The following is a 57,433-nucleotide window of genomic DNA, read 5'->3' as shown; positions in this document are numbered from 1 at the left end:
GTAACGGCCTTAGTTAATAAACTTCACAATTGACGTGTCTGAGTCGCGACTTTCGTTAGCGGCTTCCAAATCCTGCAGATACTTGGCCCACCGCTTATCGAAATTCTCAGCCAACTCTCGTAAATAGATCCAGCTATAAAGTCCTGTATCATGGCCGTCATCAAAGAATATCTGTACCGCATAGTGACCAGAGGGAGCGAGTTTGCTGATGGCTACATCGCGTTTCCCCACCTGTAATACCTCGTTCTGTCCGCCGTGACCTCGGACCTCAGCCGACGGAGAGCAAACCCGTAGATATTCTGCCGAGAGCGTAAACGACGCATCGAGCCAAGTGAGCTCGAGCGTCTTTGAGCGGCGATGATGAATGACTTTTTGAGGCGCTGTCATCCTAGATACTCCCTCGTTATAGAATGAAGCGACTGAGGTCTTCGTTGTTGGAGACTTCGCCTAAGGCACTATCTACAAAGTCAGGCGTAATTTCAATGTGGTCGCCATCGCGATCTGAAGCTTCAAAGCTGATCTCTTCAAGCAGCCGCTCCATAACCGTTTGCAGGCGACGGGCGCCAATATTCTCCGTGGTATCGTTAACCTTCCAAGACACCTCTGCAATCCGTTTAACGGCAGGTTCGGTGAACGCGACTTCCACGCCCTCAGTCGCCAACAGTGCCTTATACTGTTCAACAAGTGATGCCTTCGGTTCGGTCAGAATACGCTCAAAATCTTCCGGCGTTAGCGCGCGAAGCTCTACGCGAATGGGAAGTCTGCCCTGCAGTTCAGGAATCATGTCTGACGGCTTCGAAAGGTGGAATGCACCCGAAGCGATAAAGAGGATATGATCCGTCTTGATCGTGCCGTATTTCGTGGTCACGGTGCAGCCTTCAATAAGCGGAAGGAGATCGCGCTGAACACCTTCGCGAGAGACGTCGGTACCGCCGCCCTCAGAACGCTTGGCGACCTTGTCGATCTCGTCGATAAAAACGATTCCGTTCTGTTCCGCAGCATGAATGGCTTTGGCCTTTATTTCCTCGTCGTTGACGAGCCTTACCGCTTCTTCGTCAATAACTTGTTTGAGCGCTTGCTTAACCGTTAACCGACGTTTCTTCAAGCGGTCAGAGCCCATGTTACTAAACATGTTTTGTAATTGGCTTGCCATGTCTTCCATGCCAGGAGGCGTCATAATTTCTACGCCCATTGGAACGGAAGCAACGTCGATTTCGATTTCCTTATCATCAAGCTCACCCTGGCGAAGCTTTTTGCGAAATAGCTGACGCGTGGTGGAATCACTTTCATTTTCATTGCTATTTCGAGCCGGTGGCAACAACACATCTAGAATGCGATCTTCCGCAGCGTCTTCAGCACGATGGCGAACCTTCTGAACTTCAGTTTCGCGGAGCAGTTTGATGGAGGTCTCCACTAAATCTCGAATAATCGATTCAACGTCTCTGCCAACGTAGCCCACTTCAGTAAATTTGGTTGCTTCGACCTTGATAAAGGGAGCATTGGCTAGCTTCGCTAAACGGCGTGCGATCTCTGTTTTACCTACACCGGTTGGGCCAATCATTAGGATATTCTTGGGCGTCACTTCGGCACGGAGTTCTTCATCTAGTTGCATTCGGCGCCAGCGATTCCGTAGGGCAACGGCGACTGCGCGCTTCGCATCCTTTTGGCCAACAATGTGGCGGTCCAACTCGTGAACGATTTCTCTTGGGGTCATCGATGACATAGTAAACCTTAGCGTTTTGAGTCGAGTGTTTCGACAGTGAAATTGTGATTTGTGTAGATACAGACATCGCCTGCAATCGTTAGTGACTTCGTCACTACGTCTTCCGCGCTTAGCTCAGTATTATCCAACAGCGCTCGCGCGGCTGACTGGGCGAACGAGCCGCCAGAGCCAATGGCAATGAGATCGTCTTCGGGCTGAACTACGTCGCCATTACCAGTAATAATTAAGCTATCGTTTTCGTCAGCAACGGCGAGTAGCGCCTCAAGTTTGCGGAGCATTTTATCGGTCCGCCAATCTTTGGCGAGTTCAACCGCTGCCCGAACGAGATGACCTTGGTAGAGTTCCAGCTTAGCTTCGAAGCGTTCGAACAGGGTGAAGGCATCCGCGGTACCACCGGCGAAGCCGGCAATAACTTTACCGTTGTAAAGGCGACGAACCTTACGGGCATTCCCCTTCATGATGGTGTTACCCAGCGTGACCTGACCGTCGCCGCCAATGACGACTTTACCGTTTCTTCTTACCGATAGAATGGTGGTGCCTCGATATTGTTCCAACGTCATATTCCTTACAAAATTGAGTCGTGTTTTATTTGATATGGGGGTGCTTTCGAATATTTCAATGGCTCATCAACAACGGTGTGAGTCATTTATGCCTAAGCTACCCATGCCAATGAAGCGCTATCATTGGCCAGCAGCACTCACGTTCGAGCATAGCTGAAGAGAGGACGTTATTGGCTATCTTCTTTCGGGCGTTTGAATACGAGCGGTGTCATGCCACGCTCGATAAGTTGACGGCGTGCTTCATCCATGGGGCCATATTGCTCAAACGGTCCCACCATGATGCGATGCCAGGGATTTCCTTCGGCGTCATTCACCGTCCGGATCGACGCATTAAGACCGGCAAGTAATAATTCAACGCGGGCGCGCTCAGCGTCTTCGCTTCGGCGGAAGGATGCCGCCTGAAGATTGTAGAAAAAGTCCTGTGGGCCGGCATTTCGTTGGCCCGGCTCAGCATCAACAACCACTTCTTCATTCGGTAAGCTATCGTAGAATTCGTACTCAATTTCTACCGGTGCTTCCGCAACGGTCACATCGGCCTCGGAGCTCGATACGTCCGCTGATGTTTCGGTGACCGAGGGCTCGCTAATAAATGAAGGTTTTGGGAGTTGGCTTAACCAGTAGATACCTGCAAATAAAACACCAGCGCCTATCAGTCCGCCAATAATCTTTGGCATAGGGCTCGCAAGCTTGCGTTGATCGGCCTTTCTTTTGGCGCCACGCTGTGATTTCCGTTTATTCTTTTTAGCGACCATGATTGCAGGGATTACTCTTATAGTTAGGTCTGTAGTCTGAAGCTTTAGCATACCGATAAAAGGAGGGAGTGTTAAGACGAAAGCTGAGAATAAGTTCGAAGTTTTGAGACGGCGTTGGGACGCCGCCTCAAGGATACTTACATCTGCTCTGGAGCAGAGACACCCAATAGGTCTAGACCGTTAGCAATGACGACTTTACAAGCCATGACCAAGGCAAGGCGAGCATCGCGAACGTGCTGATCGTCGATGATCATTTTGTGCGCGTTATAGTAGGTGTGGAACTCACCCGCCAATTCTCTTAGGTAATTGGCAATCGTGTGCGGTTCAAGACGTTGCGCAGCATTATTGACTACTTCGGGGAATTGAGAGAGACGCTTCATAAGTTGGTTCTCAGCATCTTCGCCCAGGGCATCGAGCTTTGTTAGGGCGTCGCTTTGATCCCAGCTTTCGCCTAGTTCGGCTAGCTTACGCATCACCGCGCAGCAGCGTGCGTGGGCGTATTGGATGTAGTACACCGGGTTGTCATTTGACTGGGCAGTAGCCAAATCAATATCAAAGGTGAGCTGCGACGTTGCCGAGCGCGCAGCGAGGAAATAGCGCGTAGCATCGCGGCCAACTTCTTCAACGAGATCACTCACGGTGACATAGCTGCCGGCACGTTTAGAGAGTTTAACTTCCTCACCACCGCGCATTACGGTCACCATTTGATGAAGCACATATTCCGGCCAGCCCTTAGGAATACCTACATCTAAGGCCTGAAGTCCGGCGCGAACACGAGTGATGGTACTGTGATGATCGGCGCCCTGTTCATTCACGACACGCTTAAAGCCGCGCTGCCACTTGTTGTGGTGGTAGGCCACGTCGGGAACGAAGTAGGTGTAGCCGCCTTCACGCTTACGCATCACACGATCTTTGTCATCGCCGAAGTCAGTGGTTCGCAGCCAGAGTGCGCCGCCGTCTTCATAGGTGAAGCCGCTATCGATAAGCGTTTGAACAGTCGCCTCAACTGAGCCGCTTTCGTACAGCGAAGACTCTAGGAAGTAGATGTCGAAGTTAACACCGAAAGCCTTTAAATCTTGATCCTGTTCGCGGCGCAGGTAGGCTACGGCGAAATCACGGATAGCATCGAGGTCATCAACGTTGCGATTGGCGGTAACAGCTTTATCGGCAGCCGTGACGGTGTCGCCCTGCATAAATGAGTTAGCCACATCGATAATGTACTGTCCCTGATAACCGTCAGCAGGCCAGCTTGCATCATCTGGACCAAGGTCCTTGGCGCGGGCTTGGACGCTGAGTGCAAGGTTATTAATCTGCTGGCCAGCGTCGTTATAGTAGAATTCAGCGGTGACTTCATGGCCAGTCGCTTTCAGAAGTCGGCAGAGGCAATCGCCAATTGCAGCACCACGACCATGGCCCACGTGCAGTGGTCCGGTTGGGTTAGCCGAGACGAATTCGACCTGAACTGGGGTACCTTCAGCGCTGTTATTGTGGCCAAAGTTCGCACCAGCCGCCAAGACATCATTGATCACTGATTGGGCTGAATCGGCGCTGAGGAAGAAGTTTAAAAACCCCGGCCCAGCAATCTCAACCTTACTGATCTTAGCGGATTGTGGCAGCGCATCGATGACCATCTGCGCGATGGCGCGCGGATTGGATTTGGCTGGCTTTGCTAGCGTCATAGCAACGTTAGTTGCGAAGTCTCCATGACTCTTGTCTTTGGTGTGATCGACATTGAAATTGGGGCTAAGATCAGCAGGCAATTGACCGCTGGTCTGCATGTTAACTAAAGCCTGTTGGATGAGATCACTGATATGCTGTTTCATAGAGTCCTGTGGTACGTAAGTGCTGACGTTTAAAACGGTGAATTATCGTTGTATTTTAGCCGTCTAACAAGGACTCGTGGTGAAAATCTTTGGTATTTGCAGGGATTTACCCTTGTTTTCTAATTACTGTCCTGCGGGTCAATGTCAATTGACCATCGCAAGCCACCTACGAGCTTACTTTTTCTAAGTAGCTCATCGAGTGCTTGCATGGCGTTATGAAGCCCGCTGCGATGGGTTGCGAAGAACCATAACTGGCCGCGTTGGCGGCCATTACGCATCGCGAGCGGCGCGGGCATAGGACCCTGGCACTGGAGCGTTCCGTGTTGAATGGCATTGGCACAGAAATTTCGCGCCAAGGAGAGACATTGATCAACCTGATGTTGATGAGGGTGATCTGCCCGCAATAGCGCGGCAGCACTAAAGGGCGGTTGACCAAAGCGCTGTCGTTCTGCCAGTAGCATCGATGAATACACGCGATAGGGCTGCGAGAGCAGAGTTTGCAATAGTGGGTGATCGGGCAGTGTGGTTTGCACCAATACCTGTCCAGCGAGAGCGGCTCGCCCAGCTCTGCCCATCACCTGAGTAAGTAATTGTCCCGTGCGTTCTGGGGCGCGAAAATCAGCAGCGTAGAGCCCGCTGTCAATATCGAGAACAATAACCAATGTTACCCGTTCGAAGTGATGTCCCTTGGCTAGCATCTGGGTGCCAACTAGAATGCAGGGCTCGCCGTTATTGACGCGATCGAGGTTTTCGGCAAGCTGTTGAGCGCTCCGGGTGGTGTCTCGATCAACCCGGATAGTTGGCGTTTCCGGAAATAATTCACCTAACCGCTCCTCGATACGCTCGGTACCTTCGCCCACGCGATCTAACTGCTGGCTAAAACAGTGCGGGCAGCGGTGAGCGATTGGCTGTGCAACGTCGCAGTGATGGCACACTAGCTGTTGGTGACGCTGGTGAACCGTGAAGTGACGTGTACAGGAGGGGCAGTCCGCTATCCAGCCACAGTGCTGACACATTAGCGCCGGAGAATAGCCGCGGCGATTGATAAAGATGAGCGCCTGCTCGCCGCGAGCGAGGCACGCAGAGACTGCGTCCAACGCAGCAGCTGTTAAGCCCGTGTCGCGAGAGGATTGCCGTGTATCGACCAGTTCGACTTGCGGCTTTGCCGCGCCGCCAGCTCGAGCGGAGAGTTCAAGCCGCTGATAGGCAGCACGCTCGGCATTGGCGAGCGACTCTAGGGACGGTGTGGCTGATCCCAAAATGACGGGGCAGTTAGCGTGTTTCGCGCGAACAATAGCTAGGTCGCGAGCGTTATAATGAAAACCGTCCTGTTGCTTATAGGATAAGTCGTGCTCCTCATCGACCACAATTAGCCCCAGCTTCGGAATGGGGGCAAAGATAGCAGAACGAGTACCGATAATAATTCTGGCTAAACCATCGGCGGCACTTACCCAGTCTTCGCAGCGTGCACCCCTTGCCAGTCCCGAATGCAGTACGGCAATGCGAGTGGCGAATCGGGCACTGAAACGCTCCAGAGTTTGCGGGGTGAGGGCAATCTCGGGAACCAGCACTAACGCTTGCTGACCTTGAGCCAAGCAATGCTCAATAGTTCGCAGGTAAACCTCGGTTTTGCCGGATCCAGTGATCCCGTCAATCAACCAAGGTTTAAAACCTTCGCTGCGGGTAATCGCGTCAATGGCTAATTGCTGCTCGGAATTTGGCGTCGGTGGCGCTTGGGTCAGTTTCCAGGGTGTCTCAGCACCGGTGTGGTCATACTCAACGACAATCTTTAATTCTAATAGGCGTTTCAAGGTGGCTTTAGAAACCTTTGCTTCACGGAGCTGCAACCATTCCATGGGGCCCGATTTTAGCGCCTCGATACAGCGTTGTTGCTGGACACCCTTTACCGATGCATCAGTCTCTGCAAGTTGGAACCAGTCAGCCCGATAATCCGATAGCGCGCGGCCATCACGAAGATTTTTAGGCAGGGCACTATCAATGACATCGCCAAGTGGAGCAAGATAGTAGCGAGCCGTGAAGTTAACTAACTGCCACCAACGCGCATTACCAAGCGGCACGTCATCGATTATGTCGATAACCGCCTTGAGTTCGCCTTCATGGGTAGTATCAGTATCTTCAACCACGGTGCCAACTAGCTCGCGATTCGAGAACGGCACTCGCACGCGACAACCTGGAAGTACAGGTTCACTGCTCCGGTAGTGAAAATTTCTTTTCAGGGGGACGGGCAACGCCACGGCAACGATATGTGCGCTCAAAGTTGATTTCACCTATCAGTAAATATTGTTGGCCAAGTTTTAGGCTCAGTGACTTAGTATACGCATTTGTAACCACATTAAATACGTTTGGCAATTATCAATTCTTCTGTTAGGATGCGCGCTCAAATTTCATTGACTTGGTGCGGTGCTTGACGAGAGATCAAGTGGCGGCACATAACGAGGTTCATCATGCAAAACGATATTCACCCAGCATACGATTCAGTTGTTGCAACCTGTTCTTGCGGCAACAAGGTAGAGACTAAGTCAACTATCGGTAAAGATTTCCACATCGACGTTTGTTCAAAGTGCCACCCATTCTACACGGGTAAGCAGAAGGTTCTTGATGCAGGCGGTCGTGTTGATCGTTTCAAACAGCGTTTTGGCGGTCGTTCTTACAAGTAAGACACCCTACGTTGAAAAAAGAGCGCTCTCTGAGCGCTTTTTTTTGCATTTAAAGTGACTGGTTGGTCACGATATTTTGACTACCATTACTAAAGTGCATAGTTACTATTGATTATTTGAACCCTCAATGAGTTCATCATTTGTTATATTGGTTAGCACTCCACATACCTTTCTTAGGCATACGACATGACAGACGAAAAGCAAGCTGCGTTAGATTACCATCAGTACCCAACTCCGGGAAAAATTAGTATTGAACTGACTACTTCAGCTGAAACTCAGCGCGACCTGGCGCTAGCCTATAGCCCTGGCGTTGCTGAACCTGTCAAGGCGATTGCTGAAGACCCAGAAGCGGCCTATCGCTATACCGGTAAGGGCAATTTGGTCGCGGTCATTTCTACGGGAAGTGCCATTCTCGGCTTGGGTAACTTGGGTCCACTGGCATCGAAGCCGGTCATGGAAGGAAAGGCATTACTGTTTAAGCGCTTTGCAAACATAGATTCTGTCGATATTGAAATTGATGCCTCAGATCCGCAGGAGATCATCGATACGGTAGTGCGCATCGCTGGCACCTTCGGCGGGATTAACCTGGAAGATATTAAGGCGCCGGAGTGTTTCGAGATTGAAAAAGCTTGCATCGAGGCCTGTGATATTCCGGTATTCCATGACGATCAACACGGAACTGCGATTGTGACCGTAGCGGGTATGTTGAGTGCGTTAGAAGTACAAGGTAAGCGCATTGAAGAAGTAAAGATGGTGTGTCTAGGCGCGGGCTCTGCAGCCATTGCCTGTACTAATCTACTTATTTCAGCGGGCTTGAAGCGTGACAACGTGTTCATGCTAGATCGCGGTGGTGTGATTCAAACCGAGCGTTATGACCTGAACGAATATAAGCAAGCTTTTGCCATCGATACAGATCGCCGTACCTTGGATGATGCGATTGACGGTGCTGACATCTTCCTTGGCCTTTCTGGGGCGAACCTCTTAACCGAAGCTCAGATGAAGAAGATGGCACCAAACCCCATTGTCTTCGCTTGTTCAAACCCTGATCCCGAGATTGACCCAGCGGTAGCAAAAGCCGTAAGACCTGACGTTATTATGGCAACGGGTCGCTCTGACTTTCCGAATCAGGTCAATAACGTTTTAGGCTTCCCATATATCTTCCGTGGTGCGCTCGATGTTCGCGCCCGTGAAATTAATGAGGAAATGAAGTTGGCGGCAGCTCACGCTATCGCAGCGCTGACTAATGAGCCAGTTCCTGAAGAAGTATTGAAAGCCTGTGGCGTGGATAGTTTAACGAAAGGTCCTGATTATATTATCCCTAAACCTATGGATGCTCGTCTTTTGACCGTCGTGTCGGATGCGGTCGCGAAGGCGGCGATTAAAACCGGTGCAGCTCGCTTACCCTATCCCGCTCACTACCCGCTATAACAGGGTATTAATTAGTCGTTCTAGTGTTAGCTCTACTTAACTAGGACGACTAAAGCTCACTTTTCTCCGCTTTTCAGCAGTCGTTATTCTTCATCTCATTCCCTAATCTAGTTCCTCGTCTTCTTGAGGGGGTTCTATGAACAACATCTTTCGCCAGCAAGCTATTGAAGCTAGAGATTCGCATTTCTGCGCACAGATTAATTACCGTAACCCATGGCGATTAGAGCTAGCAGTGGTCAGCGTAGTGATTGTTTTTATCCTTCTGCTGATCATCTTTTCGATCTGGCGATTCCCCGATTATCGATCGTTTCCCGCTTTGGTCTTTGCGGCACATCCCCCCATTGAAATTCGCAGTGATGCCAATGCCTATATTAGTAAATTATCCATTGCCCCTGGCGATCAGGTTAACCAGGGGCAAGTGTTGGCGGAGCTTCGCTCGTGGAAGGTTGGACAGGCGGGTCTCTCGGTGGTCAGAGAACAACAGAACGCTTTAGTTACCGAGATTCACGATGACTTAGCCCAGCTGGAACTTCAACGCCAAGCTCGACTTAGGCAATGGTCTACAACGCAAGCCCAAATCACTCAGCTGAATAGGCTGTTAGCCGACATGGCGAGACTACGAGATCTTCGCGCCGATGAACATCAAAGAATCAAAGCTCGCTATCGCTCTGCACAAACACTGAGTGAGAAAGGATGGTTAGCGAACGCGAGTTTAGATCACGAGAAGGGCCGGTTAGACACGGCGGAGATTCAACTCATCGAGAGCGTTGGTAACCTGCTAAATCATTATCAACAGCTTGAAGCTTTGCATCAACGTCAGTGGTTGCTCGTTGAACAGCAGGATCGTGATCAACTTACTTTTCAATCGCGACAGCGTGAATTACATCAGCAGATCTTTGCGCTGGAACATAATGATCACCTTAGCGTTGTTGCCCCGGAGGATGGGGTAGTGGATTGGGTGCCAGTCCGCGAGGGGGAAAGGGTTGATAGCCAAGCACTGCTTTTTAGCTTAGCGCCGGGTCATAAAGACTATCGTGTGAAGTTTATTCTGTCCGCCGATGAACGTTATCGGGTACTACTTTCAACGCCTATTAGGTTACGTTTGGGTGGTCAACGGGGCAGACAATTGGGCTTGATTGATGCAACGTTGATCAACCTTGCCTCGTCCTCAATCACTACTGAAAGTGGTCAAGGGTATTGGGCCGAAGCCACCATCAGCGCTGATAGCCAAGCCGCGTCGTATTTGGTGGATGGCTTGCCAGTAACCGTTGACGTTGAGCTTACTCAGGCAACTTTGCTGGAACGAGCCTGGCAACATCTGCCGCTTGAGCGGGTGAATCTATGAAGGTTTTTCTTCAGGCGGGTATGTCAGAGTGCGGTTTGGCTTCACTAGCGATGATTGCCAATCACTATGACGCTAGGGTAACCCTTGGGTCGATGCGGCGAAGGTTCTCTGGTTTTCAATCGGGCATGACGCTCATCCAGCTTTCGGAAACTGCGCAACAACTGGGATTCCGCTGTCGAGCACTGCGACTGTCCAAGGGTCAACTTAGTGAGTTAACACTGCCCTGTATTATTCATTGGGGTTTCAATCATTTTGTAGTACTCGAAAACGCCAACCGGAACGGTATCGACATCGTTGACCCAGCGGTCGGTCGCCGGCGTTGTGATTGGGATGAGGTGGGTGAGCAGTTTACCGGTGTTGCGTTGGAGTGTTCGGCGGATAGCTCGGTACGTCTCTCATTACCAACAGGCGGCGAATCTATTCGAAAATGGGTGAAGCTAGGTGGCAGTTTTAATCGTGCATTAGTTTGGTTGATTGCTCTCAGTATTTCGTCGCAGCTGTTAATGCTGACAGCTCCCTATTACATTCAGTTGCTAATCGACCGAGGCATAATGATGGGCGACACCCGCTTGATGTCGCTACTACTCGTCGCGTTCTCATTACTTCTGTTGGTCCGTGTCGCCCTTCAGTACACGCGTGATTGGCTCCTAGCTAACATTGATAATAGCTTGTACAAGTCTCTGTCTTGGCAACTCTTCCGGCACTTACTGACGGTGCCCGTTGATTTCTTCCGCCAACGTAATATTGGCGATCTAATCTCTCGGTTTGAATCTATTCGCGAGTTACGTGGCGCGTTTAGCCAACTGCTGGTGCCTTTGGGGATTGCGCTGAGTTTTTCGCTATTACTTTGCCTCGTCTTGTTTTTCTATTCGATTATTTTAGCGCTCATAAGCTGTGCCATTAGCCTGGCGCTGATTGCCATCCGCTGGTGGCATTACGCCAGTGTGCGAGCCCTTCAACAGCGCTCTGTCATCGCCGCAGCCGAGGAGCATTCGCAGCGGGTAGAAATGTTGCGCAGCATGGTCTCCATTCAATCATTGAGTATGGAATCGTCATTTCTACAGCGTTGGAATACTGCTCAGGAAAAGTCCGCGAATCTCAGCTATCAGGCGGGTATGAAACTACTCAGGGCGAATCAATTACAGTTGCTGATCATCACCTTAGAAGGGCTAATTCTAAGTTTTATGGGTGCTCATCTGGTGCTTGAGGGAGCATGGACGATTGGCCATATGGTTGCCTATGTGAGTTATCGAGGTCTGTTCTTTGAACGTATTAATACGGTGGTGGATAAAGTATGCCAACTCCGGGTGATGGGACTTCATCTCGATCGCATCGATGACCTGGTTGAGGCGCAACCCAAGCAGCTTAAAACGCTGCTGCGAGACGGCTCTGGAAATCTCAGTATGCATGACATCGCCTACCGCATTGCTCAGGGCTCTAACGCGCTGTTCGAGCGGGTGGAGCTACACGTAGAAGGCGGTCAGATGATTGTTATCACCGGTCCATCAGGGGTTGGTAAGTCGACATTGATGGCCATTATTGGCGGCCACCTGCGCGCTGCTAGTGGCGTAGTATTCATTCATGGAGAGGAGGTTGGCTACGGCCTAGGAGTGGATATTCGACCTTACGTCGCGCAAGTGTTACAGGACGATAGGCTGTTATCGGGCACGCTGCTGGAGAATATCAGCAGCTTTGCCAACCAAGTGGATGAGGGTGCGCTGGAGCGTGCGCTGAATAGCTGTGGTATTCATGACTTGCTAGCGCAATTGCCAATGGGCTTACAAACTATTGTGGGGGATCTTGATACGGCCCTTTCGCAGGGGCAGATTCAACGTATTCTGCTAGCCCGAGCCATCTACCAAAAACCCAAAATACTACTGCTAGACGAAGCGACCAGTCATTTAGATGATGCCGCCGAAGCTCAGGTTCTCGCCAATATTAAGTTACTGCGCATCACCGTGGTGTCCATCGCTCATCGTCGAGCGGCGATTATCGCGGCTGATTCGATTTATGAATTAACAGCCACCGGATTGGTGGATGTGAGCAAATTGATGCAGGGTGCATCAGTCCCGGTCTGAGGTTCAGACAAAGCAAAGGAGTGCAATATGACTGAGTTATCTATCAGTGAAATGCAAGAAGTGAGTGGTGGTGAACCACCACGATCAATCGTTTACATCGAACTGCCAAACGGCGTCCGACCAGACTTTGAAATGTTTGGCTGGACCCCTGAGGAACTTGTCTTTGATCAACGCGCCACGGGAGGTGCTTAGTAATGGAATTACTCAATACAGAACAACAGCAGGAAGTAAGTGGTGGTATCTTTATTAATCCCGTAACGGTAATGCTAGCCGTGCGCTTGGTGACTTATGCCTCACCGTATGTGGTGTCGGCGGCGGCTGCCACCGCCACCGCAGTAGGCAGTGCGGTAGGCGGCTACCTAGCTTCTGATGGAGGCGAGTGAAATGCGCGAGCTGACATTGAAGGAACAAACTGAAGTGGACGGCGGAGGTGTCATCCTAATTGTGGGAGGGGCCTTTCTTGCGGGCGTAGCCCTGGGCTATATTGCGGAGAAGACGAGTCAATTCTTAGATGGCTTGAATGACCCAGCGCCTGCTCCCGAACCTAAAACCGAAGCGCCGCAACCGGCTTAATTCTGAAGGAGTAACCGTAACACTGGGCTTGCCCAGTGTTACCTTAGAGCAAGGATTAAGATCAGCTCGAGCAATAAAACGATTGCTGGTATTAGTTTTAGATTAAGTATTACTATTAGGCCAAAAAGTAGAACTAGAGATGGAAGTCATCCACCGTTAGCAGGGAGCTACAATGACAAGAGAAACGCTGAATCAACTCGTCAGTTTCAAAGAGCCTGTAAGTTTAACCATTGCCACGGCAGCCTCATCGATGTTTGCAGGATTCTTTGTGACGTTATTTACCTGGAAGGCCTGGTTGTTAATTGTGGCGAGCTACCAGTTGCTAGTGTGGTTGTATCCAGCGAACCGCGAGAATGGCCCGGTGACACCACGGGTGGGTGTGCAATACCTTGTTGCTATGGGGGCAGCGGGAAGCCTTTACGCGTTACTTAGTCCACACTTGCATGCGTTTTTGGCGGGGTTTATCTGGCTCAGTGCAATACTCTTTGCGATCTATTATTTTCGCGTACCTAAGGTCTATCGGTAGCCTGAGATTACTCTCGTCAAGCTACCAATAATACCAGCGAGCGCCTTAGAAAAGCACTCGACAGCGAATGGTATGATCAACGGTCGACAATTTGTCTAGCGCTTTCGACCCCTGCCCATGCTCCACATCAACCACCACATAACCAATATCTTCAGCAGTCTGGAGATACTGACCAGTAATGTTTACGCCATTAGTCGATAACACTTCGGTTATCGCAGCTAATACGCCTGGAACGTTCTTGTGAACGTGAAGGATACGGTGGCTAGTATTGTGCTCTGGCAGGGCAACCTCAGGGAAATTGACGGCGCTGGTAGTCGTGCCGTTGTCGCTATACTTAGCAAACTTCAGCGCCACCTCAATACCAATATTTTCCTGAGCTTCTTGGGTAGAGCCACCCACGTGCGGAGTGAGAATCACGTTGTCGATCCCCCGCAATGGCGACTCGAAGGTTTCGCTGTTTGAACGCGGTTCTACTGGGAAAACATCAATTGCAGCGCCGCCCAAATGTTCAGATTTCAGTGCGGCGACTAGATCCTCAATAACCACTACCGTGCCGCGAGCGGCATTGATGAAGATTGAGCCGGGTTTCATCTTAGCGAACTGTGCGGCACCAAACATGTCTTGTGTTGCTGACGTCTCGGGAACATGCAGGGTGACGATATCACTCTCACTTAACAGATCATCTAGTGACTCTGCCTGTTCTGCATTCCCTAACGGCAATTTTGTTACCACATCGTGGAACTTCACTTTCATTCCCAGTGACTCGGCCAGGACCGATAGCTGGCTACCAATTGAGCCATAACCCACAACACCCAGCGTCTTGCCGCGAACTTCCCAGGACTTGGCGGCAGACTTCTGCCACTCACCGCGATGCGCTTTCATGCTCTTCTCTGGCACACCGCGCGCTAACATAATGGCTTCGGCGAGAACCAACTCGGCCACGCTACGCGTGTTGGAATAGGGTGCGTTGAACACGGGAATACCATGGCGTCGGGCTGCGGGTAGGTCAACTTGGTTGGTACCAATACAGAAACAACCAATGGCAATGAGCTTGTCAGCGGCAGCGATCACCCGTTCAGTCAATTGTGTTCTAGATCGAACCCCTACGAAATGTACGCCCTTTAGCTTTTCAATCAGCGAATCTTCGTCCAGGGAGCCACTCAGCGCCTCGATTTCGTTGTAGCCTGCCGAATTTAGGGTGGCAATAGCCGAGGGGTGAACACCCTCTAACAACAAAAACTTAATACGATTCTTCTCGAGTGACATACTAGCCATGGGTTACCTCTTTTTAATGTATTAAAACGGTGATATTTGCCTTGCCGATAAAGTGAGCTCACTTTAATCTAGCGGTCATCAATACTTACTAGCTACAGAGAGCCAGCCACGTGAATTTAAGCTTGCCGCAAATCGAGGCGTTACGCCAAATCCTAGGTGACACTAATGTACTGCTTGATGAGGCTGATTTACAGCACTTCGGCGGCGATTGGTGTAGGCAATATTCACCAAAGCCAAGTGCCATTGCGTTGCCAACCACCACCGAACAGGTTCAAGCCATTGTTCGCTGGGCAAATGCCGAGCAGGTAGCTTTGGTTCCTTCGGGGGGCAGAACGGGCTTGAGCGGCGGGGCTACGGCCTTGAATGGCGAGCTTGTGCTCTCACTGGAGAAGATGAACAAGCTAATAGCTACGGATGTTGCTAGCTCTACGGTCACTGTTGAGTCAGGTATGGTAACCGCCCAGCTACAGCAGCATGCAGAGGAGTTAGGGCTGTTCTACCCGGTAGATTTTGCGTCGTCTGGCAGCTCGCAAATTGGTGGGAATATCGCTACCAACGCTGGCGGCATTAAAGTCATTCGCTACGGGATGACCCGCGATTGGGTTGCTGGATTAAAGGTAGTTACTGGGTCTGGCGAACTGTTAGAGCTCAACAAAGGGTTGCTAAAAAACAATACTGGCTATGACCTTCGCCATTTATTCGTAGGCTCAGAAGGTACGTTGGGAATTATTACCGAAGCGACTATTCGTCTCACTGCGCCTCCCAAGCCGGCAACTGTGCTGGTGCTGGCTGTAAATGAAATGACGGATCTCATGTCGGTACTCGCCAGCTTCCAACAGCAGACCTCAGTGAACGCCTTTGAGTTCTTCTCCCACAATGCCCTGGAGGCGAATCTCGCTCATTCAGGCGAAGCTCAGCCGCTGGCCGAAGCCGCCCCCTACTATGCCTTAGTGGAAGTGGAAACAGCTACCGAGGCTGAGATAGAGGCAACGTTAGCTTGCTTTGAACACTGCCTGATTGAGGGCTGGGTGCTGGACGGGGTGATGAGTCAGTCTGAACAGCAGGCGTCATCACTCTGGCGGCTGCGCGAGGGAATCTCTGAAAGCATCGCACCGCGAATGCCCTACAAAAATGACTTGAGTGTATCGGTTTCTAAGGTGCCGGCATTCTTGGCTAAAGTTGACAGCATTGTGGCGGAGCATTACCCGGATTTTGAAGTGTGTTGGTTTGGTCATATTGGCGACGGTAATCTTCATCTGAACATTTTGAAGCCCGAAGAACTATTGATTGAAGACTTCATGGAGCAATGCAAAGCGGTCAGTGCGCTAATCTTTGACGAAATTGCTGCGATGGGCGGCTCGGTGTCAGCGGAGCACGGCGTCGGCCTGCTTAAGAAACATGCCTTAAGCTATAGCCGTTCCGATGAAGAAGTTCGTCTGATGAAACAAATGCGCCAGGTATTTGATCCAGCGGGAATACTCAATCCAGGTAAACTGTTTGATTAAGGCTATGTACATCTCGTTATGAGCTGCCATACTTAAGAAAAAGGTTGCTAAAGCAACTTCTTAATTGGCTGTGAATGCAGAGTTGGAGCCTAATTTGTCAATATACCAACACCGATGGTGGGGTGGTGAGTCCCTTGATCTTCCCAATGCTAAGGCCGTGTGCGTAGGGCGAAACTATGCCGCCCACGCACGCGAGTTAAACAATCCAGTCCCCACTGAACCGCTTCTCTTTATCAAACCCTCTTCGGCAATGGTTGAGATGGAGCCGCAATTTTCGATCCCTAGCAATCAGGGGGAATGCCATGTGGAGACCGAGATCACGCTCTTAATCGGCAGCCGACTTCGAAACGTAAGCGCCGAAGAAGCCGATGCCGCAATTATTGGTGTAGGCCTGGGCTTGGATTTAACGCTCCGGGATTTGCAAAGTGAATTAAAACGCAATGGCCATCCCTGGGAACGCGCTAAAAGTTTTGATGGCGCGCTGGTTCTGTCAGCCTTTGTAGATCGCGAAAACTGTCCTTCTCTTGAAGATCTTTCGCTCTCATTGGAATTGAACGGCCGCCTTCAGCAGTCCGGATCGGTCGCCGAAATGCTCTGGTCCCCGTTGGATTTAGTTGCAGAAATCTCACGCTCATTCACGCTCGAACCCGGTGATCTCGTTTTAACCGGAACGCCAGCTGGTGTTACAGCATTACGTCAAGGTGATCAGCTCGGCGCCAGCTTATGCAATCGATGGTCAGCTAGATCAGAGGTACTTTAAATGCGTTTAATGATTATTGCTTTGTTACTACTGTCGTCGCTAGCGACCGCAGGCAGTGATTACGAAGCACAACTCAATGCGGTGTTTCAAATTCGCGTTCTCGATGCACAAGCCGATCAGAAATCATCCATCGGCAGTGGCTTTGCGGTGTCCACCGACGGATATCTTGTTACGAACTACCACGTTGTGGAGTCCGTGGTTAACTTTCCCGACGGCTATCGACTTGAGGTCGTTTCAGCCACCGAGCAAATCATTCCAAGCCGTGTAGTCGCGGTGGATGTCATTAATGACTTGGCGCTATTAAAAATAGACGCTGAAGTAGAAGGCATGCTTCAGCTTGCGGCTCACGAGCCCTCTCAAGGAGAACGAATTCTATCCTTCGGTAACCCCATGGATTTAGGGCAAACCATTGTGCCAGGGACCTGGAATGGTGAAGTAGCCCATCGCTTTCATCGTTTGATTAACTTCTCCGGCGCGCTTAACTCCGGCATGAGTGGCGGACCCGCATTGAACAAAGAGAACGAGGTAGTGGGTGTTAATGTGGCCGGTTATGGAAATAACTTGAGTCTACTAGTGCCCCTTGATGCTGTGGTAAATATGGTGGCGCAGATAGGCGTTGAAGTTCCGCTTGAAGCGCAAATTTCAGAACAGTTGCTAGCGGATGAAAGCGCCAGAATCGATACTTTTCTATCGGGTGATTGGTCCGTTGAGCAACTGGGTGGTCGGCCTGCGATCGCCGAAATCACAGACTTCATTAGTTGCTGGGGGGCATCGAATAACGATCAGCAGGAACGCAGAACCAACGTAATCAGTCGCTCGTGTCGAACTCGTGAAGGCATCTATCTTAACCGACATCTGCAAACGGGTAGCATTATCTACAATCAGATGGTGGTGGAGAATATTGACCTCAGCCCGCTACAGTTTGAGTTCGAAGTGCATGATGCGATGAATCTGGGGCGGCAATCCCCGAGTGATACCGATTACGTAGGACCGATGAGTTGTCATGAGACCTTCTTAGATGGCGATTACGGTGGCCATAAGGCCATCGTGTGTGTCCGAGGCTATAAGCGCTTTGCTCCCCTTTACGATGTCTACCTTAAAGTGGGCTCCCCGCCTCACGAGGGCAAGGTGGCAATGACGGCGTTAGCGCTAGAGGGGGTAAGTAAGGACTCTGCACAACAGGTTATTGATAAGCTATTGGGGGCTATTCTATGAAGTTGCTGCGAATTTATAGAACTCATCGACAGCATGAACAACGTGTCCCCCTTGCTAACAACCTGAGTATTGGCTCTGCGCCTGAAATGGATGTTTGTCTCCACGATAGTTATGTGTCGCCCGCCCACGCGAAAGTACTCGAGGATGAGGAGGGTCGGTTTTGGCTGCTTGATACTGACAGTGAAAACGGCATTCGTAATCGTTTTGGCAGCTCTCTCGGTGATCGGATTCAATTGGTAGCGGGTGAAAAGTTTGAGCTGGGTGAACATATCTTCGAGGTGATCGATAACACGCAAGCCACTCCGTCTACCCCGTCATTACCTCCTAGCCTTAAACGTGCTATGCCAATTGCACTGGCAGCCTATTTCTTGCTGATCGTCAATAGTGTTTTTATTGAATATCTGTACGGGTTTGAAGAATTTAGCATATCGAATTCCTTCCATTCCGGAGCGTTAGAATATCTATGGATTCTGGGAGTAGCTGGCGTAGGCTACGCTATCGGTGTACTGCTGCGAGGCAAAGGCTATTTTTGGCAAGTATTAGCACTAGTTGCAGGCGTTATGCTACTGATGGAAGTGGGTGCCTACCTGCTAGCTTGGCTCTCCTATAATGTGGGTGGATCAATATTTTTGGTGATGATTGGCTTTATTGCCAAAGTATTGTTGCTAGTCCTTTCACTATACGGGGCGCTCTCCTGGGTAACGCATTGGACTTTTGTAAAGCGAGCACTCGCTTGCAATGTTTTGCTGTTAGCAATCTGCTTCGATACCTATATTCATGTGACGGAGGATGCGGCGGACGCGGAGAGTTTAGCGGTTTACAACGAGCTGCTTTTGAGTGAGACGCTTCGGTTTGCGCCAGTTCAGGATGTGGAGGATTTTCGTGCCGCGGTCGGAGATCTATTCATCGAGGCGGAAGGTGATTCGAGCGATGATGAATCCCAAGGTGATGAATCTCAAGGTGATGACTAGCGGCCAAATTAATTCGTGAAACGAATTAGAGAGGCTGGTACCTCGGCCTAGAAAATTTCGATCAACGCGAAGCAAATGCCATCAAACGTTACGTTTGATGGCATTTTTGTATCATCGATCTCAGTTAGTTGTTTTGGTTACTACACCGTCTTGCGTAGCCAGCATCAGAATGTCGGCAGGGCGGTTGGCAAATAGGCCGTTAGTCACTACCCCTACAATTTGATTAATCGCCGTCTCAATAGCGCGAGGCGTAGCAATCTGAAAGTTGTACAGGTCTAGGATGATGTTGCCGTTATCGGTGACAACACCTTCTCGGTAAACTGGGTCAGCGCCCATTGCTACCAACTCTCTCGCCACGTAGCTTCGTGCCATTGGGATAACCTCGACGGGTAGGGGAAACTCACCGAGGACATTAACGAGCTTTGATTCGTCCGCAATACAAATAAAGGTCTTCGACGCGGCAGCCACAATTTTTTCGCGTGTTAATGCAGCCCCGCCGCCTTTAATTAGCTCAAGTCGCTCGTTGCTTTCATCCGCACCATCAATATAAAACTCAAGCGTCCCAGATTCGTTTAGGTCGTAAACGGGAATACCATGGGCGAGTAATCTATCCGCTGAAGCTTCCGATGAGGCAACACAGCCGTCAAAGGCACCTTTGTGTTCGGCCAAGAAATCAATAAAGAAGTTTGCCGTAGAACCCGTGCCAATACCAAGAATGGTATCGCTGTTGAGTTGCGGAAGAATGTGTTGCAAGGCCGCCTGCGCGACGGATGCCTTTAACTGATCTTGGTTCATAAAGATTCCCATTGTGGTAGGTCGAAGCTGCGCTAAGTATAACGCTAAGCCCAAGTGAATACGAAGAATTGTTATACACCTTGTGGCGTCAACACGTTACACTGAGAAGATCATTAGAAAGGTTGGCTGCTTCATGAAAGACTCGTTAGTTAAGAAAATCCTCGATGCGAGAATATATGACTTAGTGATCGAAACTCCGCTCAATAAAGCGGCGGGGCTATCAGCGCGTTTCAGCAGCCCAATTTATCTAAAGCGAGAAGATCTCCAGCCCGTTCACTCCTTCAAACTGCGTGGCGCCTATAACAAGTTACTTCAGCTCTCGGCCGACACATTGTCGAAGGGCGTCATTGCAGCATCGGCAGGTAACCATGCTCAAGGGCTTGCCATGGCGTCGACACACCTTGGCGTTGTAGCAACCATCGTGATGCCGCAAACAACCCCTCAGATTAAGATTGATGGCGTGCGAGCACGTGGCGGCAACGTAGTACTTCACGGTGATTCATTTGATCAGGCCGCGGCTCATGCGCGTGAACTATCGGAACTTCAGGGCTTATTTTACGTTCATCCGTTTGATGATATTGACGTTATTGCCGGTCAGGGAACCGCCGCCGTTGAAATCTTGAAGCAGATGCCAGCCAAGGTAGAAGCCATATTCTTACCAGTGGGTGGCGGTGGCTTGGCCGCAGGCTGTGCAAATTGGATTAAATTCTTACGCCCTGAGATTAAGGTCATTGCAGTGGAACCTGAAGATGCTGCCTGTCTTCGTTATGCTTTGGAACAGGGTACTCCCAGTACGCTGGACAAGGTTGGGTTGTTTGCTGACGGCGTTGCGGTGGCACGTATTGGTGAAGTGACCTTTGAGCTTCTAAAAGATACCGTAGATGAAGTGATCACCTGCACCACCGATGAAATTTGTGCGGCGATTAAAGATATTTTCGATGACACGCGGTCTATTGCAGAGCCAGCGGGCGCACTGTCGTTAGCCGGTTTGAAGAAGTATGCTGAACGAGAGGGTGCTACCGAAGGGGCGTTGATTGCTATCGAATCGGGGGCCAATACCAACTTCGATCGTCTGCGTTATATCTCGGAGCGAACCGAAATCGGCGAGCAGCGCGAGGCGGTTTTTGCCGTCACCATTCCCGAACAGCCTGGCAGTTTCGCCGCCTTTTGCGAAAACCTTGGCAAGCGCGCCGTGACCGAATTCAACTACCGTTACAATCGTCCTGATCAGGCAGTGGTGTTTGTAGGCGTGCAAGTTCGAGCAGGTGGTGAAGATAGGGCGAAGCTCAATCAACACCTTGCTGATTGCCAATACCCTGTCATCGATTTAACGGATAATGAACTCGCTAAAGTTCATACTCGCTACATGGTGGGTGGAGTTAGCCAACTGACCAATGAGCGAGTATTTAAAACTCGATTTCCAGAACGCCCAGGCGCACTAAAAGACTTTCTCGCCGCATTAGGTGGAGACTGGACTATCACGTTATTCCATTATCGCAATCATGGCGCGGCATATGGCCGTGTGCTGTTTGGTTTAGCCATCGATGAGGCTGATATCCCAACCTTGGTAAGTCGACTTGCGCAGGTAGGTTTTAGTATCGAAGATGAAACAGCAAATCCCGCTTTCCAACTCTTTATGAGTTAACTCACGTCGAATGTCCTAATTTGTAATAGAGTTGGCACAATAAATGCTTACTAGTTACTAGTGAACTTTATTAAAAGTCAGTAGTCTTACTTACCTCTTGCGATTCAGTCGTAATCTTTGTAAGTTGAGTGATTGAAGTGCACCAAAGAAGTGCAAATGCAACGATATAATAAATTAAACGCACCGAAATCACGCAGAGGATAAGGTGGAGAGTCTAGGAGTAGAGAGATGAAATCCGATTTTTTTAATTGGGCTATGGCATTATTTGCAGTAGGGGTTCTCATTACGGCGGGGTTACACCTCCTTGATGGTGAAGAAGTTCGTCAGCCTGTTGCTGCGCTGCAGCAGGGCCTTATGAGTTCAACCAAGTAAGCCCATTCTCAGTAGCAATCGCATCAAGCCGAACATCCCAAGGTTCGGCGGCGATTGTCTGGCATTCCTGAACGCTATGAGCACAGCCTATCAAAAGCGGTTTCTCGCTCAGTGTGCCTAGTGCTCTATCGTAATAGCCCGCACCCATACCAATTCGATTACCTTCTCTGTCATAGCCAACCAGCGGCACTAACATAATGTCAAAGTGCTCAGCTGCGGTGGCCGAAGCTTCTTGAGGCTCTCGAATTCCATAATCATTGTGATTTAGGCTGTTAAGGTCTACCGCTCCCCACTGCATGCCGTAATCGGGCGTGATGATGGGGGCGAACCAATGGTGATGGGAACTTGAGCTAAACAGCGGGTCAACCGAGATTTCGGGGCCAAAGGCCAGATAGCTAGCGATGCGCTTAGCAGAAAGTTTAGTCAGGTAGGCATTAAGTGTCTGACAGAGCGCATGGCTATTGGCAGACTGCCGAGCCTGGGAAAGCTCGCGTCGAACTTGTTTACACTGTTTTCTTAAGAGAGATTTATCTGAGGACATAAGACCCAAGGTGCCGCTACTGACGTGGCCTCGAACCCGAAGTTCAAGGTGGGAAACGCTGAATTGGATCAGGCTTTCCGTCAAGCGGACATGCACACCACCAATAACGAGCATAACCCGTGTTTTCAATTATCGGCTCAGGGACGTGTCAATTGGCAAACACCCCAGGCTAAAATCATTATACGCTGAGTTAGTCTATATCACCAATCATGGAAGACAAAGAATGCAGTCTTTCGGCGATTTCAACCAAGGCTGCGCGCTCGGTCTCAGTTCGTTCAGCGGAATTGGGGAGACTAGATGCTAAGGTCTGGTTGTCATCAACCTGCCTAAGCGCACCAGATTGGTTTGCTGTTTCCAACTCAAAGCTTAAATTCAGTGCAGCCATCAGCATTACAGACTCGCGCGAGGCAGTGGTATTCTGATGAATCTCGGTCATTCGTTGATTAAGTTTTTCAGCCGCCTGAGTTAACTTTTCTCGTTGCTCGCTAGGGCAGTTGAATTCGTACTCGCGCTCTAAAAAAGTAAATTGAATGGTGTTGCTAGAGGCCACTTAACCAATCCTCCTGAAGATGCTCATCCGAGGTTTTAGCTACGTTCACGGTGCGCGTCTTACGGGCTGCGAGTTGCTCCTGAAGGCGAGTTCGCTCATCTAACAGTTGCTCAAGCTTCCGTGTGAGTTGGTCTACGCATTCTTGTAATTCGATTATCAGTTCGTCGTGCCCTGACATAGTTCATTTCCAGTTACCTACGGCTATTACTTACTATAGGGTTTCCAGGTTATTTTGGTCAACTCAAATAGCTGCTAAAGGCAGCAATTCTTGACGGTGAATTAGTGGCGAAATTGAGCTTGCAGCGTTAGGATACCAACATTGATGTAAGGAATTTGTAGTTATGAGTCAAACTGGTAAAGCGTTTAGCCTATTAGAAACCGCCCTCGAGGACGTTGGGGCAGTTTGTACCCCGGCGGAATTGCACGGTTATTTAACCGCTGGGCTATGTGTTAAAACGGGCGGTGATACGCGTCGCGCGGTGGATGCACTGTTAGAGGCCTATGGTGTTGAGGCCAACGAAGGTTTTATTGCCACATTGAACGCTTTACGGGAGTTAGCTCGTAAACAACTAGAGGACGTTAACATGGGTTTCATGTTGATGTTGCCAGAAGACAATGCTGGACTCACTGCTAGGGCGCAAGCGCTGGCACATTGGGCCGAAGCGTTTCTCGCTGGATTTGGAATGCAAGGTGGCACAATTAACGATGAGAGTTTCTTTGAGGACCTGAGCCAAATTGCTCAACTGGATACGAGTGGTGAATTCAGTGAGGAAGATGAACAGGAATTAATTGAGATTAGTGAGTACGTTCGCCTAGGGATTATCTCCCTCTATATTGATGCTCGACCAAAGAAGGTACAGTAAATGAACACAGAATTTCCCTTGGCTGAATTTGCCGCCCGTCGAGCCGCCTTGCTCGATAGTATGCCTGACAATAGCGTCGCGTTTATCGCCACAGCGCCCGAATTAATTCGCTCGAATGATGCCGATCACCATTTTCGCGCCGAATCCAACTTCTACTATCTCACCGGGTTTCCAGAGCCTGAAGCGGTCGCTTTTTTGGTGAAAGAGGGAGATGAGGGTCGCTTCGTGTTGTGCTGCCGTGACAAGGATAAAGATCGAGAAATTTGGGATGGTCGCCGCTTTGGCCCAGAGCTTGCCGCAGAGATATTCGGCGCGGATAGTGCTTACCCAATAGGCAACCTCGATAAGATTGCCGTGGAGTTATTGGCTGACAAAGATGTGCTATTAAGCTCAAATTTACGACAGAGCGAGCAGGCTTCACTTATTGAATCGTGGATGCAGGGTCTCCGTCGCCAACGCAAGCAGGGGGTGAGAACGCCGGAAGCACGTTTAGATGTGGATGCCATGATTGCCGAAATGCGCCTTATCAAGTCTGATTATGAGATTGAATTGATGCGCACCGCCGCCACAATCTCGGCGGATGCGCATTCGCGCGCGATGAAGTTCGTCAAGCCCGGCTGCAATGAGTATCAGCTTGAGGCCGAAATTGTTCACGAATTCGCGATGCGAGGCGCTCGCTTCCCCGCCTACAACTCCATTGTCGGCGGCGGCGAGAATGCCTGCATTTTGCATTATGTTGAGAACAATGCCGAGGTAAAGGACGGTGACCTCGTCCTGATTGACGCGGGTTGTGAATATCAAATGTATGCCGCGGATATCACGCGGACCTTTCCAGCCAATGGTAAATTTAGTCCGGAGCAACGGGCTATCTATGACGTTGTCTTAGCTGCTCAGCATGCGGCGATTGCGCAGATTAAGCCTGGAAACCCTTACGACGCCGTTCATAACGCGGCAGTTGCCGTGTTGGTTGATGGGCTAATTTCACTGGGACTATTGGCCGGTGATGCGGACACCTTAATCGCCGATGAGGCTTACAAAGAATATTACATGCACGGTACAGGTCACTGGCTAGGTATTGACGTTCACGATGTGGGTGATTACCGCGTTGCGGGCTCAAAGGAATGGCGCAATTTTGAACCGGGAATGGTGTTAACCGTGGAGCCGGGGATTTACGTCTCGCCGAATAATGACACCGTGGACGCAAAGTGGCGTGGGATTGGGGTTCGCATTGAAGACGATATTCTGGTGACTAACACCGGACATGAAAATCTTACTGCGGCGGTGCCAAAGACCATTGAAGCAATTGAAGCACTAATGGATAGTCACTAACGATGACGCGAGCGGTGATAGCCGGCGGGGGCCTCGTTGGGAGAATGGCGGCACTTCAGCTTGCTCAGACCGAGAGCGTGACGTCAGTCGAAATATTCGATCCTAACCCCGTGGTTTCCGCCGATACTAATGCGCTAGATGTTCGTTCTACCGCGTTGTCAGCGGGGACCCTCGATGAGCTTGCTCGCCTTGGCATCTCCACTCAACAATTGGGCGCCCAGCCCATCTCAGGCATTCATGTTTCAGCCAGCCAGCACTTTGGTGGTTTAGCCCTGAGTGCGGATGAAATTAACCAGCCTTGTTTCGGCGCGGTAGTCGAAAATCAGATGCTCCTCAACGCGCTCAGCTGTGGTATCGAATCGCACGCTTCGATCCACGCAAGCCGGCTAGAGGGAATTGACAGTTTCACTGTCACTGAGCAAGGGGTCCATCTTAAGACGAGTTCGGGTGATGCTCAAACGGCTGAATTACTGGTTATTGCAGATGGCGCCAAGAGCCGGTTACTTAAGCAAGCCGGTATTGAGGTTCAAAAAACGGACTACCAGCAGGTAGCGCTGGTCTTTAATGTGGCACTAAAACAGCCTCATCAAGGTATCGCGCGTGAGCGCTTTGCGGATGGTAAACCGTTGGCATTACTGCCCCTCACGCAACAGCGCTATGCGGCGGTGTGGTGTGTTTCGCCGGACGATGCAGCAGCGCTCACGGCACTCTCCCCCGAGCTTTTCATCGAGCGATTTGAGGCTGCTGCCACCTTGCGCTTTGGCGGCGTTGAGGCGATGGGTAAAATTGCTTCCTTCCCCGTGGCAGCCCAGCAATCGCAGGAAATTTTTCGTCGCGGCGTAGCGGTAATCGGTAACGCCGCCCACACCCTTCATCCGGTTGCAGGACAGGGTTTTAACCTATGCGCGCGCGATGGCGCCAGACTGGCCTCAGCCATGGATAACTTCGATTGGCATCAGGCCTACTCAGCATTAGCCAAATGGGAGCAAGCCGTTCATCAGGATCAAGCGCTGGTATTCAATGCCTGCGATCAGTTAGTGCGAACCTTTGCGCTATCCAGTCGTGTTGCCTCGATTGCTAGAACCTCAGCGATGATTGCGCTGGCTTCAGCTCCAACGCTCCGCAAGGAGTTCCTCAGTAGAGCGGCCGGACTCCATCCTACTCAGCAGGGGACGTTGATATGAGCGCTACGATTAATAATATGCCTAGACAGTCCGTTGTCGTGGTGGGTGGTGGCATTATTGGTGCCGTGACAGCCGCTCACCTGGCACTTTCACTCTCTTCCGATCAGCTTGCTGTAACCCTTGTTGATGGTGGGCCAGCGCCACAACCCTTGACCGAAGATGCGCCCGCGGACGTTCGCGTAGTGGCATTAACCGCCGCGTCGGTCAGCCTGCTGAAGCAGGCTAATATTTGGGATCGTATTCCAGCGCAGCGTCGTCAGAAGTACCAGCAAATGAGGGTATGGGACCGCGAGGGTACGGGAAATATTCATTTCAGTGCCGCGGAGGCCTCGCTTGATGAACTGGGTTGGATTGTTGAGAACGCAGCGCTAAATTATGCCGCTACTCAGCAACTTGCGGAGATTGGAGTACGCTGCCTTTGGAATACCAGCGTTGAACGTTGCTTCGAGGACGACCAGGGGGTAACTGTTCAGCTCGCCGATGGCCAACAACTGCATCCAGATTTGTTAGTCGCCGCCGACGGTGCCAATTCTCGTATTCGCGACCAACTTGATATTCCTGTCGCTAGAGCCTCTTACGAGCAGCAGGCCATCGTTGCTACCGTTGAGTCCGCCGAGTCTCATTCCAATACCGCCTATCAGAGCTTCTTAAGCTCGGGCCCAGCGGCCCTGTTGCCGCTGCCGATTCAACATGGAAAGCATTTTGAATCAGTAGTCTGGAGCGCAGATAACGTCGAAGCCGAGCGGCTGATGTCCCTCACCGAGACGCAATTTTCGGCTGAATTAGGGCGGGTGATGGAAAATGTCTGTGGGAAACTTACGCTCGCTTCAAAGCGCTACAGTTTTCCGCTACAACGTACTCATGCCAGAAATTATGTGGGTACTGGATGGGTGTTGCTCGGCGACGCCGCCCATACAATTCATCCCTTGGCGGGACAGGGTGCTAATTTGGGCTTCAGCGATGCTTTGGTGCTGGCGGAAGAACTCAGCAAAATGTTGGCGCGCGGAGTGCCGCTTTCAGTGCCGGTGAAACGCTATGAACGGCGACGCAAAGGTGATAATCAGTTAACTGCTCTGTCTATGTCTGGTTTCAATTGGTTATTTGGAAATGATAATCCTACACTTAGATTGGCTCGAAATTGGGGGCTAAACCGCGTTGATAAACAGGGTTTGCTAAAACAATGGTTGCTAACTCAGGCGCAAGGAAGATAGAATGAATAAGAATCATTATCAATTAGGTTTGATAGTGAACATTCTTGATAGGTATGTGGATATAGGGTTTTCAATGAAAAAAATGGTTACTTGGCTGGCTTTTATTGCCGCCACAAGCTCGCTAGTTGGCTGTGATCAACCAACAAAAGAAGCTGATGTTCTCACCGTTTACACCGCGCGTAAAGAACAGCTAGTTAAGCCTCTATTCGACCGTTTTACGGCCGAAACAGGTATTGAAGTTCGTTATATCACGGATTCAGCAGGCCCTCTATTGGCCCGAATTGAAGCTGAGGGCGAAAATACGCCGGCTGACGTATTTATTACCGTTGATGCAGGGCATCTTTGGCACGCCGCACAAAGCGGTGTACTCGCACCTATTAATAGCGACATTTTAAGTGCAAATGTTCCGACTAATTTGCGTGATCCAAACAATCTCTGGTTTGGGCTATCACAGCGCGCTCGGACTATGGTGTATAACACGGACACCGTGACGCCTGAGGAGCTCTCTAGCTATGAAGCGCTAGCGGGTGAAGCCTGGAATGATCGCCTATGTCTGCGAACTTCACAGAAGGTCTACAATCAAAGCCTAGTTGCTACCATGATTGAAGCGGATGGTGAGCAGGTAACTCGAGAGGTTGTTACGGGATGGGTTAATAACTTAGCTCAAGAGCCCTTCTCAAATGACACTCAGGCGATGCAAGCTGTTGCGGCTGGCGTATGCGATGTCACGATTGTAAACACCTACTACTTCGGCAGACTTCAGGTTTCAAATCCAGAGCTACCGTTGGCGTTGTTCTGGGCGAATCAGGGCGATGAGCAGCGCGGGATCCACGTTAACATCTCCGGTGCTGGAGTTCTGAAACACGCGCCGAATCCTGAGCTTGCTCAGCAGTTAATCGAATGGCTCAGTCAGCCCGAAGCGCAATACCTGTTTGCGGAGATAAACCAAGAATTCCCCGTAAACGTCTCGGTTGAGCGCAGCGCACAGGTTTCTTCATGGGGTGACTTTAAGACGGATCAGGTTAATCTCAGCGTCGCCGGTGAGCGCCAAGCGCAAGCGATGAAGCTGATGGATGAAGTAGGTTACCGCTAAATGCTGCAGGGCAATAGACTGGCAATTAGCTACGTCCCTATTGCCCTAGTTTTGCTATTGGTCGCGGCCCCCGTGGTCGCGCTGATTAGCAGTTGGGGAAGTATCGATGTTGAACTATGGTCTCACCTTTGGCGAACACAGCTTCCCGAGTTAATCACTAACACCCTATTGTTGATGCTAGGTGTTTCGGTTGGTGTGCTGCTCTTTGGTGTATCAACCGCGTGGCTGACCTCGGTGTGTGACTTCCCAGGTAGGCGATGGTTAAGCTGGGCATTAGTCCTGCCCATGGCCATGCCGGCCTATGTATTAGCCTTTGTAGTTTTGGGTATTACGGACTTCGGTTCGCCACTTCAGCAGTTTATCGCCGCTCAATTCCCGGGAGTTTATCTAGACCTTCGCCACCCTCTAGCGGTGATGCTAGTGCTGTCTCTTGTCTTCTACCCCTATGTGTTTCTACTCGCGCGGACGGCATTTCGCTACCAGGGGATTACCTCGATCCAGGCCGCCAGAACGCTGGGAAAGGGCCCTTGGCAAGCATTCTTTAGTGTTGTCTTACCCATGGCAAGGCCAGCGATAGCAGCCGGCTTGGCCTTGGCGCTCATGGAAACCTTGGCAGACTTTGGTGCGGTATCCGTCTTTAACTATCAGACGTTCACCACGGCAATTTACAAGAGTTGGTCGAGCTTCTATAGCCTCTCAACCGCCACTCAATTGGCCAGCTTACTCTTACTCCTTGTTGCCGTGTTGTTGCTCCTGGAACGTTTTAATCGCCGTGGTCGTTTTGCAGAAAATTCTGCACCGTTGCAGCGTTTTCAACTTGCGGGTGCTGCGAAGTGGTTAGCAACTTCATGGTGCTTTGCGATCTTCTTTTTTGCCTTTTTACTGCCGCTAGTGCAGTTAGTTATTTGGGCATGGGACGAATTTTCGTTACTGCGCGATCCACGCTTCATCGGCTTTATTCTCAATACCGTCAAGCTCGGCGTCATGGCAATGTTGGTTGCGGTAGTGTTTGCAACACTTGCCCAGCTGGCTAACTTCTATAATCGCAGTAAATGGCTTTCCTATTTACAGGTCTTTGTCAGCCTTGGCTACGCGTTGCCTGGTTCGGTGATGGCAGTGGGGATGATGATCGTCGCGGCGCAGATTGATAGTCTGCTGGCGCGGCATTTCCTGATGGGTAGTGCGTTTGTCTTGATTCTCGCTTATTTAGCGAGATTCTATGCCGTGGCTAATGGGCCAATTGAGACGGCAATGGCGAAAATTAAGCCTAGTTTACTGGAGTCCGCTCGGGTTCTGGGTGTGTCTTCCGCCCAACAATTTCGGCGAGTAGTGCTGCCGCTACTGAGCCCGGGTGTATACGTTGCCACCTTGATGGTGCTAGTTGACGTTATGAAGGAGATGCCCGCCACCCTGTTATTGCGACCGTTTGGCTGGGATACGCTGGCCATTAAGATCTTCGAACTGACCAGTGAGGGCGAATGGCAGCAGGCCGCTGTTCCGGCTTTAATTCTCGTTTTGGTCTCGATACTTCCGGTTGTTTATCTGTTGAATAAAACAGCAAAAAACAATTGAATAGTGTGAATCTTAATGATTTAAATAAATAACTGTTTCCTTTACGAAATTTTTCGGTAATCTATTCGCCATCTGAATAATTAACGACTATAAATAGTTTAAAAGACGCACCTGTCACGGAGAGAGAAATGAGCAATATTCCAGCTGAACTAAAGTACATTGATTCGCACGAGTGGATTCGTATCGAAGGTGACTTCGCAGTTGTCGGTGTTACTGACCACGCACAGGATAGCCTCGGCGATGTCGTATTCGTTGAACTGCCAGAAGTTGGCGCTGAACTAAGCCAAGGAGAAGAGTCAGGTGTTGTTGAGTCAGTGAAAGCTGCATCGGATATCTACAGCCCACTATCGGGTGAAGTTGTAGAAGTTAATGGCCTGCTAGAAGATGCGCCAGAAACCGTTAACGAAAGCCCTTATGTAGACGGATGGTTCTACAAACTTCGTCTTACTGATACGTCAGAACTTGACGGTCTGCTTGATGCAGAGGCTTACCAGGACATTTGCGAAGACGCTTAATTCATAAACGTCTGTTCGCTCAAAAGCAGGCTACGGCCTGCTTTTTCAGTTGTATACCCAGGAGTATTTTTCATCATGTCAGACAGCCTAAATACGCTCTTCCTCAAACGCGGTGCAGAGAAGCGCATTCGCGGTGGTCACCTGTGGCTCTATTCGAATGAAGTAGACAAACAGCGCTCTTCGCTTAAAACCTTTAGTTTGGGCGAGCAAGTGTTGGTCAAAGCTCATGATGACAAACGTTTAGGCTTGGCCGTGATGAGTCCGAATAATCTCATCTGCGGGCGCTTTTTAAGTAGAACCAAAACCACGGAATTTACCAAAGGCGATTTGAAGAAGCGCATTCGTCAGGCGTTAAGCCTCCGAGAGATGACCTATTCTCAGCCCTACTATCGTTTGGTTCATGGTGATGCTGATTGGCTGCCAGGGCTAGTCATTGATCGTTTCAATGACGTCTTCTCAATACAGCTGAATTCAGTGTTTATGGATCAGTTCGGTCCAACCGTTGTAAACGTGATTAATGAAGTGTTCGAACCGAAGGCTATTGTTTACCGCAACGACTCCATTGCCCGCGCCGATGAGGGGCTTGAGGCTAACGTGGAAGTTATTTCCGGGGAGTTACCTGAGGAAGTGCTTCTTGTCGAGAATGATACCCAGTTCCGAGTGCCAATTATCGATGGACAAAAGACTGGCTGGTTCTTCGATCATCGCGAAAACCGAGCTCGCCTAAATGGTATGGTTAACGGCAAGCGCGTTCTGGATGTCTTCAGTTACGTAGGCGGTTGGGGTGTTCAAGCGGCAAAGCATGGCGCCAGCGAAGTAGTGTGTGTTGATGCCTCGGCGTTCGCCTGTGAGGAAGTTCTCGCTAACGCAGAGCGCAATGGCGTAGCGGATAAAGTTACCGCAATGACGGGTAATGCCTTTGAAGTAATGAAGCAGTTAGTGGATCAGGGTGAGCACTTTGATGTCGTGATTGTTGATCCTCCAGCGCTGATTAAACGCCGCAAAGACTTAAAGCAGGGCGAGCAGGCCTATCATCGTCTGAATCAACTCGCAATTCGTCTCATGGGGAGTGAAGGCACATTAGTGTCAGCATCGTGTTCAATGCACCTTGGACGTGAGCGTTTAGGTGAAGTGGTTCGCGTAGCGAGCCGTCATGTTGATCGTCAGGCGCAGATTTTCTACGATGGCCGTCAGGGCTTCGACCACCCAGTTCATCCGGCAATTCCAGAAACGGATTATCTCAAAGCAATTTTCTGCCGAGTAGTTCGCGAGCTGTCGTAACCGCTGATTCGTTGCGCCGACGAAGCGATTTAGTTACGTCGGCGCAGTCATGCACTAAGTTAGTGAGTTGTTGCTAACAGTGGGTAAGCCGCAGATTAGGGTTAGTTTCTCAAGCTTTACGCCAACTGAGCTATCGGCCCACTGTTCTGTGCTGTGCTCAGGCAGTTCAGCCGGGCTAGTCTCTCAAGCTGATAATAGGGTGATCGTTGAGCAGCGCCCAATGGGTAAGTTGCTCATCCGGGTCCACCGCAATCGGCCATCTAACCGCTTCGAGTAGGGGAATATCATTGTGGGAGTCGCTGTAGAAGTAAGCGTCCGACAAGGTACCGCCGTGCTGTTTAATCCACTGCTTCATGTTGATGATTTTACCATCGCGAAAGTTTGCCTCGCCCGCTAAGCCCCCCACAATAATGCCATCTTCGATACGCACGTCAGTGGCAATAAGATGTTCAACCCCTAATGCTTTCGCCACGCCTTGCGCCAAGATTTGATTGGTGGCGGTAACGATCACTAAGGTGTCGCCAGCACTTTCGTGCGCCTCGATTAACTCGCGGCTATTCGGTGCGATAGTGGGAATGACGTTGGCAACATATTCGTCCAGAAGCGGCTGGACTTCACTCAGCGATTTGCCGTGAAAGTGGCCCATGGCAAAATGCAGATAATCATTGATATCAAGGCTGGAGTCCAAGTAGTCGCGATAGTATTGATCATTCTTTTCCCGATGCTCGGCTTCTGAAACTAAGCCTTTTTCAATCAGAAACTCACCCCAGTAGTGATCGGAATCACCAACAATTAATGTATTGTCCAAATCGAAAAGTGCGAGTGCCATAGTTTAGATCCTTCAATTCAACGCGTATATCTCAGAGGTTTAGTGCTCTGCGAGGGCTCTAGCTTAACCACTAGCAACAAGTATCACTAGCAAAAAATAGCGAAAAAAGTAACAATGGTGGTAATTGAAAAAATTTAGAGGTGTCAGGTGATAGACTCGGATGGGTTCCGCCCAAATGTCGGGATCATAATCACCAATGGCAGCGGTCAAGTATTATGGGCTCAACGAGCAGGGCAAACATCTTGGCAGTTCCCACAGGGTGGGATTGATGGCGACGAATCGCCGCGCGAAGCGCTTTATCGAGAGCTCTACGAAGAAGTTGGTTTACGTGAGGAAGACGTTGATATTATTGGAGAGACCCGTGGTTGGCTCCGATATCGTCTGCCCCATAGACTTATTCGTCACGGTCAAAAACCGCTGTGTATTGGTCAAAAACAAAAATGGTTTCTGCTACGTCTAACGGCGCCAGAATCGGCCATCGATTTGAATGCCTACGGAAAGCCTGAATTCGATTCATGGCGATGGGTGAGTTATTGGTATCCGTTACGCATGGTGGTGAATTTTAAGCGCGAAGTATACCGTCGCGCCATGGATGAATTACTGCCCTTACTGCATCGCTCACTAAGCAAGGATTAGCCCCATGTTGCAGGCCCTGCGAAAACTTGTTCAACAGGTTAACAATGCCGAGACGCTCGATGAAGCGCTTCGCACGATTGTTGAGGGCGTGCGCTCAGCGGTTGAGACTGATGCCTGTTCAATCTGGTTACGCAATGGTGACTCTCAGCAAATCACGCTGATGGCCACCGAAGGTCTGTCTAGGGAGCTCGAGAAGAAGTTGGTGCTGGACTCCAATCAAGGTCTCGTCGGATGGGTTGCTGAGCGCGAAGAACCCATCAACTTAAGCAATGCTGCTAACCATCCTCGCTACCATTTCGTTAAAGCCTTAGGTGAAGAGTCCTTCGATGCCTTTCTCGGTGCACCAATTATGCATGCGGGTAAGGTGTTGGGCGTTATCGTGGTGCAGCATCGTTCTCGCAAGGCCTTTGATGAAGAAGATGAATCGATCATTATCACGGCATCGGCTCAGCTAGCAGGTGTCTTGGCCTATGCCGAGGTGGTGGAGAACGAAGATCTGCAAAGGGTCGGCGATCCGAGTAAGGAAAAGAGTTATAAGGGTTTGGCGAGTGCCTCCGGTATTGGCGTGGGGCATGCGGTCGTATTGTCGTCCCAAAAGGATTTTCGCTCCGTACCCAAACGCAAAGTCGTTGATCATGATGCTGAACTTGCAGCGTTTCATAATGCATTGACCCAGCTAAGGGCCGAATTAGATAAACTAGCCGTATCGCTCGAAGAGGAATTGAACCGCGAGGAAGTCGCGTTATTCGACGTCTATGCGCGCATGCTGGATGACCAGGCTATCGGTGGTGAGATTGTCCGCAGAATTGAAACGGGCGATGCCGCAGAGTATGCCACCGCTCGAGTTTTCGAGGGGCATGTCCGCGTATTCACCAATATGGATGATGAGTACCTGCGCGAGCGCTCCGCGGACGTCAGAGATCTGGGTATGCGCCTGTTAGCACATCTGGCTCCGTCAGTGAGCGAACGTAAAGACCTTCCCGAGCGCTGCGTTCTGGTAGCCCGGAGTTTGGTGGCTACGCACTTGGGCCAAATTGATCATAAGCGTATTGCCGGGCTGGTCTCGCTTAAGGGCTCAAGTAACTCTCACGTAGCCATCCTTGCTCGTGCTATGGGCATCCCCACAGTGATGGGGTGCGAGGAACTTCAACTCAAAGATCTCGACGGTCAAGAGCTCATTGTTGACGGTTATCGCGGTCATGTCATTCTCAATGCGAAGCCGCAAATTCGAGCGCACTATAGCGAAGTGGCGGCACAGGCGGCTCAGCTCACTAAGGAGCTGCGAGCGCTTAAGAACCTTCCTGCACGAACGCCGGATGGTAAGCGACTTATTCTCATGGCAAATACCGGTCTTGCGACCGATGCCATTCAGGCCAAGGAAGTGGGCGCAGAAGGGGCGGGTCTCTATCGAACTGAAATTCCCTTTATTCTCAAAGAACGTTTTCCGAGCGAGCGAGAGCAGAGCCGCATCTACCGACAGCAACTCATCGCCTTTGCTCCTCAGCCCGTTACTATGCGCACCCTAGACGTTGGCGGTGATAAGCCACTGAATTACTTTCCTATTGAGGAGGATAATCCATTCCTAGGCTGGCGAGGTATTCGTATCTCTTTGGATCACCCCGAGATTTTCCTGGGGCAGGTTCGCGCTATGATGTCTGCCAGTGAAGGCTTAGATAATCTTAAAATTATGCTGCCGATGATCGCCTCAATGCAGGAGTTTGATCGCGCTGAACAACTTATCATCCGTGCCCACGAAGAGATGATGGCCGATGGCTATGATATTAAATTGCCAGATATTGGCGTGATGATTGAAGTCCCGGCGGCCGTTTACTTGGCCGATCGTCTGGCTAAGCGGGCGGCGTTTCTTTCGGTTGGCTCGAATGACTTAATTCAATACCTATTAGCCGTTGATCGAAACAACGAGCGTGTCTCTGATGTGTATGAAAGTTATCACCCTGCCGTGCTAAATGCGCTCCAGCATGTTGCCACGGCCGCTGCAAAAGAGGGTAAACCAGTTAGTCTTTGTGGCGAATTAGCCAGTGATCCGGGTGCGGCGGTGCTGCTTTTCGCGATGGGCTATCGCTATCTTTCATTGAATAGTTATGCCTTGCCTCGGGTTAAAGCAGTAATACGGCAGCTGCCGTTTTCGGATATGGAAGAAATGCTTGCATTGACGGCAGACTTTGACCGGGCAACGGAGTTAAGGGCGTTTGTATCGGCGGAGCTTATCAAGCGTGGGGTTGATCCGCTGCTGTTAAGTCGAGTTACCGACTGATCCTATGACGATAGAGTGGTTAATTTTCTTGGTTTTGGGAGCCTTCGCTGGTTTCGTTTCCGGGCTCTTTGGCGTTGGCGGCGGCACCGTAATGGTGCCGGCACTGGTTTTTGTCCTCTTGGGGTTGGGCGTTGACGCCTCGGTGGTGATGCAGGTCGCAGTAGGGACTTCCTTTGCGTTAATTTGCTTTAACAGTGTGAGCTCGGCCAGACAGCATTCAAAGCGCAACGCGGTAAATTGGCGAGTCGTCAAATGGGCTGCTCCGTCGCTTGTTGTTGGCGTAATGATTGGTTCATTCGCTGCGTCTGAGCTCAATAGTCGCTGGTTGATTTTGTTATTCGCCGCCTTCCTGTTATTCGTTGCGGCGCAGATGGCATCCAATTGGTCCCCACAACGTCACGCGGCGAAAGACATTTCGGGCTTTTCGCTTGGTGGCGCATCATCCACCTTCGGTTTTGGCTGGTTATCATCATTGTTTGGTATTGGTGGCGGTGCACTCATGGTTCCGTGGCTGAACTACCGCGGTTTTACTGCGCACGAAGCCGTAGGTACAGCGGCTGCGTGTGGCGTCCCGATTGCCTTGAGTGGTACGTTGAGTTATGCCTATTTTGGCTACGGCGAAGTTGCCAATTTGAGTTATTCGCTCGGCTTTATCTATTTACCCGCGGTGCTCGGTATGTTGCTGACTAGCAGCTTAACGGTGCCTTTAGGCGTGGCACTAGCCCACCGCTTTAACCCTGCTAAATTAAAAAAGAGCTTCGCGGCCTACTTGGTATTTGTAGTTGCCGCTCTGCTAGGAGTTGTTTGAATGACTTATCCAGATTTTAATCCCGTTGCGTTTAGTCTTGGGCCGTTAGAGGTTCATTGGTATGGGCTGATGTATCTATTTGGGCTGGCCTTTGCCTTTGGCTTAGCTTGGGTTCGAGCTAATCGTATAGACAGTCCGCTGCAGCGTAATCAGGTTGAAGACTTAATTAGTTATGGTGCACTGGGTGTGATTGCCGGCGGTCGACTTGGCTATGTGCTCTTTTATGGTTTCGACTATTTTCTCTCTGATCCGCTATGGGCATTGCGTATTTGGGAGGGCGGAATGTCCTTCCATGGTGGTTTACTGGGTGTGATTGTTGCCATCATGATTTACGCCAAGCGCATTAATAAGCCGTTCTTCGATGTCATTGATTTTGTCGCTCCGCTGGCGCCCATTGGGTTGGGCTTAGGTCGCCTGGGTAACTTTATTGGCCAAGAGCTATGGGGGCGTGAGGCGCCTGCTGATTTCGCCTATGGAATGGTTTTTCCCGCCGACCCTGCTCAGCTTTATCGCTATCCTTCGCAGCTTTTCGAAGCCGTTCTTGAGGGGTTGGTGCTGTTCATTATTCTGTTCTTAGCGACGCTAAAGCCACGACCTCGTTATACCGCGTCGGGCATCTTCCTGTTGGGTTATGGAGTATTTCGCTTCATTGTGGAGTACTTCCGGGAACCGGACGAAGGTATTAGCTCGGTAATACTAGGAGGGCTTACCCGAGGACAAGAGCTTTGTGTGCCGATGATTTTGGGCGGCGTCATGTTGTTAATTATGGCGGCACGGCAATCGCGTAAGTAGTGCCGAAGGGGTGTTAGCGTCCTAACACCCCTTACTGTTATACCGAGAAAGGGTAGGCAATAGGAGGGTGGAATTCGTAGCCCTCAAGCGTAAAGTCATCAACGGTTACCCACGTTTCAATGTCCTCTAGCGTTTTTATCTTAGGATTGATATGAAGCGTTGGGGAGCTTAAAGGCTCGCGCTTTAACTGCACGTCGCGCATAAGCGCTAATTGATCTTCATAAATATGCGCGTTAACAATTTTGTGGAACGCCTTGCCAGGCTTGTGTCCGGTAATCTGCGCCACTAACGCCAATAGAACATAGACCTGAACCATATTGAAGTTGAGCCCTAGCGGGACGTCACAGCTTCGCTGGGTGCTGTTCAAATAAAGCGTGCCACCTAGCAGAGAGAAATGATGGCTATACATGCAGGGGCGAAGGCAGCCAAGGTGCAATGCGCCCGGGTGATAGAAGGTGAGGATTTCGCCGCGATTATCTTTCCCGGCGCGGAGGTCATCGATAATTTGTTTTAGCAGATCAACGGAGCCGCCGTCAGGCTTGGGGAAATTTCGCGCAACTTTGCCATAGATAAAGCCGCAATCGTCCTCACCTTTGCGCGCAGGGTTGTTAACCCATGCTTCATTGTCATTCGCGTTGGCATCCCATGTCTTGGTGCCAATGGCGCGAAAGTCGGCGGCGTTGTCGTAGCCTCGCAGGTAACCGAGCATTTCGGCTATAGCGGCTTTAAAAAAGCTTTTGCGCGTGGTGACGAGCGGGAATGAATTAGGGCCTACGGTGTATTCAAGGTCCGCATTGATTACCGTTAGGCAGCGTTTACCGGTTCGCTCGTTAGCAACCCAGCTACCTTCATCAATAATTCGCTGACATAAATCTAGATATTGTTTCATAAGTTTTGTACGGTGCAATGAGTAAATGATTCATTGATGGTATCAGTCTTAAAAGAAGCGATAAAGCTCTGTTGAACTTTCCGTTGGTATTCAGCAGGTTGAGCGCTTCGAGCGTCTTTGGATGCGCTCGTTAAGGCTGTTGCGCTGACTACTTTTAGAGGAGTGGAATACATATGGTGCGATGTGCACTCATGGTTGCGGCCGCACAAAACGGCGTAATAGGGGTAGACAATAAATTGCCTTGGCATTTGCCTGAGGACCTTAAGTACTTTCGTAAAGTCACAATGTCTAAGCCTATTATTATGGGGCGAGCGACCTTTGATTCAATTGGCCGTCCGCTTCCAGGGCGCAAAAATATTGTGGTCACCCGCAACACCGAATGGAACTACCCAGGGGTGACTGTTGTCTATGATCTTGAGTCTGCTCATCGAGTAGCTTCAGCTCAGGCCGAAATAGATGGAGTAGATGAGTACGTTGTCATTGGTGGCGCTAAGATCTATGCGCAAGCAATGGCTCAGACGTCTAGAATCTACTTTACGGAGGTGAGAGCAAATGTATTTGGTGATGCGCGTTTTGACATGCCAAATATGGAAGATTGGCATGAAGTAAGCCGAAAGGATTTTGCAGCTTCCGAAACTAACCCTTACCCATATAGCTTTGTAACGTATGACCGTCATCGTTAGGTCATAAAGTTGAGTTAATATTGTATGGGTGACTAAAAAATAGCCTTTGGTCGCATTTTTAATGCTGAGGGGTTGGATTTTTCATAGGGAGTAGGCACAATGTGTGCATACTTTTCAGTATTTTTTATACCTAAAGGTATTAGAACTACACAACAAATGGATCGATGCTAATCTAGTAAAGGTAAGTAACTGATCGAATAATAAGAAAGCAGCCTCCGTCATTTTTTAAATGCCGTTGCTACTTTCGTAATGCTGTGTGTAGAATGCAGCTAACGCTGGCTGTCATCTAGGTGACTGCCTGTTCATCATATTCTAAATATGTAAACGACAATAAATTCCCAACACGGGGTTTGGATTCAAATGAAAAAACAGCGTATGAAAGTGGCGGTTTTAGCCGCAGCAGTATCAGGTGGTGCGCTTGTTGGTACTTCAGTACTAGCAGACGAACTTGATAATGTCCTCGAAGTTGGCAACGCAGTCGCGCAAGATGGTGCATCTTCGCAACAACGTGTCGACGCTATCCAAGAACAAGCGGATAGCATTATCTCAGAATATAAGCAGGTCAATGACTCTATCGATGGATTGAAACTTTTCAACCGTCAGATGCAGCAGTCTATTGATCGTCAAGAAGCTAGCATTGCAAATATCGAAGCCTCGATTCAGCAAGTTACTGTAATGCAGCGTCAGATGCAGCCACTTACAGATCGTATGTTGGTCGCTCTTGAGAACTTCGTGGCGCTTGATATGCCATTCCGTAAGTCAGAGCGTGAACAGCGTATTGCTGATCTTCGCGACAACATGACTGACCCACGCTTAACGATTGCTGAGCGTTTCCGTCAGGTGTTGGAAGCTTACAAAATTGAAAACGAGTACGGTCGTAAGATTGATCACTACTCAGAAGTGATTGACTTCGGTCAAGGTCCTAAGGAAATGAACGTCCTACAGATAGGTCGTGTTGCCCTTATGGCTCAGTCTTCGGATCAGAAGACTTCTATCGCATTTAACAGCAATTCAGGTCAGTGGGAAGTTCTAACGGACGACGCTTACCGTTCTGCAATTATCCAAGGTCTACGTATTGCTAAGAAGCAGGCTCCTGCTGATCTTATGACAATCCCGGCTATCGCACCGGAGGCAGCACAATGAAAAAGAACTTCCTAGTATCAGCTGCCCTAGCAGTAGCAACGACATTTGGCGCAAGCGCGATGGCTCAAGAAGCAACGGAAGCTCCAGTAGCTGACAGCGCTGTAACCTTTGACCAGCTGCTTAATGACATTCGTAGCAATCGTTACGCGTTGACTCAAGAGCACCAAGAGCGTGAAGCACGTTTCGCACGTGAGCGTAACAATCAGCAGGCACTTCTTCGCCAAGCTCGCGCAGAAGAAACACGTCAGCAGCAGATCTTGACTCAGCTTGAAGCTGATTACGAAGCGAATACTCAAAGGATCCGCGATGCACGTGCACGTTTGAACGAAGCAAAGGGTGATCTTGGTGAACTTTTCGGTCACCTACAGGGTTTCGCTGGTGATTCACGTGAGATCTTCAAGAACTCAATCACTTCCGTTCAGTACGGTCAGCGCGAGCAGGCTATCACTGACATGATCGCTAAGTTGGACACAACTTCTGATCAGCTACCAACCATTGCAGAAATCGAAGCACTTTGGTTCGAAGTGCAGCGTGAAATGGTTGCTACCGGCGAAGTTGTAACGTTCAACGCAGACGTAACTAACCCGAACGGTGAGTCAAACAACCAAGCAGTTACTCGAGTTGGTGTATTCAACTTGGTTTCTGACGGTAAGTACCTCTCTTTCAACCCAACTACTGGTATCGTATCTGAGCTACCACGTCAGCGTGATGACGCACTTGCTGGTGCTGAGAACCTAGGCGCAGCGACGTCTGGTCTCACCGCATTTAAGGTTGACCCAACAGGTCCTACTGGTGGCACATTGCTGAATGCATTGATCGATACCCCAACGATCGAAGAGCGTATCGCTCAAGGTAAAGAAGTGGGTTACATCATCATCGCCATCGGTGTTATTGGTGTGTTGATTGCGCTTCTACGCATGGTTGTTCTAGTTGGCATGTCAGCGAAAGTTAATGCTCAGGCTAAGTCTGAAAGCATTGACACTAAGAACCCACTAGGTCGTATCCTACAGGTTGCTGCTGATAACGGTTCTGCGGATCTTGAAACGCTAGAGCTGAAAATCTCTGAGCAGATCCTGAAAGAGCGTCCAGCTATCGAGAAGGGTGTAAACATCATTAAGATCATCGGTGCCGTGGCTCCGCTACTAGGTCTTCTTGGTACCGTTACCGGTATGATTATTACCTTCCAGGCAATTACTATCTTCGGTGCAGGTGACCCAACAGCAATGGCTGGTGGTATCTCGGCAGCATTGATGACTACAGTACTTGGTTTGTGTGTCGCGATCCCAATGGTTCTTCTTCACACTATCGTAGCAGGCCGCTCTAAGTCGGTACTTGCAGTACTTGAAGAGCAAGCGACTGGTATCGTTGCGACGCGCTCTGAGGCGAAGTAATTATGTTTTGGTTACAGATGCAAATGGAGGCTCTAGGCGGCTTCATCGACAAGGGCGGTCCGATGCTCTTGGCGTTGGGAGTACTAGTGTTCATCCTATGGACTTTGGTCTTTGAGCGCATCTGGTACTTCCAGACTGGTGTCAAGAAAGACATCAAAGCAGCAATCGACTCTTGGGAAGCGCGTAGCGAACGCACTTCCTGGGCTGCTCACCAGGTTCGTGAGATGCTTATCTCACGTGCCCGCCAACGCATTGAAGCGTTGCTACCAATGGTAGCAACCTTGGTTGCCCTAGCACCGCTACTTGGTCTTCTCGGTACTGTTACCGGTATGATTGAAGTATTCCACGTGTTAGCTGTAACCGGCGGTGGTGACGCAAAGGCAATGGCTGGCGGTGTTGCGAAAGCAACCCTACCAACAATGTCTGGGATGGTGATTGCGATTTCTGGCTTGTTTGCTAAAACGTACCTTGAGCAGAAAGCTGAAGTTACGAGCAAGATGTTGGAAGACCATCTGACCATGGATCATTAACATAGCTGCCGCTCTTGGGCGGCTCTATGACCTAACGAGGTATTACCATGCGCAGAAATAGCTTATCGAAAGCGACCAAAGATGAAGAGCAACAAATTGATTTAACTCCGATGCTAGACGTCGTGTTTATCATGCTGATTTTCTTCATTGTTACGGCGCAGTTCGTCAAGGAGCCAGGCGTGGATATTGAACGTCCTGCGGCACTGACAGCAATTTCGAAAGATAATGCGAACATCCTGATTGGTGTTTCTAAGGAAAACCAAATTTGGATGGATAAAAAAACAGTAGAAGAAGACGCACTTCGTCTTACTATCGAACGCATGCTCGTCGATAACCCGGATTCACAGGTTGTGATTCAGGCCGACGCTACTTCAGACGTCCGTTTGTTGGCAGTAGTCAAAGACGCGGCGATGGAAGCAGGTGCTGTCGATATTTCCGTTTCAACGTTACATAATTAGGGAGAATGCGATGAATTTACGATTGTTACCGTCCATTGCGCTATCCGTTGTAGTGGCGTTTGGTCTTTTCATGCTTATGGCTAAGCTGATTGACCAAGAGATTGAAATGGACGACAAAAAACGTATGGCTATTCCAGATATCATGATGACCGAACCGGAAATCAATGACATTGTGGAAGAAGAGAAGCCAGAGAAGCCCGAAGAGCCGGATCAGCCACCACCCGATCTACCCGAGCCTGAGTTTCAAGATCCAGATCTTGACGCCGGTCTAAATACGAGTGGAGCAGGTACAGGTATTGAACTCGGTTTCGATGCTGGCGGTTTGAACGTCTCCGATGGCGAGTACTTGCCAATTGTTAAGGTAGCACCTCAGTACCCACGTCGAGCTCAGTCTCGTGGTATTGAAGGCTACGCAATTGCTCAGTACACCGTTACAGAATCTGGTACTACAGAAGACTGTGTGGTGATCGAAGCGGCAACGACTTCGGGTAACCCAACCACTATCTTTAACAGTGCAGCGTGTCGTGCGGCAGCCAAGTTTAAGTATCGTCCGCGGGTTGTTGATGGTGTTGCCATCAAGGTACCTAACGTACGAAACCGTTTCACGTTTGAGTTCGGCGACGACTAAGGAGTAAAAAATGACAACATTCGTTACAAAAATGTTTCGTGTTACCGCTCTAGCGTCGGCAATGATGGTTGGTCCTGTGGTACTTTCTCAGTTGCCACAAACTGCTGTGACAGGTTTTTCAGCGGTGGCTCAGGAAGAGGAACAACAGGAAACACGTCGGGTACCGGCGATGTCTCCGCGCGTAGGCCGTTACTTCGAGCCAGTACTTGAAGTGTTCGAGTTGGAAAACCCAACGACTGCTGACTATCAGGAAGCGTTAGAGCTTCTTCAGAGCTACGACATCGAACGTTGGAACGGCTACGAGAAGGCAATGTTCTGGCGTTACCAGGCAGGCATTTACGCCACGATGGAAGACTACAACAACGCAAAGCGTTGTTACATCGAAATGATGAACTACCGTACTGATATTCAACCTCGCATGGAGCAAGAGACGCTGTTAATGCTCTCTAAGCTTGAAGCGGTTGATGAAAATTGGGACGGTGCACTCGGATTCATCGACGAATGGTGGCAGTTGATTCCAACACCTACGATGGAAGGTTACAAGCTTCGCGGTACTTTCAAGTATCAGAAGCAGGATTTCCGTGGTGCGTTGGATGACATGAAAGTCGTTATTGCTGACTCTGAAGCAAAGCAGGGTAAGGCAAAGGAAGGCGACTATAACATGGAATTCGCCATCTACTCCGAGCTAGGTCAACCGAATGAAATGCTACGCGTTGCGGAAGTAATGGTTCGCCACTACCCCTCTGCGACAAGTTGGAAGCGTCTTTATTCAATGTACCTAGACCGTGAGCGTATCCCTGAAGCGCTTGCAGCGATGCAGGTATGCTATGACCAAGGTTACTTTGACCGCGAGAGTCAGATCTCAACGTTTGCCTCGCTTTGGAATTCTGAGGCCAACCCTTACCTTGCAGCGAAGTACTTCCAAGAGGGAATCGACGCAGGTATTGTTGAAGAGAATCAGAAAAACTTTGAGTATCTTGCAAGCTGGTGGTATCAGGCTCGCGAATACATGAAGTCGATTGAATCTCGTCGTAAGGCAGCAGAGCTCTCCGATGACGGTGAAAACTGGTCACTCCTAGCACGAGCAGAACTCCAGGAAAGCATGTACGAAGAGACCATCAATTCTTCGCGCAAAGCTATCCAGGGCGGCGGTCTTCGGGATGTCGCTCAGGTTCACATCCTGCAGGGTCAAGCCTACATGGCATTGAAGCGTTTTGACGAAGCTAAGGCTGCGTTCGAACGTGCTAAGAACGCGAGTGGCACTAGTCAGCGCTATGCTGATGGTTATATCAACTACGTACAGCAGAAGATTGATTTATTAGCGTCGTTACAAAGCTAGTAAATCCTTTAATGTCGACGAAACCCAGCCTTAGTGCTGGGTTTTTTTATGTCCCTAGGAAAGTATTTGGCAGTGAAACCCCTATGATGGCTGCCCTGATTCACCACCAAAGTGCGTTAATGGACTTGACTCGCTATGCGAATCTAGCTAACTTTATGTAAATGATAGTAATTATCATTCAACAATCATCATGTTGTTTTATCGTTTTATCGTTTTACCGTTTTACCGCTTTACCGCTTTACCGCTTTACCGCTTTACCGCTTTACCGCTTTACCGAAATTAGTGGAGTGTCGATAGGCGCTCCGTTCAGGGATAAGTAAGAGGAATTAAAAGTATGGATATTTTACGGATTAGCAGTGTAGTGCTATTAACTGTTGCGATGGCCTCAGCGGTCGGAACGGTAAGCGCTAGTGAAGATATAGCGAAGGTAGAAACCTCGGCGCAATTTGACTACGAACCGCGCACAGAGGAGATACAGCGACATGTGGAGCCTGGATCAACGCCCCAGTATGTCTACACGCAACGTCCCGAACGCGGATATTCTCAACAGCAAGCGATGTCGCCTAAGGTTGGTCGAAAGTTCGAGCCAGTCCTCGAACTGTTTGTCGAGGATTCGTCCGAAGAGCAGTTTCACAATGCAGTAGCGGAAATGCAAGAATGGGATATCAGTGCCTGGAATGACTACGAAAAGGCAATGTACTGGCGTTACCTTGGCGGTATCCAGGCTACGCTAAATAGCTTTGAAGACGCAACGGTATCCTACCAACAGATGCTAGCCTACAACTCTGCGATCTCAGAAGCGACCGAGAAGGCAGCGCTCGTAAACTTAGCAAAGTTTGCTGCCGTATTGCAGAACTGGGAGGGCGCTAATGATTACCTCGGTTACGCATGGGATCTCGGTGAGGAGCCTACCGTTGATGAATTGCAACTCCGTGCAGCGGTAAGTTTTCAAACTGGTAATTTCCAGCGCGCTGTAGAAGATATATCAGCGGTCATATCAAATCGCGAAGCAACAGACGGCATGGCCTATGAGGCTAATTACAACCTACAGTTTGCGTCATTCCTGGAGTTGGATAGTATAGACAACGCGTTATTGGCTGCTAATCGTCGAGCGGAGTTCTATCCGAATTCGCGTAACTGCATGGCAGTCGAAAAGCTAAGCCAATCTGTCAGTGTAAGCGTTGAACCCGTGGAACAGTGTTCCGAGCTGGTGATTGAAGATCAGTCATAACGTTGAGACTGCCTTTAGCCCGACTCTCAATTGAGTAGATATAGGCTAATTGCAAAGCAAAAAAAAAGCGGTACAGATGTCTGTACCGCTTTTTTTATAGTGTTAGTGAAGAGGATTAGAAATCCAATTTACTCAGATCCCTCACAGCACCCTTGTCCGCACTCGTAGCCAGCATGGCATAGGCTTTTAGTGCAGCACTGACTTTACGAGGTCGTGCCTTCGCCGGCTTAAAACCGTTTAGCGCTTGAATCGCTCGGCGTTCCGCTAGCTCCTCATCGGATACCATCAAATTGATAGCGCGATTAGGGATATCGATAATTATCTTGTCGCCAGTGTTAACCAGGGCAATCGTACCGCCAGCTGCCGCTTCTGGAGAGCAGTGACCAATGGAAAGGCCCGACGTACCACCCGAGAATCGACCATCGGTAAGCAACGCACAACTGGCTCCTAAGCCCTTGGACTTTAGATAGCTCGTTGGATAGAGCATTTCCTGCATACCCGGTCCACCGCGAGGCCCTTCATAGCGAACGATCACTACTGCGCCTGCTTTAACGCGATCATTCAGGATATCGTCCACGGCATCGTCCTGCGATTCTACAACGTGGGCGGTACCTTCGAAGTACCAGATAGATTCATCCACGCCACTGGTTTTTACCACACAGCCGTCTTCGGCCAAGTTGCCATAGAGGACTGCTAGGCCGCCTTCGTCACTAAAGGCGTGCTCATGGTGGCGGATACAACCGTTTTCACGGTCAGCATCTAAGCTATTCCAGCGACAGCTCTGCGAGAACGCAGTCTGGGTAGGAATACCCGCGGGGCCGGCTTTGTAGAAGTTCTTGATCGCCTCATCGGCGGTGTTCATGATGTCGTAATGACTGATGGCTTCACCAATGGTGGGCGCGTGGACGCAGGGCACTGCGTCGTCAATGAGACCAGCACGGCGTAGCTCAGCCAGAATGCCCATTATCCCGCCAGCGCGGTGGACATCCTCAATATGGTATTTCGGCGTATTCGGAGCCACCTTACACAGCTGCGGTACTTTGCGGCTTAGCGCGTCGATGTCGCCAAGGTCGAAGTCGAGCTCGGCCTCCTGGGCGGCAGCGAGTAAGTGCAAAATGGTGTTGGTAGAACCGCCCATCGCGATATCAACGACCATCGAATTATTAAATGCGGCTTTGGAAGCAATGTTACGCGGCAATGCGCCCTCATCATCTTCTTCGTAGTAGCGCTTTGCCAATTTAACAATACTTCTACCAGCTTCTAGGAACAGCTCTTCACGATCGGCGTGAGTAGCCAGCACCGTACCGTTACCGGGTAAAGCGAGGCCTAGCGCTTCCATTAAGCAGTTCATTGAGTTGGCGGTAAACATACCCGAGCAGGAGCCGCAGGTAGGGCAGGCTGAACGTTCGTATTCAGCGACTTTCTCATCACTAGCGCTATCATCGGCGGCAATCACCATAGCATCCACGAGATCAAGCTTATTCTCTGAAAGCTTAGTCTTACCCGCTTCCATAGGGCCACCGGAAACAAAGATCACTGGAATGTTTAGGCGAAGTGCTGCGTTAAGCATTCCTGGGGTGATTTTATCGCAGTTAGAGATACAAACGAGGGCGTCAGCGCAATGGGCATTGACCATGTATTCAACACTGTCGGAGATGATGTCCCGTGATGGCAGCGAATAGAGCATGCCGTCGTGACCCATCGCAATACCGTCGTCTACCGCAATAGTATTGAATTCCTTTGCTACGCCGCCCGCGCGCTCAATTTCTCGTGCAACGAGTTGACCCATATCCTTGAGGTGAACATGGCCTGGTACAAACTGAGTGAAGGAGTTTGCCACCGCAATAATGGGTTTGTGGAAGTCGGCATCTTTCATGCCGGTGGCGCGCCAAAGGGCACGAGCACCCGCCATGTTGCGGCCTTCAGTAGTAGTTTTCGAACGATAACGTGGCATAAATCTACTCACACAATAACGATTAGGAATGCCTGAAGATTACCACAGTAAGCGGGCTTTAGCCGTCTTTTTGCACCGGGGAACTATGCGGATTGTTTATCGAACAGGCGAACAACTGGCTATAGCTAAGTGACGCCGATAACACCGCAGCGGATACCTCAGCCTAATCCTAGAATGACGGCGTAAATTTTCGCCATGCGGAGGCTGCTAGAGCGGCTTAGCCATCAGCTTAGAATTACGCTGGTAGTTATACATTTCCCGTCTTGAGGTAGGAAGATCTTCCAATTCAGACGGAACGAAGCCCTGTTCTAAGAACCAATGCATGCTGCCCGTAGTGAGCAGGAATAGCCGGGTAACACCTGCTACTTTGGCATTCGCCTCAACCCGTTTTAGTAGCTGAACGGTCACACCACTGCCACGATACTCCGGCGCAGTGGCAACACAGGCCACCTCGGCACTTTGATCCTCAAAGGGGTACAGCGCACAGCAGCTAATAATCATCCCGTCCTTCTCAACTAAATTGAAATAGGGGAGTTCTACCTCTAGACGTTCTCGGGAGCGGCGCACGAGCGCGCCAGACTGTTCGAGGGGGCGAATTAAATTAATAATTGCGTTGAGGTCATCAACCCGTGCAGAGCGGATGATCCAGTCGGGTTCGCTAGAGACCATCACTCCTTGACCGTCGCGCGTATAGAGCTCGGACAACAGGCTACCATCAATATTGATATCTATTAGGTGGGCGCGTTCCACGCCTAAACTCACTGCCTTGGATAAACTTGATACCACCTGAGCCAATTCGCTGCTTAGTGAGTCTGTATTCGATAAAGACTGTGCGTCGGCCACACTTAAACTCGTTGAAATACTCTCAGGAACTTGATCGTAAACACTCACTAACTTCTCAGCCCTTAAGGCTGAAGCGAGTTGCACCGCCAGGTCATCGGCCTCAAGGTTAAAACTCTCACCACTGGGCGAATGTCCAATGGGGCTAATGAGCACCACATTACCGTTATCTAATTGTTGTTGTATGGCTGGAGCATTCACCCTGCGAATATCGCCGGTGTGCAGGTAATCAATGCCCTCAACCACACCCAGCGGTTTCGCGACAACGAAGTTACCAGTCACAACGCTAATATTTGCCTGATGCATGGGTGAGTTAATAAGGCCCATGGAAAGTTTCGCCTCAACATAGTTGCGAAGCCTGCCAACCTCAGAGGCAATAACTTCCATCATTTCCGTTGAGGTCAGGCGTTTTCCCTGATGGAATTCGCTGTGAATACCCTGTTTCTCAAACGCTTCATCAATAGCGCGACGTGCGCCAAGCACCAAGACAATTTTCACTCCAAGATTGTGCACAATCGCAAGATCATGGAGAAAGGCTCGAAAGTGATCGTGATTGATGACTTCGCTTCGCAAGTTGATCACCACCGTGGTTTTACGATGAAGATTGATATACGGAGACGATTGACGAAACCATTGTACGAGTTCGTGTTGTTTCATAGCGCTGCAATACAATAATGATGGATAAGTTTGCTAATTAAAGCGTATGCGGGCTCAAGTTGCGAGAGTTCGATAAATTCATTGGGCTGATGGGCTACGTCAATGGAGCCAGGCCCCATTACGACGGTATCCATACCCATAGCCTGCAAATAGGGTGCCTCGGTTCCAAATGCCACAGTTTGGGCAGAATTTTCAGTGAGTTGTTCACAGAGCTGAACCAGCTCGCTAATCCCCGCGTCAAAGGATGGAACTGAATTAATCAGTGGCGCTAGTTGAATGATAGCGCCGGTTTTGGCCGCAAGCTTGGCGCAGTATTCGGCTATCTCTTGGCGCAGCTGATCTTGGATTAGGTCTGGTAGCGTCCGAACATCGAAATGAATATTCACTTCGCCACAGATCCGATTCGGACTATCGCCACCATGAATACAGCCAAAGTTCATGGTGGGATAGGAAATCGCGAAACGCTCATCGTGATAGCGTGAACGTAAGCTCCGCTTCAAGCGCTTTAAGTAACTAAGCAGGGTCACCGCAATGTCCATGGCATTGAGTCCAAGCTCAGGGTTGGAGGAGTGCCCGGATTGCCCGACAATTCGAATAGACTCCATCATCACCCCTTTGTGGGCGCGAATGGGGGTAAGTCCAGTGGGTTCGCCAATGACTGCGGCACGGCTAATAGGGTAGCTTTGGTCACGCAGCGCCATGGCACCGGCCATCGACGATTCCTCATCAGCCGTGGCAAGAATAATCAGTGGTGCCCGATATTCATGGGCCTTGAAGTGCTGCGATGCCGCTAGCGCGAGTGGGAAAAAGCCCTTCATATCTGTGGCGCCTAAACCATACAGGGCGCCGTCACGTTGGGTGAGCTGCCAGGGGTCCTGCTGCCATTTGTCGGGGTTGCAGGGCACGGTGTCAGAGTGCCCAGAAAGAATCAAACCGCCACTGCCAGTGCCCAAGGTGGCCACAAGATTGAACTTGCCAGGGTTATTTGGCAGCGCCATTTTCTCAACTCGAAACCCCAGAGACTGAGTCCACGAAGCGAGCAGATCGATAACGGCTTCGTTGGATTGATCGTAACTACTGCTCGTAGAGGACACTGAGGGCTGCGCCACGAGTTGGGCCAATTGCTGGGTGTAGTGGGCTAAATCCATACCTTAATGGTCCTCGTGACTAACTGTGGTAGTGGTTTTGGTGGTCAACCATAGTGTCTAAGTTAACATGGAACGACAAATGAAGCAGGTGTCGCGAATGAATCCGTTTAGATCATCCGTAGCGAATCAGACTGGCAACTGAAGATTGGTAGCCTAGCCAACCGTAAAAAAGGGGCATCCGAAGACGCCCCTTTTACACCACTTAAGCGCTAGCTTCTTAAGCGTTAGCCGAAGATACCCTTCAGGATGTAGAAGAATAAAATAGATAATCCTGCGCCAGCTGGAAGTGTTACCACCCAACTGACTCCAATCGTCCCGACCACGCGTAAATCCAGTGCACCGATACCGCGGGCAAGACCTACACCTAATACCGCACCGACTAGACAGTGGGTGGTGGATACCGGCAAGCCAGTACCGGATGCCAAAACAACCGTTCCGGCAGCACCCAGTTCAGCAGCGAAGCCACGACTTGGAGTCAGCTCGGTAATACGCTTACCAATGGTTGCCATAACTTTGTAGCCGTAGGTGGCTAGGCCAGTGATGATACCAATACCACCAATCAGCAGAATCCAAGGTGGAACGCCTGCTTTACTCGCAATCACGCCGCCGCTTTGAATGGTGCTATATACCGCAGCCAAAGGACCGATGGCATTTGCCACATCGTTTGAACCATGGGCGAAAGCCATTGCCGATGCGGTAAAGATCATCAAGACCGCAAAGATCTTTTCAACACCGTCAAAACGATGCCCGGCTTCGAACTTCGGCTCTTCAACATTACGCATCAGGAATTTTCCGAGGGCCGCAATGCCCAGGCCAACAACTGCCGCGTAAAACGCCGCTTGGCCGTAGCTTAAATCCAAGCCCACATGCTTAAGGCCTTTCACCATGGTAACCATGGAGATTAAGAAGCCCGTTAAAAACATATAAACGGGGATATAGCGCTTCGCATTACTAAACGGAGAGTCCGTATTCAAGATGAACTTATGCGCCGAGAGGAACAGTAGGAACGCCATGGTCCCAGAGAGAACCGGCGATACCACCCACGAGGCAACAATTCCGCCGACCTTAGCCCAGGCTACGGCATCGGCAGAAACACCCACTGCGGCGAAACCAACAATGGCCCCCACAATAGAGTGGGTGGTAGATACCGGCCAACCGAAGCGACTTGCGATAAGTAGCCAAGTTCCGGCAGCCAATAGTGCAGCGGACATGCCGTAGACTAACCACTCAGGGTTATCTTCGAACACCAGCGGATCAATAATGCCCTTACGAATCGTTGAGGTAACTTCTCCGCCAGCTAAGTAGGCGCCGGCGAATTCCATGACCGCGGCAATGATAATAGCTTGCTTGAGTGTTAGGGCGCGTGAACCGACAGAGGTTCCCATCGCATTCGCGACGTCATTGGCACCAATACCCCAGGCCATGAATAAACCAAAAGCACCCGCTAGAAGTAAGAGGGTAAAACCGTGATTTGCAATAATATCCATTAGTTAGACTCTTTTTAACCAGTTAACGAGCGGTGAGGATTTGTAAACGAGATCCAACGCTTTGCGCGCGATCTGACAAATCACCAACACTTTCAATCGTGCGATATAGGAAGATGACATCTACCGGAGGTAGATCTTTCTCAATTTCGAATAGTTCGTAGCGAAGCTCGCGCTGAAGCGCATCTGCATCGTCTTCTAACTGGTGAATTCGATCAACGATTTTATCGACAATGGCAAGCTCGCGACCACGGAAACCGGATTCTAACAGGTCACCCAGTTCGTCAATCGCTTTGCGGGTCTCATTGACACTTTCAACTGACACGGCAACGAAGGCTTTGAACTTAGCTTGCAGCGGCGCAGGGATTTGCATGCGACGGCCAATGATGACGCCGGTTAAATCCTTCGCACAGTTCGCAATTTTATCTTGGCTGTGAAGCATCTCTAAGATGTCCGAGCGCGCAACGGGCAAGAACAGTGACTTAGGTAAGTTATTGCGAATGTCCGCCTTCAACTTATCAGCTTCTTTCTCTGAGTCGGAGATGAATGTCCGCGTTTTGGTGGCGGCATCCCAGTCTTCGTTGATCACTTGATCAAAAAACGAATCGGTTGCAGAAACACATTTGTCCACTTCAACCATGTGGTTGCGGAGAATGTGCAGCGGTGACCGAGTGAATAGGTTACCTAGTGCTTGACCAATAGCCATAGAAGGAAAAGTCCTCATCTATTAATAAAGAGTTACCGAAGATTCATCGTCCTTCGGAAGTTCGGCGCGATTGTTACAGGTTTGTGTCCGAAGGTCACTTTTTTTCAACCCTGAGTATAGTCATTCACTCAGAATTGGATGATAAATAAACAGAGATCAAAGGAAATTGTGACAAGCTAAGCGCAAATTGCAAATCTTTAGCCTGATATCGCTATGGAGGTGGTGGTGGCGAATGGTTGAAACTGCTACATTTAAAGCATTAATAAAATGAGAGAATTAGCTATGAGTAGTGCAGCAATTGCCCCGCCCAATCGGCCCGTTGCCGATCTCGAGTGGTTGGTGAGTAGTTTAACTACCGCAGGTATCTTCGATGAATTGTCGCTGCTGCGGCTGCGCTCGCGCACGCGCGATCCTGAGTTTGCTCGCTCTGATGTCAGCTATCTCGCAAGTGCCGACATCATGGGCGCAGGCGGCGAAGTCCTCTCGGGCGAAAAACTTGCTCAGTGGTTGGCAGAGATTGCCCAGCTGCCGATTAAACAGATTAATCCATTGCAGGTTGATGTGGACCAGGTCACTTCGGTGATGTCTAAGGCCTACGCAGTCAATCATGAAATTCTCTGCCTAGACGTCTTAGCTGATGAGCTGGTTATTGCCGCTGCGGATCCATTTCGCACGGACTGGCAGGAAGGGCTAGTTCACACCTCGCGCAAGCGTATCCGCGTGGTAATTGTGGATGCCAATGCGCTGCTTCGTTATACGGAAGAATTCTATGCCTTGGCACGCTCCGTTGCGGGTGCAGGCGCTCAAGCTAAACAGGAAAATCGCCGGAGTGCGCCAAAGGGCCTAGAGCAACTTGTTGATCTTAAGTCATTACAGTCACCGGAAGCGAATGACCAACATATCGTTAACATTGTTGACTGGTTACTTCAGTACGCGTTCGAACAGCGCGCTTCAGATATTCATATTGAACCTAAGCGAGAACAGTCGCGAGTGCGCTTCCGCATCGACGGCGAGTTACAGACGGTCTACGACCTGCCGAGTGAAGTGAACGCGGCGGTGACGTCACGTTTTAAAGTCTTGGCGCGAATGGATGTTGCCGAGAAGCGTCGGCCTCAGGATGGGCGTATTAAGACCCGAACGCCAAAGCAACTGGAAGTCGAACTTCGTCTTTCTACGCTACCCACCGCGTTTGGGGAAAAGTTGGTGATACGTATCTTTGACCCAGAGGTATTACTAAGAAGCTTTAGTAGCCTAGGTCTTCGTGGGGGAGATCTCCGAGCTTGGGAAACCATGACGGTGAAGCCGCACGGAATCGTCCTGGTTACCGGGCCAACGGGCTCAGGTAAGACCACGACGCTGTATTCATCACTTAAAAAGCTCTCTACTGAATCGGTGAATGTCTCGACCATTGAGGATCCCATCGAAATGGTGGAGGAAAGCTTTAATCAAATGCAGGTACAGAACAACATTGGCTTGGACTTTGCCTCTGGGGTGCGAACGCTGCTTCGACAGGATCCTGACATTATCATGATTGGCGAGATTCGTGATCGTGAGACGGCAGACATGGCCGTTCAGGCGGCGCTCACGGGCCATCTTGTATTGTCTACGCTACATACCAATGACGCTCCGTCATCAATTACCCGCTTGATGGAATTTGGGGTTCCCCATTATTTAATTAAGTCCACCTTGATTGGGGTGATGGCGCAGCGTTTAGTTCGGGTGCTCTGCGGCGACTGTAAAACCGCGGCAACGGTAAGCGATGAAGCTTGGGATACCCTGTGTCAGCCATTTAAAATCAAGAAGCCGACAACGATTTTTGAACCCAAGGGCTGTAAATCCTGTCGACACACGGGCTTCCACGGAAGAGAGGGAATCTACGAAGTCTTGGAATGGGAGGCTAACTTGTCCTCGCTCGTCGGTGCCGATGGAGCCACCGATCAGCTGCGCCGAGCCGCCTACAAGAACGGGATGAAGTCACTTCGCGCTGCCGGAGCCCTTAAGGTTGCGGCAGGTATTACCACTTTGGATGAAGTGTACCGAGTCACTCCCGCAGAATAATGACAAATGCTATGCAGAATAACGACACACGCTATGCAGAATAACGACACACGCTATGCAGACATTTGATTCGGCTCGGCGGCAAAAGTTAGCCGAACAACTGGCTGAATTACCCAAGTGGCAGGGGTGTTCAACACAGCTTGAAGTGGTCCTGATGGGGTCCGATTATGTTGCTAATTTACTCAGCGCAGAACGAATAGATCTGGATCTGCTTAACGCTATGCTTAGCGAGACCATCCAGCTTTCGCATCTCTGCAGCGTCACGACGCGAGCGAAGTTACTGGCCTATGCCAATGAGGCTGACTTCAACCGAGCCCTGCGTCAACTCCGTCAGCAAACGCAGACGCTGCTTATTGCGCGGGATCTAGCGCGACTATCGGATACTCAGCAAACCTGTAAAGAGATCAGTGAATGTGCAGACTTTTTTATTGAGCTAGCACGAGATTGGCATCAACAGGCCGCCACGGCGCAATATGGCCAAGCCTTATCAAGTTCAGGTGAGCCGCTATCGCTAGCGATTCTGGCGATGGGCAAACTCGGCGGACGCGAGCTGAATCTGTCCTCCGATATCGACCTCATTTTTTGCTTTCGCGAGGCGGGCTATACCCAGGGTGAAAAACAGCTCGATCATCAACGTTTCTTTACCAAAATTGGTCAGGGGATTATCCGGAGCTTGGATCAGGCAACGGCCGATGGTTTTGTCTATCGCGTTGATATGCGCCTTAGACCCTATGGCTCCAGTGGCGCCTTGGTCAGCAACTTTGACTCGTTTGAACAGTATCTACAATCTCAAGGTAGACCTTGGGAGCGCTATGCCATGGCCAAGGCACGTATTATTTCGCCGAGTGCTGAGGACCAGTTAACGCTACGTCAGCAGCTTTCGTCGTTTGCGTTTCGCCGTTACATCGATTTTAGCGTGATTGACTCACTGCGAGAGATTAAGTCGCTGATCAAGAGTGAGAATAAGCGGCTCAATCGAGTTGATAACGTTAAGCTCGGTCGCGGCGGGATTCGCGAGATTGAGTTTATATCTCAGAGCTTTCAGGTGGTGCGTGGTGGACGGGAGATTCGACTGCAATCTCCCAGTTTGTTTTCCGTGGCGCCACAGCTGGTTGAACTGGGGTTAATGACGGCAACGGATGTTGAAGCACTACTAAACGCCTACCGTTTTCTTCGTGATGTTGAACATCGGATACAGGCTTGGCGGGACGAGCAATCGCAGACACTCCCAGGCGATGAAAAGGGTCGAGCTCGCATTGCCTGGCTGATGGGCTTTGCTGAACTCAGCGACTTTGAGGCCGAGCTCGCTCGCCACCGTGAGCTGGCCAGCACCATGTTTAGTCAAACGATTACCGATGAGCCTCGTGATCAATCCTCGCGCTTTAAATTGAGTCCTATTTGGTATTCGCTATGGGAGATGGATATCGCCGAGGCCAACTTGGATGCCTTTGGCTATGACTCCATTCAAACGGTGGTGGAACAGATTCACGCCGTCCGGAGCAGCCGAGTTATCGAACAGCTCACCCCCGAGTCAAGGCAGCGCCTAGACGAATTTGCCCCGCGATTATTGGCTGCCTGTGCGGCGGCCGAGCGGCCGGATGAAACACTAGAGCGAACCTGGCCGCTGTTGAAGTCCATCATTCGTCGCTCCGCCTATATGGTGATGATGCTTGAGCATCCGCAGGTAATGGGCGAGTTAATCAAGCTCGCCGCGTTAAGTCCTTGGATTGCTGAGCAGTTTGTCCGTCACCCAGCCCTGCTTGATGAGCTAATGAATGCACAGCGGCTGTATTCACCGCCAACACGCGAGAGCTTACAGAGCGAGGTACGCGAGCAGTTGATGCGGCTTAATTGGGATGATCTCGAAGGTCATATGGAAGTGCTTAGGTACTATCGTAGAGCCCATATCCTGCGCGTGGCCGCATGCGAGCTAACCGGGCGCCTGCCGCTGACCCAGGTGAGTGATTATCTCACTTGGCTGGCAGAGGTTATTTTAGAGCAGGTGGTTTCTATTGCTTGGGCGCAGATGACGGCTAAGCATGGCGCCCCAATTGTCGATGGCTCCGAAATTCTGGAGGGCGATCATTTTTGTGTCTTGGCCTATGGCAAGCTTGGCGGCATTGAGTTGGGTTACAGCTCAGATTTGGACATTGTGTTTATCCATGACACGGATTCCTTTTTCGCTACGCGCGGCGCAAAGCCAATTGATCACCAAACCTTTTTCAGCCGCCTAGGGCAGCGAATTATTCACATCTTGGCGACTGAGATGCCCTCGGGCAGACTGTATGAAATTGATACCCGGCTTCGTCCGTCCGGTAATTCGGGGCCCCTCACCAGCAGTTTTACGGCGTTTGAAAAATATCAGCGCAAGTCCGCCTGGGTGTGGGAGCATCAAGCGCTAGTGCGCGCTAGACCAGTAGCTGGTTCTGGCGTTTTGGGGCGAAAAGTGAACGCGCTGAGGCATGAAATTCTCAGCATGGATCGTGATCGCTCGTCGCTGCGCCATGAAGTTGTCACCATGCGCGAAAAAATGAAGGCCCATTTGGCGAACCGAGACCCGCAATTATTTCACCTTAAACATGACAAAGGGGGGATGGTTGATATCGAATTTATGGTACAATTCGTAGTACTCGCTTACGCGCACCAGCACGTAGAGATGGCACGATACACGGACAACATTCGTTTAATCGAGTCTTTTGTGGTCACTGGGATTCTATCCGAGACGCAAGCCCAACAGTTAATTAGCGCTTACAAAGCCTATCGATCTGCCGGGCACCGCTTGGCGTTGCAA

55 protein-coding genes and 1 other RNA gene (2 of these 56 cut by a window edge) are annotated in these 57,433 nt (G+C 50.2%); 37 read left to right on the top strand and 19 right to left on the bottom strand.

Features of this window, described 5'->3' with window-relative positions; translation table 11 throughout:
* Position 1: a 1-nt sliver of a Bcr/CflA family multidrug efflux MFS transporter gene (locus tag Q0698_RS08885; protein WP_298635886.1), read on the top strand. The gene continues 1,205 nt to the left of window position 1, outside the view; a 1-nt sliver of its 1,206-nt coding sequence is all that appears in the window; its start codon lies beyond the left edge, outside the window; its stop codon straddles the left edge of the window (only 1 of its three bases is visible, at position 1).
* Positions 2-9: 8 nt separating this feature from the next.
* Here Q0698_RS08885 and Q0698_RS08880 read toward each other — a convergent pair whose 3' ends face one another.
* The 6 genes from Q0698_RS08880 to Q0698_RS08855 form a co-directional block, all read right to left on the bottom strand.
* On the bottom strand, positions 10-387 hold the full coding sequence (locus Q0698_RS08880) for a DUF971 domain-containing protein (RefSeq protein WP_298635884.1): 378 nt from the start codon (positions 385-387) through the stop codon (positions 10-12).
* 16 nt (positions 388-403) lie between these two features.
* Complete coding sequence (gene hslU / locus Q0698_RS08875; protein ID WP_298635882.1) at positions 404-1,723, bottom strand: HslU--HslV peptidase ATPase subunit; 1,320 nt, start codon at positions 1,721-1,723, stop codon at positions 404-406.
* A gap of 8 nt (positions 1,724-1,731) precedes the next feature.
* Positions 1,732-2,277 (bottom strand): ATP-dependent protease subunit HslV, encoded by a 546-nt coding sequence (hslV, locus tag Q0698_RS08870; protein ID WP_298635880.1) that lies wholly within the window; start codon positions 2,275-2,277, stop codon positions 1,732-1,734.
* A 173-nt stretch (positions 2,278-2,450) separates the two neighbouring features.
* A complete protein-coding gene (locus Q0698_RS08865) occupies positions 2,451-2,957 on the bottom strand; it encodes an SPOR domain-containing protein (RefSeq protein ID WP_298635878.1) in 507 nt (168 codons plus the stop codon).
* 215 nt (positions 2,958-3,172) lie between these two features.
* A complete protein-coding gene (argS, locus tag Q0698_RS08860; RefSeq protein ID WP_298635877.1) occupies positions 3,173-4,858 on the bottom strand; it encodes an arginine--tRNA ligase in 1,686 nt (561 codons plus the stop codon).
* Positions 4,859-4,977: 119 nt separating this feature from the next.
* On the bottom strand, positions 4,978-7,134 hold the full coding sequence (locus Q0698_RS08855; RefSeq protein WP_298635875.1) for a primosomal protein N': 2,157 nt from the start codon (positions 7,132-7,134) through the stop codon (positions 4,978-4,980).
* A 189-nt stretch (positions 7,135-7,323) separates the two neighbouring features.
* Between Q0698_RS08855 and rpmE the strand changes: the two genes are divergently transcribed.
* From rpmE to Q0698_RS08815, 8 genes are all read left to right on the top strand, one after another.
* Positions 7,324-7,536, top strand: a complete 213-nt coding sequence (gene rpmE, locus Q0698_RS08850; RefSeq protein ID WP_121876917.1) for a 50S ribosomal protein L31 — start codon at positions 7,324-7,326, stop codon at positions 7,534-7,536.
* A 186-nt stretch (positions 7,537-7,722) separates the two neighbouring features.
* Positions 7,723-8,964, top strand: coding sequence for a malic enzyme-like NAD(P)-binding protein (locus Q0698_RS08845; RefSeq protein WP_298635873.1), 1,242 nt, complete (start codon positions 7,723-7,725; stop codon positions 8,962-8,964).
* Between the two features lie 136 nt (positions 8,965-9,100).
* Positions 9,101-10,309 (top strand): HlyD family efflux transporter periplasmic adaptor subunit, encoded by a 1,209-nt coding sequence (locus Q0698_RS08840; RefSeq protein WP_298635871.1) that lies wholly within the window; start codon positions 9,101-9,103, stop codon positions 10,307-10,309.
* Positions 10,306-12,387 carry a peptidase domain-containing ABC transporter gene (locus tag Q0698_RS08835; protein ID WP_298635869.1) on the top strand — a complete coding sequence of 694 codons (2,082 nt, stop codon included), beginning with the start codon at positions 10,306-10,308 and terminating at the stop codon, positions 12,385-12,387. The genes Q0698_RS08840 and Q0698_RS08835 overlap by 4 nt, the downstream gene beginning before the upstream one ends.
* A gap of 27 nt (positions 12,388-12,414) precedes the next feature.
* The gene (locus tag Q0698_RS08830) at positions 12,415-12,579 is read left to right on the top strand and encodes a bacteriocin (protein ID WP_298635867.1); all 165 of its coding nucleotides are present in this window, start codon (positions 12,415-12,417) and stop codon (positions 12,577-12,579) included.
* 2 nt (positions 12,580-12,581) lie between these two features.
* On the top strand, positions 12,582-12,770 hold the full coding sequence (locus Q0698_RS08825; RefSeq protein WP_298635866.1) for a hypothetical protein: 189 nt from the start codon (positions 12,582-12,584) through the stop codon (positions 12,768-12,770).
* A gap of 1 nt (position 12,771) precedes the next feature.
* Positions 12,772-12,960 carry a hypothetical protein gene (locus Q0698_RS08820; protein ID WP_298635864.1) on the top strand — a complete coding sequence of 63 codons (189 nt, stop codon included), beginning with the start codon at positions 12,772-12,774 and terminating at the stop codon, positions 12,958-12,960.
* 172 nt (positions 12,961-13,132) lie between these two features.
* Positions 13,133-13,486 (top strand): hypothetical protein, encoded by a 354-nt coding sequence (locus Q0698_RS08815; RefSeq protein WP_298635863.1) that lies wholly within the window; start codon positions 13,133-13,135, stop codon positions 13,484-13,486.
* 45 nt (positions 13,487-13,531) lie between these two features.
* Here Q0698_RS08815 and serA read toward each other — a convergent pair whose 3' ends face one another.
* The gene (gene serA, locus Q0698_RS08810) at positions 13,532-14,761 is read right to left on the bottom strand and encodes a phosphoglycerate dehydrogenase (RefSeq protein WP_298635862.1); all 1,230 of its coding nucleotides are present in this window, start codon (positions 14,759-14,761) and stop codon (positions 13,532-13,534) included.
* Between the two features lie 110 nt (positions 14,762-14,871).
* Here serA and Q0698_RS08805 point away from each other — a divergent pair, with 110 nt between their 5' ends.
* The 4 genes from Q0698_RS08805 to Q0698_RS08790 all read left to right on the top strand — a co-directional run bounded on the left by Q0698_RS08805 (position 14,872) and on the right by Q0698_RS08790 (position 19,212).
* Complete coding sequence (locus tag Q0698_RS08805; RefSeq protein ID WP_298635860.1) at positions 14,872-16,266, top strand: FAD-binding oxidoreductase; 1,395 nt, start codon at positions 14,872-14,874, stop codon at positions 16,264-16,266.
* Positions 16,267-16,366: 100 nt separating this feature from the next.
* A complete protein-coding gene (locus Q0698_RS08800; protein WP_298635927.1) occupies positions 16,367-17,026 on the top strand; it encodes a fumarylacetoacetate hydrolase family protein in 660 nt (219 codons plus the stop codon).
* On the top strand, positions 17,027-18,241 hold the full coding sequence (locus Q0698_RS08795) for a serine protease (protein WP_298635858.1): 1,215 nt from the start codon (positions 17,027-17,029) through the stop codon (positions 18,239-18,241). It begins immediately after the preceding gene.
* A complete protein-coding gene (locus Q0698_RS08790; RefSeq protein WP_298635856.1) occupies positions 18,238-19,212 on the top strand; it encodes an FHA domain-containing protein in 975 nt (324 codons plus the stop codon). The genes Q0698_RS08795 and Q0698_RS08790 overlap by 4 nt, the downstream gene beginning before the upstream one ends.
* Positions 19,213-19,332: 120 nt before the next feature.
* Here Q0698_RS08790 and rpiA read toward each other — a convergent pair whose 3' ends face one another.
* Positions 19,333-20,007: a ribose-5-phosphate isomerase RpiA gene (rpiA, locus tag Q0698_RS08785; RefSeq protein ID WP_298635854.1), complete on the bottom strand. Its 675-nt coding sequence runs from the start codon at positions 20,005-20,007 to the stop codon at positions 19,333-19,335.
* A 133-nt stretch (positions 20,008-20,140) separates the two neighbouring features.
* Between rpiA and ilvA the strand changes: the two genes are divergently transcribed.
* On the top strand, positions 20,141-21,652 hold the full coding sequence (gene ilvA / locus Q0698_RS08780) for a threonine ammonia-lyase, biosynthetic (RefSeq protein WP_298635852.1): 1,512 nt from the start codon (positions 20,141-20,143) through the stop codon (positions 21,650-21,652).
* A gap of 228 nt (positions 21,653-21,880) precedes the next feature.
* On the top strand, positions 21,881-22,024 hold the full coding sequence (locus Q0698_RS08775) for a hypothetical protein (protein WP_298635850.1): 144 nt from the start codon (positions 21,881-21,883) through the stop codon (positions 22,022-22,024).
* Here Q0698_RS08775 and Q0698_RS08770 read toward each other — a convergent pair.
* From Q0698_RS08770 to Q0698_RS08755, 4 genes are all read right to left on the bottom strand, one after another.
* Complete coding sequence (locus Q0698_RS08770) at positions 22,005-22,565, bottom strand: 5-formyltetrahydrofolate cyclo-ligase (protein WP_298635848.1); 561 nt, start codon at positions 22,563-22,565, stop codon at positions 22,005-22,007. The two genes, Q0698_RS08775 and Q0698_RS08770, sit on opposite strands and share 20 nt — an antisense overlap.
* Positions 22,564-22,739, bottom strand: a non-coding RNA gene (gene ssrS / locus Q0698_RS08765) — 6S RNA. Before ssrS ends, Q0698_RS08770 begins: the two co-directional genes overlap by 2 nt.
* Positions 22,740-22,755: 16 nt before the next feature.
* Positions 22,756-23,115 (bottom strand): cell division protein ZapA, encoded by a 360-nt coding sequence (locus Q0698_RS08760; protein ID WP_298635846.1) that lies wholly within the window; start codon positions 23,113-23,115, stop codon positions 22,756-22,758.
* The gene (locus Q0698_RS08755; RefSeq protein WP_298635844.1) at positions 23,105-23,293 is read right to left on the bottom strand and encodes a hypothetical protein; all 189 of its coding nucleotides are present in this window, start codon (positions 23,291-23,293) and stop codon (positions 23,105-23,107) included. Before Q0698_RS08755 ends, Q0698_RS08760 begins: the two co-directional genes overlap by 11 nt.
* Positions 23,294-23,456: 163 nt before the next feature.
* Between Q0698_RS08755 and Q0698_RS08750 the strand changes: the two genes are divergently transcribed.
* From Q0698_RS08750 to Q0698_RS08715, 8 genes are all read left to right on the top strand, one after another.
* Positions 23,457-23,978, top strand: coding sequence for a UPF0149 family protein (locus tag Q0698_RS08750; RefSeq protein ID WP_298635842.1), 522 nt, complete (start codon positions 23,457-23,459; stop codon positions 23,976-23,978).
* Positions 23,979-25,307 carry a Xaa-Pro aminopeptidase gene (gene pepP / locus Q0698_RS08745; protein WP_298635840.1) on the top strand — a complete coding sequence of 443 codons (1,329 nt, stop codon included), beginning with the start codon at positions 23,979-23,981 and terminating at the stop codon, positions 25,305-25,307.
* Between the two features lie 2 nt (positions 25,308-25,309).
* Entirely contained in the window at positions 25,310-26,491 is a 1,182-nt protein-coding gene (locus Q0698_RS08740; protein WP_298635838.1) for an FAD-dependent monooxygenase, read from the top strand.
* A complete protein-coding gene (locus Q0698_RS08735; protein ID WP_298635836.1) occupies positions 26,488-27,702 on the top strand; it encodes a UbiH/UbiF/VisC/COQ6 family ubiquinone biosynthesis hydroxylase in 1,215 nt (404 codons plus the stop codon). The genes Q0698_RS08740 and Q0698_RS08735 overlap by 4 nt, the downstream gene beginning before the upstream one ends.
* A gap of 73 nt (positions 27,703-27,775) precedes the next feature.
* The gene (locus tag Q0698_RS08730) at positions 27,776-28,795 is read left to right on the top strand and encodes an extracellular solute-binding protein (RefSeq protein WP_298635819.1); all 1,020 of its coding nucleotides are present in this window, start codon (positions 27,776-27,778) and stop codon (positions 28,793-28,795) included.
* Positions 28,796-30,367 (top strand): iron ABC transporter permease, encoded by a 1,572-nt coding sequence (locus Q0698_RS08725; RefSeq protein ID WP_298635816.1) that lies wholly within the window; start codon positions 28,796-28,798, stop codon positions 30,365-30,367. It begins immediately after the preceding gene.
* A gap of 128 nt (positions 30,368-30,495) precedes the next feature.
* Entirely contained in the window at positions 30,496-30,882 is a 387-nt protein-coding gene (gene gcvH, locus Q0698_RS08720) for a glycine cleavage system protein GcvH (RefSeq protein WP_298635813.1), read from the top strand.
* Positions 30,883-30,957: 75 nt separating this feature from the next.
* Entirely contained in the window at positions 30,958-32,163 is a 1,206-nt protein-coding gene (locus tag Q0698_RS08715) for a class I SAM-dependent rRNA methyltransferase (RefSeq protein ID WP_298635811.1), read from the top strand.
* A 175-nt stretch (positions 32,164-32,338) separates the two neighbouring features.
* Here the strand turns inward: Q0698_RS08715 and Q0698_RS08710 are convergent, their stop codons facing one another.
* Entirely contained in the window at positions 32,339-32,992 is a 654-nt protein-coding gene (locus Q0698_RS08710; RefSeq protein WP_298635808.1) for an HAD family hydrolase, read from the bottom strand.
* Between the two features lie 147 nt (positions 32,993-33,139).
* On the opposite strand from Q0698_RS08710, the gene rppH reads away from it, so the two are divergent.
* The 4 genes from rppH to lgt are packed head-to-tail and all read left to right on the top strand — an operon-like array spanning position 33,140 to position 37,503.
* Positions 33,140-33,628 carry an RNA pyrophosphohydrolase gene (gene rppH, locus Q0698_RS08705; protein WP_298635805.1) on the top strand — a complete coding sequence of 163 codons (489 nt, stop codon included), beginning with the start codon at positions 33,140-33,142 and terminating at the stop codon, positions 33,626-33,628.
* A gap of 4 nt (positions 33,629-33,632) precedes the next feature.
* Positions 33,633-35,903, top strand: coding sequence for a phosphoenolpyruvate--protein phosphotransferase (ptsP, locus tag Q0698_RS08700; protein WP_298635803.1), 2,271 nt, complete (start codon positions 33,633-33,635; stop codon positions 35,901-35,903).
* Positions 35,904-35,907: 4 nt separating this feature from the next.
* Positions 35,908-36,711, top strand: a complete 804-nt coding sequence (locus tag Q0698_RS08695; RefSeq protein ID WP_298635801.1) for a sulfite exporter TauE/SafE family protein — start codon at positions 35,908-35,910, stop codon at positions 36,709-36,711.
* On the top strand, positions 36,712-37,503 hold the full coding sequence (lgt, locus tag Q0698_RS08690; RefSeq protein ID WP_298635798.1) for a prolipoprotein diacylglyceryl transferase: 792 nt from the start codon (positions 36,712-36,714) through the stop codon (positions 37,501-37,503). It begins immediately after the preceding gene.
* Positions 37,504-37,540: 37 nt separating this feature from the next.
* Here the strand turns inward: lgt and Q0698_RS08685 are convergent, their stop codons facing one another.
* Positions 37,541-38,392: a thymidylate synthase gene (locus tag Q0698_RS08685; protein ID WP_298635795.1), complete on the bottom strand. Its 852-nt coding sequence runs from the start codon at positions 38,390-38,392 to the stop codon at positions 37,541-37,543.
* Positions 38,393-38,565: 173 nt separating this feature from the next.
* On the opposite strand from Q0698_RS08685, the gene Q0698_RS08680 reads away from it, so the two are divergent.
* The 8 genes from Q0698_RS08680 to Q0698_RS08645 all read left to right on the top strand — a co-directional run bounded on the left by Q0698_RS08680 (position 38,566) and on the right by Q0698_RS08645 (position 45,795).
* Positions 38,566-39,075 carry a dihydrofolate reductase gene (locus Q0698_RS08680; RefSeq protein WP_298635792.1) on the top strand — a complete coding sequence of 170 codons (510 nt, stop codon included), beginning with the start codon at positions 38,566-38,568 and terminating at the stop codon, positions 39,073-39,075.
* Between the two features lie 360 nt (positions 39,076-39,435).
* The gene (locus Q0698_RS08675) at positions 39,436-40,218 is read left to right on the top strand and encodes a DUF3450 domain-containing protein (RefSeq protein ID WP_298635790.1); all 783 of its coding nucleotides are present in this window, start codon (positions 39,436-39,438) and stop codon (positions 40,216-40,218) included.
* Positions 40,215-41,609 carry a MotA/TolQ/ExbB proton channel family protein gene (locus Q0698_RS08670; protein ID WP_298635787.1) on the top strand — a complete coding sequence of 465 codons (1,395 nt, stop codon included), beginning with the start codon at positions 40,215-40,217 and terminating at the stop codon, positions 41,607-41,609. The genes Q0698_RS08675 and Q0698_RS08670 overlap by 4 nt, the downstream gene beginning before the upstream one ends.
* A gap of 2 nt (positions 41,610-41,611) precedes the next feature.
* A complete protein-coding gene (locus tag Q0698_RS08665; protein ID WP_298635785.1) occupies positions 41,612-42,139 on the top strand; it encodes a MotA/TolQ/ExbB proton channel family protein in 528 nt (175 codons plus the stop codon).
* A 47-nt stretch (positions 42,140-42,186) separates the two neighbouring features.
* Positions 42,187-42,597 (top strand): biopolymer transporter ExbD, encoded by a 411-nt coding sequence (locus tag Q0698_RS08660; RefSeq protein WP_298635783.1) that lies wholly within the window; start codon positions 42,187-42,189, stop codon positions 42,595-42,597.
* Between the two features lie 10 nt (positions 42,598-42,607).
* Positions 42,608-43,225 carry an energy transducer TonB gene (locus Q0698_RS08655; protein ID WP_298635781.1) on the top strand — a complete coding sequence of 206 codons (618 nt, stop codon included), beginning with the start codon at positions 42,608-42,610 and terminating at the stop codon, positions 43,223-43,225.
* A gap of 10 nt (positions 43,226-43,235) precedes the next feature.
* Complete coding sequence (locus Q0698_RS08650; protein WP_298635779.1) at positions 43,236-44,564, top strand: hypothetical protein; 1,329 nt, start codon at positions 43,236-43,238, stop codon at positions 44,562-44,564.
* Positions 44,565-44,898: 334 nt separating this feature from the next.
* Positions 44,899-45,795 carry a hypothetical protein gene (locus Q0698_RS08645; protein ID WP_298635778.1) on the top strand — a complete coding sequence of 299 codons (897 nt, stop codon included), beginning with the start codon at positions 44,899-44,901 and terminating at the stop codon, positions 45,793-45,795.
* Positions 45,796-45,910: 115 nt separating this feature from the next.
* Here Q0698_RS08645 and ilvD read toward each other — a convergent pair whose 3' ends face one another.
* From ilvD to Q0698_RS08620, 5 genes are all read right to left on the bottom strand, one after another.
* Positions 45,911-47,749, bottom strand: coding sequence for a dihydroxy-acid dehydratase (ilvD, locus tag Q0698_RS08640; RefSeq protein ID WP_298635776.1), 1,839 nt, complete (start codon positions 47,747-47,749; stop codon positions 45,911-45,913).
* 207 nt (positions 47,750-47,956) lie between these two features.
* Entirely contained in the window at positions 47,957-49,246 is a 1,290-nt protein-coding gene (gene argA / locus Q0698_RS08635) for an amino-acid N-acetyltransferase (protein WP_298635774.1), read from the bottom strand.
* Positions 49,243-50,394: an acetylornithine deacetylase gene (argE, locus tag Q0698_RS08630; RefSeq protein WP_298635770.1), complete on the bottom strand. Its 1,152-nt coding sequence runs from the start codon at positions 50,392-50,394 to the stop codon at positions 49,243-49,245. Before argE ends, argA begins: the two co-directional genes overlap by 4 nt.
* 224 nt (positions 50,395-50,618) lie before the next feature.
* A complete protein-coding gene (locus tag Q0698_RS08625; protein WP_298635767.1) occupies positions 50,619-51,881 on the bottom strand; it encodes an inorganic phosphate transporter in 1,263 nt (420 codons plus the stop codon).
* Positions 51,882-51,903: 22 nt separating this feature from the next.
* Positions 51,904-52,584 carry a TIGR00153 family protein gene (locus Q0698_RS08620; RefSeq protein ID WP_298635765.1) on the bottom strand — a complete coding sequence of 227 codons (681 nt, stop codon included), beginning with the start codon at positions 52,582-52,584 and terminating at the stop codon, positions 51,904-51,906.
* Positions 52,585-52,866: 282 nt separating this feature from the next.
* On the opposite strand from Q0698_RS08620, the gene Q0698_RS08615 reads away from it, so the two are divergent.
* A complete protein-coding gene (locus Q0698_RS08615) occupies positions 52,867-54,642 on the top strand; it encodes a GspE/PulE family protein (protein ID WP_298635763.1) in 1,776 nt (591 codons plus the stop codon).
* 55 nt (positions 54,643-54,697) lie between these two features.
* On the top strand, positions 54,698-57,433 hold the 5' portion of the coding sequence (gene glnE / locus Q0698_RS08610; protein ID WP_298635760.1) for a bifunctional [glutamate--ammonia ligase]-adenylyl-L-tyrosine phosphorylase/[glutamate--ammonia-ligase] adenylyltransferase. Its footprint extends 90 nt past the window's final position; only the first 2,736 of its 2,826 coding nucleotides appear in the window; its start codon is at positions 54,698-54,700; the stop codon falls past the right edge of the window.

The sequence above is a fragment of the uncultured Umboniibacter sp. genome (genome assembly GCF_947497555.1).
Taxonomy (GTDB): Bacteria; Pseudomonadota; Gammaproteobacteria; order Pseudomonadales; family DSM-25080; genus Umboniibacter.
The sequence above is the reverse complement of the archived record's forward strand: the minus strand, read 5'-3'. Positions and strand labels throughout refer to the sequence as shown.

Excerpts from the sequence above, each read along its gene's own strand:
- argE (WP_298635770.1), bottom strand. The coding sequence starts at position 50,394 with ATGGATTTAGCCCACTACACCCAGCAATTGGCCCAACTCGTGGCGCAG.
- Q0698_RS08845 (WP_298635873.1), top strand. The coding sequence starts at position 7,723 with ATGACAGACGAAAAGCAAGCTGCGTTAGATTACCATCAGTACCCAACT.
- hslU (WP_298635882.1), bottom strand. The coding sequence starts at position 1,723 with ATGTCATCGATGACCCCAAGAGAAATCGTTCACGAGTTGGACCGCCAC.
- ptsP (WP_298635803.1), top strand. The coding sequence starts at position 33,633 with ATGTTGCAGGCCCTGCGAAAACTTGTTCAACAGGTTAACAATGCCGAG.
- Q0698_RS08665 (WP_298635785.1), top strand. The coding sequence starts at position 41,612 with ATGTTTTGGTTACAGATGCAAATGGAGGCTCTAGGCGGCTTCATCGAC.
- Q0698_RS08735 (WP_298635836.1), top strand. The coding sequence starts at position 26,488 with ATGAGCGCTACGATTAATAATATGCCTAGACAGTCCGTTGTCGTGGTG.
- Q0698_RS08770 (WP_298635848.1), bottom strand. The coding sequence starts at position 22,565 with ATGTCCTCAGATAAATCTCTCTTAAGAAAACAGTGTAAACAAGTTCGA.
- Q0698_RS08650 (WP_298635779.1), top strand. The coding sequence starts at position 43,236 with ATGACAACATTCGTTACAAAAATGTTTCGTGTTACCGCTCTAGCGTCG.
- Q0698_RS08755 (WP_298635844.1), bottom strand. The coding sequence starts at position 23,293 with ATGTCAGGGCACGACGAACTGATAATCGAATTACAAGAATGCGTAGAC.
- Q0698_RS08625 (WP_298635767.1), bottom strand. The coding sequence starts at position 51,881 with ATGGATATTATTGCAAATCACGGTTTTACCCTCTTACTTCTAGCGGGT.
- Q0698_RS08710 (WP_298635808.1), bottom strand. The coding sequence starts at position 32,992 with ATGGCACTCGCACTTTTCGATTTGGACAATACATTAATTGTTGGTGAT.
- serA (WP_298635862.1), bottom strand. The coding sequence starts at position 14,761 with ATGGCTAGTATGTCACTCGAGAAGAATCGTATTAAGTTTTTGTTGTTA.
- gcvH (WP_298635813.1), top strand. The coding sequence starts at position 30,496 with ATGAGCAATATTCCAGCTGAACTAAAGTACATTGATTCGCACGAGTGG.
- Q0698_RS08725 (WP_298635816.1), top strand. The coding sequence starts at position 28,796 with ATGCTGCAGGGCAATAGACTGGCAATTAGCTACGTCCCTATTGCCCTA.
- Q0698_RS08645 (WP_298635778.1), top strand. The coding sequence starts at position 44,899 with ATGGATATTTTACGGATTAGCAGTGTAGTGCTATTAACTGTTGCGATG.
- Q0698_RS08655 (WP_298635781.1), top strand. The coding sequence starts at position 42,608 with ATGAATTTACGATTGTTACCGTCCATTGCGCTATCCGTTGTAGTGGCG.
- Q0698_RS08790 (WP_298635856.1), top strand. The coding sequence starts at position 18,238 with ATGAAGTTGCTGCGAATTTATAGAACTCATCGACAGCATGAACAACGT.
- Q0698_RS08680 (WP_298635792.1), top strand. The coding sequence starts at position 38,566 with ATGGTGCGATGTGCACTCATGGTTGCGGCCGCACAAAACGGCGTAATA.
- Q0698_RS08815 (WP_298635863.1), top strand. The coding sequence starts at position 13,133 with ATGACAAGAGAAACGCTGAATCAACTCGTCAGTTTCAAAGAGCCTGTA.
- argS (WP_298635877.1), bottom strand. The coding sequence starts at position 4,858 with ATGAAACAGCATATCAGTGATCTCATCCAACAGGCTTTAGTTAACATG.
- Q0698_RS08715 (WP_298635811.1), top strand. The coding sequence starts at position 30,958 with ATGTCAGACAGCCTAAATACGCTCTTCCTCAAACGCGGTGCAGAGAAG.
- Q0698_RS08840 (WP_298635871.1), top strand. The coding sequence starts at position 9,101 with ATGAACAACATCTTTCGCCAGCAAGCTATTGAAGCTAGAGATTCGCAT.
- rpmE (WP_121876917.1), top strand. The coding sequence starts at position 7,324 with ATGCAAAACGATATTCACCCAGCATACGATTCAGTTGTTGCAACCTGT.
- Q0698_RS08820 (WP_298635864.1), top strand. The coding sequence starts at position 12,772 with ATGCGCGAGCTGACATTGAAGGAACAAACTGAAGTGGACGGCGGAGGT.
- Q0698_RS08775 (WP_298635850.1), top strand. The coding sequence starts at position 21,881 with ATGAAATCCGATTTTTTTAATTGGGCTATGGCATTATTTGCAGTAGGG.
- Q0698_RS08825 (WP_298635866.1), top strand. The coding sequence starts at position 12,582 with ATGGAATTACTCAATACAGAACAACAGCAGGAAGTAAGTGGTGGTATC.
- Q0698_RS08835 (WP_298635869.1), top strand. The coding sequence starts at position 10,306 with ATGAAGGTTTTTCTTCAGGCGGGTATGTCAGAGTGCGGTTTGGCTTCA.
- lgt (WP_298635798.1), top strand. The coding sequence starts at position 36,712 with ATGACTTATCCAGATTTTAATCCCGTTGCGTTTAGTCTTGGGCCGTTA.
- Q0698_RS08685 (WP_298635795.1), bottom strand. The coding sequence starts at position 38,392 with ATGAAACAATATCTAGATTTATGTCAGCGAATTATTGATGAAGGTAGC.
- pepP (WP_298635840.1), top strand. The coding sequence starts at position 23,979 with ATGAACACAGAATTTCCCTTGGCTGAATTTGCCGCCCGTCGAGCCGCC.
- Q0698_RS08695 (WP_298635801.1), top strand. The coding sequence starts at position 35,908 with ATGACGATAGAGTGGTTAATTTTCTTGGTTTTGGGAGCCTTCGCTGGT.
- Q0698_RS08750 (WP_298635842.1), top strand. The coding sequence starts at position 23,457 with ATGAGTCAAACTGGTAAAGCGTTTAGCCTATTAGAAACCGCCCTCGAG.
- Q0698_RS08740 (WP_298635838.1), top strand. The coding sequence starts at position 25,310 with ATGACGCGAGCGGTGATAGCCGGCGGGGGCCTCGTTGGGAGAATGGCG.
- Q0698_RS08620 (WP_298635765.1), bottom strand. The coding sequence starts at position 52,584 with ATGGCTATTGGTCAAGCACTAGGTAACCTATTCACTCGGTCACCGCTG.
- Q0698_RS08730 (WP_298635819.1), top strand. The coding sequence starts at position 27,776 with ATGAAAAAAATGGTTACTTGGCTGGCTTTTATTGCCGCCACAAGCTCG.
- rpiA (WP_298635854.1), bottom strand. The coding sequence starts at position 20,007 with ATGAACCAAGATCAGTTAAAGGCATCCGTCGCGCAGGCGGCCTTGCAA.
- Q0698_RS08830 (WP_298635867.1), top strand. The coding sequence starts at position 12,415 with ATGACTGAGTTATCTATCAGTGAAATGCAAGAAGTGAGTGGTGGTGAA.
- ilvA (WP_298635852.1), top strand. The coding sequence starts at position 20,141 with ATGAAAGACTCGTTAGTTAAGAAAATCCTCGATGCGAGAATATATGAC.
- Q0698_RS08660 (WP_298635783.1), top strand. The coding sequence starts at position 42,187 with ATGCGCAGAAATAGCTTATCGAAAGCGACCAAAGATGAAGAGCAACAA.
- Q0698_RS08795 (WP_298635858.1), top strand. The coding sequence starts at position 17,027 with ATGCGTTTAATGATTATTGCTTTGTTACTACTGTCGTCGCTAGCGACC.
- Q0698_RS08670 (WP_298635787.1), top strand. The coding sequence starts at position 40,215 with ATGAAAAAGAACTTCCTAGTATCAGCTGCCCTAGCAGTAGCAACGACA.
- Q0698_RS08865 (WP_298635878.1), bottom strand. The coding sequence starts at position 2,957 with ATGCCAAAGATTATTGGCGGACTGATAGGCGCTGGTGTTTTATTTGCA.
- Q0698_RS08675 (WP_298635790.1), top strand. The coding sequence starts at position 39,436 with ATGAAAAAACAGCGTATGAAAGTGGCGGTTTTAGCCGCAGCAGTATCA.
- argA (WP_298635774.1), bottom strand. The coding sequence starts at position 49,246 with ATGAAACAACACGAACTCGTACAATGGTTTCGTCAATCGTCTCCGTAT.
- Q0698_RS08880 (WP_298635884.1), bottom strand. The coding sequence starts at position 387 with ATGACAGCGCCTCAAAAAGTCATTCATCATCGCCGCTCAAAGACGCTC.
- ilvD (WP_298635776.1), bottom strand. The coding sequence starts at position 47,749 with ATGCCACGTTATCGTTCGAAAACTACTACTGAAGGCCGCAACATGGCG.
- Q0698_RS08615 (WP_298635763.1), top strand. The coding sequence starts at position 52,867 with ATGAGTAGTGCAGCAATTGCCCCGCCCAATCGGCCCGTTGCCGATCTC.